Annotated in this window: 61 protein-coding genes, 1 tRNA gene and 1 pseudogene (1 of these 63 only partly in view); 31 read left to right on the plus strand and 32 right to left on the minus strand. The window is 62.8% G+C overall.

The genetic code is table 11. The annotated features are described in order from the left end of the window. Positions 1-133 precede the first annotated feature (133 nt). From HMI57_RS14050 to HMI57_RS14060, 3 genes are read left to right on the plus strand one after another with little or no spacing between them, the layout of a single operon-like run. Positions 134-616 carry a hypothetical protein gene (locus tag HMI57_RS14050; RefSeq protein ID WP_171586631.1) on the plus strand — a complete coding sequence of 161 codons (483 nt, stop codon included), beginning with the start codon at positions 134-136 and terminating at the stop codon, positions 614-616. Positions 617-624: 8 nt separating this feature from the next. Continuing rightward, positions 625-1989: an FAD-linked oxidase C-terminal domain-containing protein gene (locus HMI57_RS14055; protein ID WP_216607522.1), complete on the plus strand. Its 1365-nt coding sequence runs from the start codon at positions 625-627 to the stop codon at positions 1987-1989. A gap of 6 nt (positions 1990-1995) precedes the next feature. Beyond that, the gene (locus tag HMI57_RS14060) at positions 1996-2571 is read left to right on the plus strand and encodes a hypothetical protein (RefSeq protein ID WP_171586633.1); all 576 of its coding nucleotides are present in this window, start codon (positions 1996-1998) and stop codon (positions 2569-2571) included. A gap of 122 nt (positions 2572-2693) precedes the next feature. Here HMI57_RS14060 and HMI57_RS14065 read toward each other — a convergent pair whose 3' ends face one another. The 4 genes from HMI57_RS14065 to HMI57_RS14080 all read right to left on the minus strand — a co-directional run bounded on the left by HMI57_RS14065 (position 2694) and on the right by HMI57_RS14080 (position 7665). Beyond that, on the minus strand, positions 2694-4052 hold the full coding sequence (locus HMI57_RS14065; RefSeq protein WP_171586634.1) for a DUF4032 domain-containing protein: 1359 nt from the start codon (positions 4050-4052) through the stop codon (positions 2694-2696). Positions 4053-4185: 133 nt separating this feature from the next. Next, entirely contained in the window at positions 4186-5274 is a 1089-nt protein-coding gene (ugpC, locus tag HMI57_RS14070) for a sn-glycerol-3-phosphate ABC transporter ATP-binding protein UgpC (protein WP_171586635.1), read from the minus strand. A 140-nt stretch (positions 5275-5414) separates the two neighbouring features. Beyond that, positions 5415-6200 (minus strand): trehalose-phosphatase, encoded by a 786-nt coding sequence (gene otsB / locus HMI57_RS14075; protein ID WP_171586636.1) that lies wholly within the window; start codon positions 6198-6200, stop codon positions 5415-5417. Beyond that, complete coding sequence (locus tag HMI57_RS14080) at positions 6193-7665, minus strand: trehalose-6-phosphate synthase (protein WP_171586637.1); 1473 nt, start codon at positions 7663-7665, stop codon at positions 6193-6195. Before HMI57_RS14080 ends, otsB begins: the two co-directional genes overlap by 8 nt. A gap of 129 nt (positions 7666-7794) precedes the next feature. Between HMI57_RS14080 and HMI57_RS14085 the strand changes: the two genes are divergently transcribed. From HMI57_RS14085 to HMI57_RS14105, 6 genes and pseudogenes are all read left to right on the plus strand, one after another. Further along, positions 7795-8658, plus strand: coding sequence for a thioredoxin domain-containing protein (locus tag HMI57_RS14085; RefSeq protein ID WP_171586638.1), 864 nt, complete (start codon positions 7795-7797; stop codon positions 8656-8658). A 90-nt stretch (positions 8659-8748) separates the two neighbouring features. Further along, a tRNA-Thr gene (locus HMI57_RS14090) sits at positions 8749-8825 on the plus strand. Positions 8826-8964: 139 nt separating this feature from the next. Beyond that, a pseudogene (locus tag HMI57_RS19595) lies at positions 8965-9141 on the plus strand (helix-turn-helix domain-containing protein); the annotation flags it as partial. Between the two features lie 32 nt (positions 9142-9173). Further along, entirely contained in the window at positions 9174-9764 is a 591-nt protein-coding gene (locus HMI57_RS19600; protein WP_346655227.1) for a hypothetical protein, read from the plus strand. A 28-nt stretch (positions 9765-9792) separates the two neighbouring features. Continuing rightward, on the plus strand, positions 9793-10332 hold the full coding sequence (locus HMI57_RS14100; RefSeq protein WP_228721134.1) for a site-specific integrase: 540 nt from the start codon (positions 9793-9795) through the stop codon (positions 10330-10332). 344 nt (positions 10333-10676) lie between these two features. After that, positions 10677-11417, plus strand: coding sequence for an NYN domain-containing protein (locus HMI57_RS14105; protein ID WP_346655217.1), 741 nt, complete (start codon positions 10677-10679; stop codon positions 11415-11417). 245 nt (positions 11418-11662) lie between these two features. Here the strand turns inward: HMI57_RS14105 and HMI57_RS14110 are convergent, their stop codons facing one another. The 5 genes from HMI57_RS14110 to HMI57_RS14130 all read right to left on the minus strand — a co-directional run bounded on the left by HMI57_RS14110 (position 11663) and on the right by HMI57_RS14130 (position 15729). Next, positions 11663-12379, minus strand: a complete 717-nt coding sequence (locus HMI57_RS14110) for an endonuclease/exonuclease/phosphatase family protein (protein WP_346655218.1) — start codon at positions 12377-12379, stop codon at positions 11663-11665. Positions 12380-12381: 2 nt separating this feature from the next. Beyond that, positions 12382-13215 (minus strand): hypothetical protein, encoded by an 834-nt coding sequence (locus HMI57_RS14115; RefSeq protein WP_171586641.1) that lies wholly within the window; start codon positions 13213-13215, stop codon positions 12382-12384. A gap of 518 nt (positions 13216-13733) precedes the next feature. Continuing rightward, entirely contained in the window at positions 13734-14255 is a 522-nt protein-coding gene (locus HMI57_RS14120) for a hypothetical protein (RefSeq protein ID WP_171586642.1), read from the minus strand. 48 nt (positions 14256-14303) lie between these two features. Then, the gene (locus HMI57_RS14125) at positions 14304-15068 is read right to left on the minus strand and encodes a hypothetical protein (protein WP_171586643.1); all 765 of its coding nucleotides are present in this window, start codon (positions 15066-15068) and stop codon (positions 14304-14306) included. A gap of 373 nt (positions 15069-15441) precedes the next feature. Further along, a complete protein-coding gene (locus HMI57_RS14130; RefSeq protein WP_171586644.1) occupies positions 15442-15729 on the minus strand; it encodes a hypothetical protein in 288 nt (95 codons plus the stop codon). A gap of 131 nt (positions 15730-15860) precedes the next feature. Between HMI57_RS14130 and HMI57_RS14135 the strand changes: the two genes are divergently transcribed. After that, complete coding sequence (locus tag HMI57_RS14135) at positions 15861-16127, plus strand: hypothetical protein (RefSeq protein ID WP_171586645.1); 267 nt, start codon at positions 15861-15863, stop codon at positions 16125-16127. Here the strand turns inward: HMI57_RS14135 and HMI57_RS14140 are convergent. Further along, on the minus strand, positions 16069-16527 hold the full coding sequence (locus HMI57_RS14140) for a hypothetical protein (protein WP_171586646.1): 459 nt from the start codon (positions 16525-16527) through the stop codon (positions 16069-16071). The two genes, HMI57_RS14135 and HMI57_RS14140, sit on opposite strands and share 59 nt — an antisense overlap. A 126-nt stretch (positions 16528-16653) precedes the next feature. Between HMI57_RS14140 and HMI57_RS14145 the strand changes: the two genes are divergently transcribed. Continuing rightward, positions 16654-16941: a hypothetical protein gene (locus tag HMI57_RS14145; RefSeq protein WP_171586647.1), complete on the plus strand. Its 288-nt coding sequence runs from the start codon at positions 16654-16656 to the stop codon at positions 16939-16941. Between the two features lie 163 nt (positions 16942-17104). Here HMI57_RS14145 and HMI57_RS14150 read toward each other — a convergent pair whose 3' ends face one another. The 3 genes from HMI57_RS14150 to HMI57_RS14160 form a co-directional block, all read right to left on the minus strand. Next, the gene (locus tag HMI57_RS14150) at positions 17105-17959 is read right to left on the minus strand and encodes a transposase (RefSeq protein ID WP_346655225.1); all 855 of its coding nucleotides are present in this window, start codon (positions 17957-17959) and stop codon (positions 17105-17107) included. A gap of 6 nt (positions 17960-17965) precedes the next feature. Continuing rightward, complete coding sequence (locus HMI57_RS14155; RefSeq protein WP_171586649.1) at positions 17966-18337, minus strand: helix-turn-helix domain-containing protein; 372 nt, start codon at positions 18335-18337, stop codon at positions 17966-17968. A gap of 181 nt (positions 18338-18518) precedes the next feature. After that, positions 18519-18806, minus strand: coding sequence for a hypothetical protein (locus HMI57_RS14160; RefSeq protein WP_171586650.1), 288 nt, complete (start codon positions 18804-18806; stop codon positions 18519-18521). A 407-nt stretch (positions 18807-19213) separates the two neighbouring features. Here HMI57_RS14160 and HMI57_RS19175 point away from each other — a divergent pair, with 407 nt between their 5' ends. Together HMI57_RS19175 and HMI57_RS14170 are read left to right on the plus strand one after the other, a co-directional pair. Continuing rightward, a complete protein-coding gene (locus HMI57_RS19175) occupies positions 19214-19399 on the plus strand; it encodes an excalibur calcium-binding domain-containing protein (protein WP_346655219.1) in 186 nt (61 codons plus the stop codon). A 62-nt stretch (positions 19400-19461) separates the two neighbouring features. Next, positions 19462-19668 carry a hypothetical protein gene (locus HMI57_RS14170; RefSeq protein ID WP_171586651.1) on the plus strand — a complete coding sequence of 69 codons (207 nt, stop codon included), beginning with the start codon at positions 19462-19464 and terminating at the stop codon, positions 19666-19668. A gap of 6 nt (positions 19669-19674) precedes the next feature. On the opposite strand, the gene HMI57_RS14175 is transcribed toward HMI57_RS14170, so the two are convergent. After that, positions 19675-19878: a hypothetical protein gene (locus tag HMI57_RS14175; protein ID WP_171586652.1), complete on the minus strand. Its 204-nt coding sequence runs from the start codon at positions 19876-19878 to the stop codon at positions 19675-19677. Positions 19879-20054: 176 nt separating this feature from the next. On the opposite strand from HMI57_RS14175, the gene HMI57_RS14180 reads away from it, so the two are divergent. Genes HMI57_RS14180 through HMI57_RS14190 form a run of 3 tightly spaced genes read left to right on the plus strand, consistent with a single transcriptional unit; the run spans position 20055 to position 21063 of the window. Beyond that, positions 20055-20741 carry a hypothetical protein gene (locus tag HMI57_RS14180; protein WP_171586653.1) on the plus strand — a complete coding sequence of 229 codons (687 nt, stop codon included), beginning with the start codon at positions 20055-20057 and terminating at the stop codon, positions 20739-20741. Next, the gene (locus tag HMI57_RS14185) at positions 20738-20896 is read left to right on the plus strand and encodes a hypothetical protein (protein ID WP_171586654.1); all 159 of its coding nucleotides are present in this window, start codon (positions 20738-20740) and stop codon (positions 20894-20896) included. Before HMI57_RS14180 ends, HMI57_RS14185 begins: the two co-directional genes overlap by 4 nt. Before the next feature lie 29 nt (positions 20897-20925). After that, the gene (locus HMI57_RS14190; RefSeq protein ID WP_171586655.1) at positions 20926-21063 is read left to right on the plus strand and encodes a hypothetical protein; all 138 of its coding nucleotides are present in this window, start codon (positions 20926-20928) and stop codon (positions 21061-21063) included. A gap of 132 nt (positions 21064-21195) precedes the next feature. Here HMI57_RS14190 and HMI57_RS14195 read toward each other — a convergent pair whose 3' ends face one another. Further along, positions 21196-21975: a pentapeptide repeat-containing protein gene (locus HMI57_RS14195; RefSeq protein WP_171586656.1), complete on the minus strand. Its 780-nt coding sequence runs from the start codon at positions 21973-21975 to the stop codon at positions 21196-21198. 18 nt (positions 21976-21993) lie between these two features. On the opposite strand from HMI57_RS14195, the gene HMI57_RS14200 reads away from it, so the two are divergent. Then, entirely contained in the window at positions 21994-22221 is a 228-nt protein-coding gene (locus HMI57_RS14200) for a hypothetical protein (protein WP_171586657.1), read from the plus strand. 450 nt (positions 22222-22671) lie between these two features. Here HMI57_RS14200 and HMI57_RS14205 read toward each other — a convergent pair whose 3' ends face one another. After that, entirely contained in the window at positions 22672-23811 is a 1140-nt protein-coding gene (locus HMI57_RS14205; RefSeq protein WP_171586658.1) for a hypothetical protein, read from the minus strand. Between the two features lie 550 nt (positions 23812-24361). Between HMI57_RS14205 and HMI57_RS14210 the strand changes: the two genes are divergently transcribed. Beyond that, complete coding sequence (locus HMI57_RS14210) at positions 24362-25330, plus strand: hypothetical protein (RefSeq protein WP_171586659.1); 969 nt, start codon at positions 24362-24364, stop codon at positions 25328-25330. Between the two features lie 511 nt (positions 25331-25841). On the opposite strand, the gene HMI57_RS19405 is transcribed toward HMI57_RS14210, so the two are convergent. From HMI57_RS19405 to HMI57_RS14225, 4 genes are all read right to left on the minus strand, one after another. After that, on the minus strand, positions 25842-25967 hold the full coding sequence (locus HMI57_RS19405) for a hypothetical protein (RefSeq protein WP_267313550.1): 126 nt from the start codon (positions 25965-25967) through the stop codon (positions 25842-25844). Between the two features lie 88 nt (positions 25968-26055). Further along, positions 26056-26574: a hypothetical protein gene (locus HMI57_RS14215; RefSeq protein ID WP_171586660.1), complete on the minus strand. Its 519-nt coding sequence runs from the start codon at positions 26572-26574 to the stop codon at positions 26056-26058. A gap of 1540 nt (positions 26575-28114) precedes the next feature. Beyond that, complete coding sequence (locus tag HMI57_RS14220) at positions 28115-28282, minus strand: hypothetical protein (RefSeq protein ID WP_171586661.1); 168 nt, start codon at positions 28280-28282, stop codon at positions 28115-28117. A gap of 133 nt (positions 28283-28415) precedes the next feature. Next, positions 28416-28742, minus strand: coding sequence for a UBP-type zinc finger domain-containing protein (locus HMI57_RS14225; RefSeq protein WP_216607508.1), 327 nt, complete (start codon positions 28740-28742; stop codon positions 28416-28418). Between the two features lie 222 nt (positions 28743-28964). Here HMI57_RS14225 and HMI57_RS14230 point away from each other — a divergent pair, with 222 nt between their 5' ends. After that, on the plus strand, positions 28965-31253 hold the full coding sequence (locus HMI57_RS14230; RefSeq protein WP_171586662.1) for a beta-galactosidase: 2289 nt from the start codon (positions 28965-28967) through the stop codon (positions 31251-31253). 60 nt (positions 31254-31313) lie between these two features. Beyond that, a complete protein-coding gene (gene purU / locus HMI57_RS14235) occupies positions 31314-32180 on the plus strand; it encodes a formyltetrahydrofolate deformylase (RefSeq protein ID WP_171586663.1) in 867 nt (288 codons plus the stop codon). Between the two features lie 36 nt (positions 32181-32216). Here the strand turns inward: purU and HMI57_RS14240 are convergent, their stop codons facing one another. From HMI57_RS14240 to HMI57_RS14250, 3 genes are all read right to left on the minus strand, one after another. After that, positions 32217-33080 carry an AraC family transcriptional regulator gene (locus HMI57_RS14240; protein ID WP_171586664.1) on the minus strand — a complete coding sequence of 288 codons (864 nt, stop codon included), beginning with the start codon at positions 33078-33080 and terminating at the stop codon, positions 32217-32219. Positions 33081-33601: 521 nt separating this feature from the next. Beyond that, entirely contained in the window at positions 33602-35221 is a 1620-nt protein-coding gene (locus HMI57_RS18890; protein ID WP_346655220.1) for a peptidoglycan DD-metalloendopeptidase family protein, read from the minus strand. A 172-nt stretch (positions 35222-35393) separates the two neighbouring features. Next, complete coding sequence (locus HMI57_RS14250) at positions 35394-35732, minus strand: hypothetical protein (RefSeq protein WP_171586665.1); 339 nt, start codon at positions 35730-35732, stop codon at positions 35394-35396. A gap of 74 nt (positions 35733-35806) precedes the next feature. On the opposite strand from HMI57_RS14250, the gene HMI57_RS14255 reads away from it, so the two are divergent. Continuing rightward, entirely contained in the window at positions 35807-36307 is a 501-nt protein-coding gene (locus tag HMI57_RS14255) for a helix-turn-helix domain-containing protein (RefSeq protein ID WP_171586666.1), read from the plus strand. Beyond that, on the plus strand, positions 36304-37635 hold the full coding sequence (locus tag HMI57_RS14260; protein ID WP_171586667.1) for an MFS transporter: 1332 nt from the start codon (positions 36304-36306) through the stop codon (positions 37633-37635). Before HMI57_RS14255 ends, HMI57_RS14260 begins: the two co-directional genes overlap by 4 nt. A gap of 21 nt (positions 37636-37656) precedes the next feature. Here HMI57_RS14260 and HMI57_RS14265 read toward each other — a convergent pair whose 3' ends face one another. Next, the gene (locus HMI57_RS14265) at positions 37657-38754 is read right to left on the minus strand and encodes an alkene reductase (protein WP_171586668.1); all 1098 of its coding nucleotides are present in this window, start codon (positions 38752-38754) and stop codon (positions 37657-37659) included. Positions 38755-39047: 293 nt separating this feature from the next. Between HMI57_RS14265 and HMI57_RS14270 the strand changes: the two genes are divergently transcribed. Both HMI57_RS14270 and HMI57_RS14275 read left to right on the plus strand, forming a co-directional pair. Further along, positions 39048-39350 (plus strand): DUF4193 domain-containing protein, encoded by a 303-nt coding sequence (locus HMI57_RS14270; RefSeq protein ID WP_026553250.1) that lies wholly within the window; start codon positions 39048-39050, stop codon positions 39348-39350. A gap of 21 nt (positions 39351-39371) precedes the next feature. Next, complete coding sequence (locus HMI57_RS14275; RefSeq protein WP_346655221.1) at positions 39372-40943, plus strand: MFS transporter; 1572 nt, start codon at positions 39372-39374, stop codon at positions 40941-40943. 15 nt (positions 40944-40958) lie between these two features. Here HMI57_RS14275 and HMI57_RS14280 read toward each other — a convergent pair whose 3' ends face one another. After that, positions 40959-41351, minus strand: a complete 393-nt coding sequence (locus HMI57_RS14280; RefSeq protein ID WP_171586669.1) for a hypothetical protein — start codon at positions 41349-41351, stop codon at positions 40959-40961. A 96-nt stretch (positions 41352-41447) separates the two neighbouring features. On the opposite strand from HMI57_RS14280, the gene HMI57_RS14285 reads away from it, so the two are divergent. Next, the gene (locus HMI57_RS14285) at positions 41448-42278 is read left to right on the plus strand and encodes a tryptophan-rich sensory protein (protein ID WP_171586670.1); all 831 of its coding nucleotides are present in this window, start codon (positions 41448-41450) and stop codon (positions 42276-42278) included. Between the two features lie 118 nt (positions 42279-42396). Here the strand turns inward: HMI57_RS14285 and HMI57_RS14290 are convergent, their stop codons facing one another. Both HMI57_RS14290 and HMI57_RS14295 read right to left on the minus strand, forming a co-directional pair. Beyond that, complete coding sequence (locus HMI57_RS14290) at positions 42397-43242, minus strand: NAD(P)-dependent oxidoreductase (protein WP_171586671.1); 846 nt, start codon at positions 43240-43242, stop codon at positions 42397-42399. Beyond that, positions 43239-44243: an aldo/keto reductase family protein gene (locus tag HMI57_RS14295; RefSeq protein ID WP_171586672.1), complete on the minus strand. Its 1005-nt coding sequence runs from the start codon at positions 44241-44243 to the stop codon at positions 43239-43241. The genes HMI57_RS14290 and HMI57_RS14295 overlap by 4 nt, the downstream gene beginning before the upstream one ends. Positions 44244-44440: 197 nt before the next feature. Between HMI57_RS14295 and HMI57_RS14300 the strand changes: the two genes are divergently transcribed. Together HMI57_RS14300 and HMI57_RS14305 are read left to right on the plus strand one after the other, a co-directional pair. After that, positions 44441-45514 carry a peptidoglycan bridge formation glycyltransferase FemA/FemB family protein gene (locus tag HMI57_RS14300; RefSeq protein WP_171586673.1) on the plus strand — a complete coding sequence of 358 codons (1074 nt, stop codon included), beginning with the start codon at positions 44441-44443 and terminating at the stop codon, positions 45512-45514. A gap of 48 nt (positions 45515-45562) precedes the next feature. Beyond that, positions 45563-47275: a threonine/serine exporter family protein gene (locus tag HMI57_RS14305; RefSeq protein WP_228721128.1), complete on the plus strand. Its 1713-nt coding sequence runs from the start codon at positions 45563-45565 to the stop codon at positions 47273-47275. Between the two features lie 3 nt (positions 47276-47278). Here HMI57_RS14305 and HMI57_RS14310 read toward each other — a convergent pair whose 3' ends face one another. Then, complete coding sequence (locus HMI57_RS14310; RefSeq protein ID WP_171586674.1) at positions 47279-48061, minus strand: uracil-DNA glycosylase; 783 nt, start codon at positions 48059-48061, stop codon at positions 47279-47281. Between the two features lie 144 nt (positions 48062-48205). On the opposite strand from HMI57_RS14310, the gene HMI57_RS14315 reads away from it, so the two are divergent. The 4 genes from HMI57_RS14315 to groL all read left to right on the plus strand — a co-directional run bounded on the left by HMI57_RS14315 (position 48206) and on the right by groL (position 51613). Further along, positions 48206-48490 carry a DUF3263 domain-containing protein gene (locus tag HMI57_RS14315; protein ID WP_346655226.1) on the plus strand — a complete coding sequence of 95 codons (285 nt, stop codon included), beginning with the start codon at positions 48206-48208 and terminating at the stop codon, positions 48488-48490. Between the two features lie 50 nt (positions 48491-48540). Beyond that, positions 48541-49176, plus strand: coding sequence for a LytR C-terminal domain-containing protein (locus HMI57_RS14320; RefSeq protein ID WP_171586676.1), 636 nt, complete (start codon positions 48541-48543; stop codon positions 49174-49176). Between the two features lie 18 nt (positions 49177-49194). Next, positions 49195-49788 (plus strand): GNAT family protein, encoded by a 594-nt coding sequence (locus tag HMI57_RS14325; protein WP_171586677.1) that lies wholly within the window; start codon positions 49195-49197, stop codon positions 49786-49788. 187 nt (positions 49789-49975) lie between these two features. Next, positions 49976-51613, plus strand: a complete 1638-nt coding sequence (groL, locus tag HMI57_RS14330; RefSeq protein WP_171586678.1) for a chaperonin GroEL — start codon at positions 49976-49978, stop codon at positions 51611-51613. A 90-nt stretch (positions 51614-51703) separates the two neighbouring features. Here groL and HMI57_RS14335 read toward each other — a convergent pair whose 3' ends face one another. The 4 genes from HMI57_RS14335 to HMI57_RS14350 form a co-directional block, all read right to left on the minus strand. Continuing rightward, positions 51704-51994, minus strand: a complete 291-nt coding sequence (locus tag HMI57_RS14335; protein WP_171586679.1) for a WXG100 family type VII secretion target — start codon at positions 51992-51994, stop codon at positions 51704-51706. An 87-nt stretch (positions 51995-52081) separates the two neighbouring features. After that, complete coding sequence (locus HMI57_RS14340) at positions 52082-53482, minus strand: HAMP domain-containing sensor histidine kinase (RefSeq protein WP_216607511.1); 1401 nt, start codon at positions 53480-53482, stop codon at positions 52082-52084. Between the two features lie 59 nt (positions 53483-53541). Next, positions 53542-54252, minus strand: coding sequence for a response regulator transcription factor (locus HMI57_RS14345; protein WP_171586681.1), 711 nt, complete (start codon positions 54250-54252; stop codon positions 53542-53544). 63 nt (positions 54253-54315) lie between these two features. Continuing rightward, positions 54316-55815: the 3' portion of a DNA repair helicase XPB gene (locus HMI57_RS14350; RefSeq protein ID WP_171586682.1), read on the minus strand. It continues 144 nt past the right edge of the window; only the last 1500 of its 1644 coding nucleotides appear in the window; the start codon falls outside the window, past its right edge — the gene reads right to left on this strand; the stop codon is at positions 54316-54318.

Genomic DNA, 55815 nt, shown 5'->3' on the forward strand with positions numbered 1-55815 from the left:
GACGAAAGGCCCCACCCACGGTGGGGCCTTTCGCACTTAACCCACCACCCCACCCACACCCAGAAACCAGCCAGCCAGGTCTGCAGAAGGCACGCTCCAAACGGACGGCTTCCAGCCGGTAAAGTCGTCAGACATGAGCAACCTCTTTTCGGACGCCGCGCCGCCACCGGTAGAGCCCGACCCAGCGCCGTCGCTGGCCTTCACCGTCACCGTCCCGGTTCCTCCGGACCACGCATTTGCGGGCTTTGTCGATAACATCCATCTCTGGTGGCCCGCGCAGAACCTCAGCGTGTACGGCGTCGGTAGCTTCTTCGACTTGGAGGGTGACGCGCTGGTCGAAACCTCCCCCGAGAACGAGGAGGCCGTCTGGGCAGCTGTCATTGACCGGGAAGAGGGACGCCGGCTCGACCTTGCCTGGCACCACCAGCTGGGGGGAGGTACCCAGACGGACCTGTCTCTCGGGTTCGACGGCCTCCCAGGCAGGGGCACACTGGTATCCCTGACGCATCGGGGCTGGTCCACGGCCCACCAGTCGGTACAGGACCGCTCCCTCTATGAGACTTTCTGGCCGACGGCGCTCGAGAAGTTCCAGCGCTTTATGGGCGGAACCCAGTGACCCCCGAACTGATCGCCGAGCTGAGCGCTTTCCTCCCGCACGGGGCGGTGTTGACCGCCGAGTCCGCAGTTGAATCCTATGCGCGGGACCAGGGCCCGGTCCTTAGTCTTCAGTCTCCCGCCGCCGTGGTCTGGGCACAGACGGTCGACGAGGTGCAACAGGTCATGCGGTGGGCATACGCTCACCGGATCCCGGTGGTCCCCCGGGGTGCCGGCACGGGAGTCTCAGGCGGCGCGCACGCCACGGAGGGGTGCATCGTGTTGAACCTGGACCGGATGAACCGCATCACCGCGATGAACCCGCTGGACGAGACCGCCGTCGTCGAACCCGGGGTGATCAACGCCGACCTCAACGCTGCTGCGGCCGAACACGGACTGATGTACGCGCCGGATCCCGCCAGTTACCGCATCTCCACGATTGGTGGGAACGTGGCGACCAACGCGGGCGGACTACGGTGCGCCAAGTATGGGGTGACCCGGGATTCGATTCTGGCCCTGGATGTGGTCCTCGCCGACGGGACGCTGATCCGGACCGGTGTGCAGACCTTCAAGGGCGTCGCCGGGTACGATCTGACCTCACTATTCGTCGGATCGGAAGGCACGCTGGGGATCGTCGTTGGCATCACCGTACGGCTACGCTACCTCCCCCACAGCGAACAGACCCTTGCCGCCTTTTTCCCCGATATCCAGACCGCAGCCGCAGGGGTACTGGCGGTGGGGGAGGCCCGCGTCCAACCGGCGATCATGGAGTTGCTGGACGGCATGACCCTGACCGCCCTGGATGGCGCACACGGGTCCAACCTGCGCGAGCGTGGTGGTGCCCTGTTGCTGATTCAGACTGACGGGTTCGGTGCTGAGGCGGAGGCCGCCGTCGTCCGCGTGGTGCTGACGGCGCTCGGGGGCACTGTGAGTTCGCAGGACGTCGGTGAAGCGGCACGCCTGATTGATCTTCGTCGGCACAGCCGTGGGGACGAGGTCGACGACGAATTCCGGGTCGGCGAGGACGTCGCCGTGCCACGGTCCCAGCTGGTGCACTACATTGCGCAACTTGAGCGGGTGGCCGCCGAGCATTCGGTCCTTCTGAAAGTGGTCGCCCACGCCGGGGACGGTAACTTGCATCCGACCTTCTGGGTGTCGGCGGCCGAGGGCCCGGCAGGTGTGGAACGGCTCGACCTGGCACTCGACGAGTCGGTGCGCCTGGCACTGGGCTTGGGCGGAACCATCACCGGGGAACACGGGGTGGGCCAATACAAGCTGAGGTGGCTCCCCTGGGAGCAGACAGAGGAAGTCCTGGGCCTCCAGCGCCAGATCAAGAAAGTCTTCGATCCGCGGGGCATCCTGAACCCCGGGAAGGCCATTACCGTCGAGGCGTAGCCTCCCATGGATAGAATGAAAGCTATCGCTGCCAGCTGGCAGCACCATGAACATGAATGGGGATTCAACGTGTCTGACAACTATCCGGGCAATCAGCCCAACCAGCAGGGCAGCGGCCAGGGCGAGGATCCCTCCAAGTACCCGGCTGGCCAGCAGTGGCAGCAGCCCGCACCGGGCAGTCAGCCCACCCCCTACGGGCAGCAGGGACAGTCCAGCCAGTCTCCGTACGGGCAGCAGGGCGGGTATGGGCAGAGCCCTTATGGAACCGGCCCTGGTGGATACGGGCAGCCAACCGAGAATCCCGGCAAGACCCTTGGCATTGTGGGCATGATCTGCGCCATCATCTGGCCCATCTCCATTGTCGGCCTGATCATCAGCATCGTGGCTATGGTGAAGTCACGCAGAGCCAGGATGGGCAACGGCTTCGCCCTCGCTGGCATCATCATCGGCGCAATCGGTGTGATCACCGGGATACTCACCGTGATTGTCCTCGTCGCAGGGGTCAACCTCATCACTGAAGTCTGTGGGGATCTGGGCCCCGGCGTGCACCAGTACGAAGGCACCGAGATCACCTGCCCGTAACCTCTCACCCTGTTACACCACTGGGCGCGCCCGGAGCTGGGCGGGACGAGCCGGTATCGGCCCTCCCCATCACAGTTCCGGGTGCGTTCCCCGTTTAAGGCACAGGCTTCGGTAGTCGCCGGCTAAGGCGAGTCGCGTGCGCCGCCGTCGAGGATGTCGATCGACTTCGTGTCGGCGGTGAGCATGATGGCGGCTTCATCCCGGCGGTGTACCAGGATGGAGTCGAGGTAGGACTGGACGGCCTCAGCCAATGGCACGTTGCGGTCCTGCTTCTCGGACATGTACCAGCGGTGCTCAAGAACCTCGTGGACCACCTCGGCTGGTTCCAGCTTGCGGCCCAGCTCGCGGGGGACAGCACGCACAATCGGTTCGAATACCTGACTGACCCAGAGATGTGCGCTGAGCTCCTCGTCGACGTCGGGGTTGTTGTCCGCGCGGTAGGCGTCCATGTCGTTGAGCAGGCGCCTGGCCTGGTTCTCCTGCGCATCGAGCCCGGTCAGCCGCAGGAGCCGCCGGCTATGGTGACCGGCATCGACAACCTTGGGCTGCAGCTGGATCTGGGAGCTGTTGGCCTCCGTCTGGATGGCGTACTCTTCCACGTCGAACCCCAGCTCGTTGAGCCGGCGAATCCTGGCGTTGACGCGCCACCGGTCGTTGAGGTCGAAGGATTCCTGGTCTGTCAGCTCGGCCCAGAGACGGCGGTAGCTGTCCATGATGAGCTCGCTGGTGGCCAGGGGATCCACTTTCTCTTCGATCAGGCCACCCTCGGCGAGGTCCATCAGCTCGCCGGCGATGTTCACGCGGGCGATCTCAAGGTCATACTCCCGCTGGCCGGAGGACAGCTCTGGATACAACTCGCCCGTCTCGGCGTCGACCAGGTAGGCAGCAAAGGCTCCAGCATCACGGCGGAACAGGGTGTTCGACAGGGAAACGTCGCCCCAGTAGAACCCGATGAGGTGCAGCCTGACGAGCAGCAGCGCCTGGGCATCGATCAGCCGGGTCAGGGTTTCCCGCCGCAGCGTCTGGGAAAACAGGGCGCGGTAGGGCATCGAGAATTTCAGGTGCCGGGTGACGAGCACCGGATCGAGGTCGGAACCGTCCAGGGCCTTCCGACCGGTGATCACGGCGACCGGCTCCACGCTGGGCACATCGAGTCTGCGGAGCTTCCGCAGCATGTGGTACTCATGCCGGGCCACGTGTTCGCTGGTTTCCTTGATGGCAATGACCGACCCGCCGAGGTGGGCAAACCGCACAATGTGCCGTGAAATACCGCGGGGCAGCGCGGCGAGATACTGGGCTGGCCAGTCTTCCAATCCGATATGCCAGGGCAGGTCCAGCAGCTCGGGGTCGGTGGCGGCAGCCGTGATGTTCAGGGATCCCAGCGTGCCCGGATCCGAGCCGCCCCTGGTGCGTGGCAATTTGCCGGGCTGGTCCCAGTCGGTTGGCTCGTCGTGCCACTCGGCGTCTGGCGAATCGTTCATGTGTTGCCCTTTTTTGTAACTGTTTACTACTTAACGAAATGCGGTGCTTAACGAAGTACGGTGGCCCCTGAATTGAAAGTCAATCCAAAGACCACCGTACTCGGGTCAGTTCCGCTCGGACAGCGGGGCTAGCTTAGACGTGGTCAGCCAGCCGCAGTCCGTCCTTCATGTCGAAGAGGTGCACGTGGCCCTTTTCGGGGGTGACGTAGATGGTGTCACCCTTCATTGGTGGGCGTCGGCCGTCGACGCGTGCCACGATGACCTGCTCTTCCCCGTTGAGGGTGGTGTGGCCGTAGACGTAGGCGTCAGCGCCGAGTTCCTCGACAACGTCGACCTCAACCTGCAGGCCCTGGCCATCTGGTGCGATCTGGAGGTCTTCGGGACGGACACCCAGGGTCACGGTGCCGCCGTGTGCTGCATCGAGCACCTCGTGGGCAACCGGGTAGGTGATGCCACCGAACTTTACGCCGCCGTCGGTGACGGGGAGTTCCAGCAGGTTCATGGCGGGGGAGCCGATGAAGCCTGCGACGAAGACATTGACGGGGCGTTCGTACAGGTTGCGCGGAGTGTCGACCTGCTGGAGGACGCCATCCTTGAGAACCGCCACGCGATCGCCCATGGTCATTGCCTCAACCTGGTCGTGCGTCACGTAGACAGTGGTGACACCCAGGCGGCGGGTCAGCGACGCGATCTGGGTGCGGGTCTGCACGCGCAGCTTCGCATCGAGGTTGGAGAGAGGCTCATCCATGAGGAACACCTGTGGGTTACGCACGATCGCGCGTCCCATCGCAACACGCTGCCGCTGGCCGCCGGAGAGGGCCTTGGGCTTGCGGTCGAGGTACGGCTCAAGGTCGAGCAGCTTCGCTGCGTCGCGAACGCGCTCGGCGCGCTCTTCCTTGGACACGCCAGCGATTTTCAGCGCAAATCCCATGTTGTCGGCTACCGACATGTGGGGGTAAAGCGCGTAGTTCTGGAACACCATCGCGATGTCGCGGTCCTTGGGCGGAACATCGGTGACGTCGCGGTCACCAATGAGGATACGGCCCGAGTTCACATCTTCGAGTCCGGCGAGCATCCGCAGCGACGTGGACTTGCCACAGCCGGAGGGTCCCACGAGAACGAGGAATTCGCCATCAGCGATCTGAATGTCGAGCTTGTCAACCGCGGGCTTCTCTGTCCCGGGGTACAGGCGTGTTGCCTGGTCAAACGTCACCGTTGCCATTTGTTTTTCCTTTTCACGGGCAGGTACGTGCCCGACGATCCGTTGTGAATGGAGAGTATTCAGTTATCTGTGTCGCCCTGGCCGTACTTCATCGAGACGGCAGGTGGTGTGCGTCACAGATTCCGAGTATGGCAGATAAATCAGGATTGCGCACTGGTGCGGCGTAGCTCGAGAAGCCGCTCCAGCACCAGCACCAATTCCTCGGGCGAGTGGATGCGGTGGCTAGCCTGGGTCTCCCCGTCCCCAATCTTGATGCCGAGGTCCTGGGCTTCGAGCGCGGCGAAGGCGTGTTCATCAGTGACGTCGTCGCCGGCGAACAACACTGCCGTGGCGCCAGTGTACTTCCGCAGCGATCTGATGCCCTGGCCCTTGTCGGCGCTGATGACCGAGGTTTCCAGGACGCGCTTGCCGTCGGTGATGTGGGCGCCCTCCAGCTGGTCCAATGCGGCGCGGGCCGCGTCGGTCGCGGCTGCCGCGACGTCGTCGTCGGCGGTTCTGGTGTGCAGAACGACGCCGGCAGGCTTGGATTCGAGCATCGTTCCGTGGTGGGAGTCCACCACGCGCTGGACAGCGGCAGTGGCCCGGCGAAGCAGGTCGGTCTGCTGGTCGGTCAGCGTCAGCGGGGCGCCATCGGGTCCGGTCCAGGTCTCGGCGCCGTGGCTACCGATGAGCAGCGTTTCCGGGTCGGGGGTCGCGACCGAGCGGAGGCTGTCGAGCGCCCGCCCGGAGACGAGCGCCGTCGTCGTCTCCGGGAGCTGTCCGAGCGCGGACAGCGCGCTGGCCGACCCGGGAAGCGGCCGGGCGTCAACGGCAAGGGGGACGAGCGGTGACATGGTGCCGTCAAAGTCCAGGGCAATCAGCAGATGGTCGGCCTTCGCGATTGATGCCAGCGCGGTCAGTAATGCGGGACTCAGGCTCTCAGGCATGCGGTGTCTCCTGGGGGTTCTCGTGATTACCCTCCTGCAGGGCGGCAAGGAAGGCCTTGGACCATCGTTCGACGTCGTTCTGCAACACCTGGCGGCGCATGATCCGCATCCGGCGGGTCGATTCGGCAGGGCTCATGTTCACCGCGGTGACGATGGCGGCTTTGAGCCCGTCGATGTCGTGCGGGTTGATCAGGACCGCCTGGCGAAGGGTGTCGGCTGCGCCGGCAAATTCGCTCAGCACCAGTGCACCGCTGTTGCCGGTGCGGGCTGCCACGTACTCTTTGGCCACCAGGTTCATGCCGTCCCGCAGGGCAGTGATCAGCATGACGTCGGCCGCCAGATACAGGGCAACCATTTCCTCCACCGGGTAGCTGTGGTGCAGGTAGCGGATGGCGGTGTTCTTGATGGTGTCGTAGGTGCCGTTGATCCGGCCGACGGCTCCCTCGATTTCCTCCCGCAGTAACCGGTACTGCTCCACCCGTTCGCGGCTGGGGCTGGCCACCTGGATCAGTGCGGCGTCCTCCACCTTGACGTGCCCATCGGCGAGGAGCTCTTCGTAGGCCTTGAGGCGGTGGCCGATCCCCTTGGTGTAGTCCAGCCGGTCCACCCCGAGGAGGATGTGCTTCGGGTTGCCGAGCTCGCGGCGGATCTCCTTGGACCGTTCGATGATGTCTTCGCGGTTGGCGAGCGTGATGATCTGGTCAACGTCGATCGAGATCGGGAACGCTTCGGCCCGCGAGGTGTAGGTGGGGCCGCCTTCTTCCAGTTCAACCTGAACCTGCTGCTGCCGGACCGTGTGGCCGACGAAGCGGCGGACGCAGCGGAGGAAGTTGCTGGCATCGCTGGGACGCTGGAACCCGATCAGGTCGGCGCCGAGGAGACCCTCGATCACCTGGCGGCGCCAGGGCAGCTGGGCGAAGATCTCCAGCGGAGGAAACGGGATGTGGTTGAAGAAGCCGATTTTCAGGTCGGGGCGGGCCGCGCGCAGCATCTTGGGGACCAACTGCATCTGGTAGTCCTGGACCCAGACGGTGGCGCCCTCGGCGGCGACCGCCGCGGTGGCTTCGGCGAAGCGTTCGTTGACCCTGCGGTAGGAGTCCCACCAGTGGCGGTGAAACTCCGGTGGGGCAATCACGTCGTGGTAGAGCGGCCACAGGGTGGCGTTGGAGAAACCCTCGTAGTAGAACTCCACCTCGTCGGCGGTGAGGTGGACGGGGACGAGTCGCATGTTGTCGTGGTCGAACGCGTCGAGGGTTTCATCGGGTGCGCCGTGCCAGCCCACCCATGCGCCGTCGGCCTTGGACATGACGGGTGCCAGGGCGGTGACCAGGCCGCCGGGGGAGCGGCGCCAGGAACTGCTGCCGTTGGTGTCCACCCGGTCGACGGGCAACCGGTTGGACACGACAATGAACTCGAATTCGCCGTAGGCGGTGGTGTTATCGGACGGGGGTGTAGCTGAAGGCACGCTGACTCCTGCACATAGTAGGCCTACTTAGTACTTTACCGTTTGGGCGGCGTCGGCTGGTCAGTCGCCGGCGGCAGGGGATGGCTCGCTAAGCTTGAGACTACGCGTACCCAACGATGACGAGGACTGATGACGCCCAGCTCTAGCCATAAACCGTCCAAATCGCAGCGCTCGGCGCAGGCCCGCGAGCAGGCGCGGCTGCTTCGTGAGGCCCAGGAACGCCAGGAGAGGCGCAAGGGGCTCCTGATCCGGTGGGGCGTAGTGGCGGCTGTGGTGGCCATCCTGGTGGTGGCGGGGCTGATTGTCACGAACACCCTTCGCGGGCAGGTCCCCGACGCCGGTCCGGCGCCGTCCGGCGGCAACGAGTATGGCGGGATTGTGCTTTCGTCGAGCACCGAGATGGAATCCTTCGAGACGGGTGACGTCGATCTGGCCACCCTCCCTTCCGATCCGCGGCCTGCCGGGGAACTGCCCCCGGGCATTGCCGCTTCGGGCGACGGGGAACCGGTGCAGGTGGTGTCCTACGTGGATGTGAACTGCGTGTTCTGCGCGGAGTTTGAGAGCACCCACGCCGAGCAGATCAGGACCTGGCTCGACGCCGGGGAGATCACGATGGAACACCGCAACGTGGCGTACCTGGACCGCAACTCCTCTACTGATTACTCCTCCCGGGGCGCGAATGCCCTGGCCTGCGTAGCCGAGGAATCCCCCGAGGCGTACTTCGACTACTCCACGGGGTTGTTCGCCAACTATGAGAACGGCGAGCTCGACGACGCCGGGCTGGCGAGTCTCGCCTCAACGGTGGGTGCAGCGGACATCTCCACCTGCCTATCCGAGGGCACGTTCCGGCCCTGGGTCAACTTCACCACCGAAGCGGCTGAGCTGGATGGCATCACCGGGACACCGACCATCTATGTGGATGGCGAGGCAGTACCCGAAGCCATCGACAACTTTGCGGAGTTCACCCAGGAGAAGATCGACGCCAAGGGCTAGTTTTCGCTGACGCTCCGGCTGGGCTAATCTTGACTGTGCGCAATCGATCGGTTTGATGACGACGACGGCGCCAGCTGGCCTTGCCAGTTCGCCTCCTTAGCTCAGTTGGCCAGAGCACCTGTCTTGTAAACAGGGGGTCGCCGGTTCGAATCCGGCAGGAGGCTCCACCAACCCCTTCTGACTAGGCAATACGCCTACCAGGAGGGGTTTTCTATGACCAGCAAACCGTTGAACCGACGTTTATCGGACGTTTTAGCGGCATTGCCACCGGTGAGCTCTTTCCAGGCCGCCGCACACATGGTGCTCATGGAAGAACATAATGAGCAGTCTGAAGCAGTGCCCGTGAAGGTACTCACCCGCGCTGAAGTCGCCCGGATCCTCGGAATCGCTCCGAAAACCCTCGCTAATTGGTACTCGTCGGGCCTCGGTCCTCCGGTCGTCAAGCTACATGGCCTCGTCAGGTATGACGAGGCCGACTTCATCACCTGGTACCAGACGATGAAGGCGGTTGCCTGGTGGGCCGCGCGCGTTTACGGCCGGGCGAGATCGGAGTCCCAGGCGCCAAACAGATCAATAAGGACCGGTGGGACGCCTGTGCGCGTTTCGGAGCTTCGGACGGCCGGCCGGTCCGGATTGAGCGCACCGGCCGCACCAAGGCGATCGCTATCCGGGCAGTCCAAGAGGCCGCTGCCGCACGGGTGGAGGGGTGGCGGTTAGACGGTGAAGCCGCCGCCGAGAACGCCGTGCCGACAGTTGGGCAGCTCGCCGAGGATTGGTTCAGGAGCATTGAACCTCCCAAGGTCGAGGTGAACCAGAGCGGTAATGCCGTCGAAGCGAGCTTCGATACATCTGTGCGGCGACAGACGTTCGATCAGTACCAGAGCACCTACCGGAACCATATAGAGGCTGAGCTCGGACAATTGAAAGTGTCCGATGTCGGAGTCAAAGTCGGCAGAAGTGTTGTCCTACAACCCAGTTCGAAATATCAAGCCGCTACCAAAGAGAAAAGTGAAACCAAAGGCGCTGAACGAACCTTCACTCGGCGAGGTGCGGTCGGCTGTGCGGTCATGGCGAAACCAGCCGGGCACTTTTGTGCCCCCGAATGACGGAACGCTTGCAGACATCGTCGACGTCATGTTGGCAACCGGCACACGGATTGGAGAAGTTCTAGCCTTACGCTGGAATGACGTTGATTTGGTGAGCTCAGTTCCCACGGTGTCCATTACCGGCACACTTATTGAACCCCGTCATGGACCTAAGTATCGGCAGCCGGTACCGAAGTCCGAGGGAAGCATCCGGAAAATCCCTCTACCCCAGTTCGCTGTCAGTGTCCTGCTTCGGCGGCGAGCTTGTTCGCCGCCGAAGAACACCGTAGATGCCGTCTTCTGGTCCCAGAACGGAACTTTCATGCAACCGTCGTCTGTTCGACGATCTTTGCGTAGTGCATTGAACGCCGCAGGTGTTGAGTTCGATTTCAAGGTAACTCCGCACACGTTCAGAAAGACCGTAGCTACTTTGCTCGCGCGGGAAGCTGGCAAGGGTGCCGCACGTTCTGTAATCGGCCACTCCAAGGAAGAGACCACCGACCAGTACTACATCGAACCCGTCACCCAAGTGGAAGACCATAGGGAGCTAATCGAGGGCGCCTTCGGTCAACGGCCGGACAGGGACTGAACCGTTCTACAAAGGAATTCAGTCTCCCAAGGCTGGCTGAAAGTCGGGCAGGGACCCTCAGCGGCCGAGTTGGCAGCCAACGCTAGATACCGGCACTGACATCGTCGGTTCCGCACTCGCTTGACCGCCGTCTCCCTTGCCCAAGGTGACACTAGCTACCCCGCTGTCATTCGCCCCCAAATGAACTCCCTAGGGGGGTAACCATGGGACGGAAGCAGCTTGTGGAAAGCTCGAAATTGGTGTCACACTCTTGCGAAGCTGATGCTCAGCAGGCGGGCGAGGCAGCAGACTTTTAGAACACCGGGCGAGTTGACCGAGGCTGCTTCTGCCTGCATGCTCAACTGGTGAATCCCGAAGAGAAACGCATCGCCCTGTTCATCGATGCTAACAACGCACCAGCTTCCAAAATTGATCTGGTCCTTGCCGAAGTGGCCCGTCATGGGGTTGCCAATGTACGTCGAGCATATGGCGATTGGAAAAGCCCTCGTCTACAGCATTGGGAGTCCGCCCTCCACCCGTATGCGATACGACCGATGCAGCAGTTTGCATACAGCACTGGCAAGAATGCCGCTGATATGGCAATGGTGATCGACGCCATGGATTTGCTCAATGGAGGCTCGATCGATGCCTTCGCCCTCGTTTCCAGCGACGCGGACTTCACTCCGCTGGTCATGCGAATATTGGCGAACGGTCAAAAGGTGTACGGGTTCGGGGAGAGGAAGACTCCGGAGCCCTTTGTCAACGCTTGTTCCCTATTCACCTACGTTGAAGGATTGGGGCAGGCGCCCAATAGCTCTAACACTTCGGTGGAACAACGCGCTGACTCGAGGAAACTGCGTGGTAATACCCGTCTCGTGCTCCTGATACGTAACGCTGTCGAAGCTGCAAGCGATGATGACGGCTGGGCGAACTTATCTGCGGTGGGAAGCCAAATAGGCAACCAAGCGTCGCTGGACTCCCGCAATTACGGCTATCAAAAGTTGAGCGAACTCATAGATGCCATCGGGCTGTTCGATCTAAAAAGAGATAACCAGATAGTCCATGTTCGGGACAAGCGCGCCATAGCACGAGACGCCCCGGGGTAAGGGTCATCCCCGCCTGCGCGAAGTCACGCCAGTGGTGTAATCCGAGTACGACTAAGCTCAGCCGCTGAGCTGCCGCTGAGCTGCCGCTGAGCTGCCGCTGAGCTGCCGCTGAGCTGCCGCGAAACGCGGGAAATGAGCGTGCACCGCGAGCTCAACGCCGAGTACCTCACCGGGGCACCAAGGTTCGAGACTGAGCTGGGAGCCCTCCCACACTAGGAACTGTTCAGGCAGGCAGATGAACCGGGTCAACCTGACGGGCCGCGGTGGAACGCCTGCGTCAGGACAGTAGAAGACCTGTCGACGTCGAGGATAAGCGGCATGTGGTCGCTGTGGGCGAGCCAGGCCTCGTGCCTGCCGATCTCCAAATTCGCTGTCATATCAGCGCTGAGGAAGGCGTAATCGATGTGGTGCGGCTTCTCGGGGTTGCGGCTGCCGAAGAACGTCGGGTGCCGCTCGCTACCCTGCGCCACGTTTTCCTGGCGGTGGTAAACGCTGTGAAGACCCAGCTGCTCGAGCTTATCGACCAGCATTGAATGGTTCCGTCCCGGGTGCATCTTGTCCCAGAGCGTGCTGCTGTTGAAGTCACCGATGAGCAGGGACTGCGGGTGTCGCAGGAACTCGGCCTGCCGGTTGACGATCTCGTGGGTGACCCGCACATAGCGGAGGTCCCGGGTGCGGACGTGTGCCCATAGGGCGATGATGTTCATGCCGTCCACGCTGAACGGGATATGCCATGGCAGGAGCTGCCCAGCTTCGTACTCCAAGTAGGTGCGGTCGGTGAAGCCGAGAACGCCCAGGCCCTTGTTCGGGTTAGACCCCACCCACGTCTTGAACGGCGCGTCAGAGTCCGTGATGGCCCTCAGCGAAACTTCCGCCAGAGCGGCTATGTCGGGCCGCAATGCCTCGATCAGATGCCGTTTCTTGGTGTAGCCCATCGCACAGTTCCACGACACGATCCGCATCGTCAGGCTACAGCGGGGCCGAGGGCAGCGGCCTGAAGGCGGAGAAAGTGCTCCGGATACATGGCGGCGAGGCCCCTTACCTTTGGGTGGTGGGCGCTGTTGTGCCAGAGGTAGCAGACCGTTCGCATCCGGCCGCCGAGGTTCATCTCGAAAATACTCTGTGCCGGGTCAACTCGGCCGGTCGTCTTATCATCCCGTCCGAAGCGCGGGTAGCGGTTCGCTACCTCAGGGTAGGCACGCAGTAAGCGGTCGCGCGCCTGGCGGCCGACCACGATGATCAGGTTCGCCGGCGTCGCCGAGAGGACCCGGTCCATGTGCATGGAGCTGCAACGGTCGGCAGCCTCCTTGACGCCGTCCTCACTGCCGGACTTGCAGTGGACGATCTCGGTCATGGCCACGTTCTCGTACCAGGGCAGGTCGGTCCCGACCAGCGCTTCAGTCTGGGCCCTGACCCATTTCCAGTAGCCTTCTGGGCGACCCCGGGAAAAACCGTCGACTTTCAGATGCCGAAGCTCCTGGTTCACCCAGTCGTGCTCGCTGTCGAAGCGGTTCAGCATGAAGTCGGCGATGTCCGGATCTTCCCATTCCGCGTTCGGATACTTTTCCGCCAGATGCTTGCCCGCCATCCCAGCGCTAATAGCTGGATTCGACGACAGGAAGACCACCTTGGCGGTCTCCAGCTTGCCTGCCCACGCCTCGGGAACCTGGAACGGTCCCTCGTACTGATCCTGGGAGTGCACCACCTTGTGGCACGGGTGTGTTGGGTCCGCAGCGGCCAGTGGTACTTCCGGGCAGCGGGCAATGCTCAGTGCGAGTTCCTCGAGATGTACTGGCATGTGGTTTCCCCCCGAGTTCGAATGGCGATTGAGTGTGAGCCTGCTGCTTCGACGGCGCCTCAATGCGCACCTTGCACTGCATGTGAGGCGCGGGAGCGAGCATGCGATGGGCTCAACTGGCTTTTCACGAATGAAAGGAAGTTACTGAGACCCGCGCGCTGCGAAAGGCGCTTCGTCAGGTGGCCCCGCTGCCGGCGCTGCCGGCTTACCTCGATCTCTGGATGGCGCGCCTCGACCCAGTCGGCCATCCGATTGCCGCGTCGCTCAATAAACTTCAGCGAGGCTTCCTGTCACGCCATGTACTCGTCTCGCGTTGCCGGCGTCCCGGGGCGCTGGAAATCCTCGAGGGGCAGGAAGAAGTCGATGCCGTCTGGAGTCATGAGGTCTTGTCGGTGAAAGAACTCCTCGAACTGCTTGAATGTACCGAAAAGTTGGAAGAGGTCTGCGTAGGCGATGGTGACATCTGCGAGGGGGTTCCATGTCTCCGTGCCGCTGCGCGCCAGGAGGTCGAGTGTCGATCAGCCAGCGGGAAGAGCTTCGCTGTAGTGGAGAGTGGTCATCAGTCCGTGTGACTGGTCGATGACCTGGATCCATTCGAGACCACGTTCCTTCGCATTGACTAGCTTGAACAACGCGTGCGCGGCGTCATCGGCTAGACGATCCGCTTCCTCCTCCGTTCCTGATGTCTGAAGCAGGACGACGAGATCACCTTCCCCTGGTGATTCCATGTCCGAAAGAAAGCAGGGCCATCCGACCTGGGTGGCCCTGCAAGTCTGACTCCACGAGTCGATGCCGAAAGAGTCCAGAGCTGCCTGGTTGATCTCGGCTGCAAAGGCCTCCCGTTCAGGCGCATCCGGCCCGGTCGGGGGCTGTGTTGTGCTTTGCTCTGCGGGGCTGGACTCGCCTGCTGCCGAGTCGTCACGGCCACCGCCGAGCGAGCTAATGACCCCACTAAATACGAGGGCACCGGCGATCGCGAGCCAGATTCTATTTCTCCTTTGTTCGGGAGTTATGGACTCGTCGGTGAAGGGATTCTGCATGCGGTTGCCTTTGTCGGTGTGCGGACGGAATATATGGGGATCGAGTGGCTACCGGTAGTTAGCTTCCAGGACGATGTAGTCGCGGGCGCCTTCGCCGGTCAAGGCCCAGCACATCATGTGAGGTGAACCCTCGATTCGCTCGCCGTAGCTGGATTCATAGCAATCGAAGCCATCGGTGACGTGACTGCGGGCGCCCCAAGCTGTGCCCGTGTCAAGCACCGTTTGCAAGATGGATTTGGCTTCATCACAAGTGATGCCGGCTAGGTTCTGGTACGTGTATTTTGCACCCATGCACGAACCGTTAGTGTTCGCCTCAGGCGCCTGCGTAGCAATCGAGGTAGGTGGCTCAGAGGCAGTCAAGGACTGGATGATGGGGAGAATCTGGTTGCGGAATTCGGCGCTGGCAGCGAACTGCTCGGCATCGGCCGTCAATTCATTGAGCTGATCTTTGGGTCCCAACTCCCGTGAGCCTAAAAAGGACAACCAATAATGATTGCCCCAGCTGAACCTGAAGTTCCACGTATCTGTTCCCGGGACAGCCGCACCGTAGGTGACCGCGGCGTTACCAGCGCGAGGGTCATGCCCAAGGCTAACGCCGACGACCGCTTGGGGAGCTGTCCCACCATTGTCTGTGGCGCCGACGATCGGCCCCAGAGGGGTCATGCTGATCAGCGGACCCATTCCCCCGGAGTTAGTTTCTAGTGGTGACGATAGGAGGGTGAGGATGCGCTGGCCTTCTTGATCAAACAGCGACCAGGGTGACCCCTCTTCAGACTCGGTGACAGTCCACCCGGTCGGGTAACGGAAGCTCAAGGTGCCATCGGGAGAGGTGAACGTCTCGTTGAGTGCAGTGGGTCCCTCGAACGCTGCTGGCGACCGAGTACTGGTTGGAGCCGCGGCCGGGGTCGGAGATGGGGTAGGGGAGAGTTCCGCGGGTGGCACGGCCGAGGTCTGAACCGAGGAGGTCGTTTCGGCCTGCACCGTTTCTGATGCACCCGAGCTTGAGGGGTCCGTTCCGAGATTCGAGCAGCCCGTGGCCGCCATCACGCACGCCACGACAAGAGGTATCAGAAGGACGCGAGAGACCGTATTCATGGTCACAGTGTCACACAAGTTCTGGCGGGTGCCGGACAGCGCAATGCAATCAGTTCATGAAGGTTGAACGCTGTAAGGCTCGTGGCTTTTCCTAAAAGCCATTCTCCATCAACCCTCCTCGCGCCGCCGCTTCCTCATGGGCGAGGATCTGAGCCTGTAGCTCTGGTTGAGCATGGGTGCTGAATGACCCGGGCAGGTGTTCCAGCAGGTTGATGGACTCCACGATGGGGGTGAGCGCATACTCCTTGCTGAGGTTGCGGGCTGTGGAAGTGCTGACGGCCAGCTCAGTGAACCGGCGCAGGTTATTCAGGAGCAATCCGGTTTGGCTGGCACGCTGCTCGTAGCTGGCGGAGGGACCGACGGGCGTTGCCGTCGTCATGATTCAATCCCCGTCGGTATTACCGCCCAGGTCTTCAACGGTCAGAGCCTCTCGGTTCTCGCAATGGTCGCCGCGGTGGTCCTCATTCAGCAGCGCCGGAACGCGGCACCCGCGCACGCCCAGTCGTGAAAATGCCCACCGACCGGGACATCGCCAATGCGGTCGGACCACTGATTGATCAGGCGAAGACCGCTGGCATGATGGAATCTGCCCGCCTGGCCCCGGCCACGCTGAACGAGCTGCGCACCAGCGGCGCCGCCAACGAATCCATCCAGGCAGTCGAGTCCCTGATGCGTCAGATGTTCGAGGCCGCCGGGATGGGCGTGCCGGCCGAACCGCTCAGGACTGTCCGGGACCTACAACGCAGCACCCTCGCTTCCCTGAGCCAGCCTCGATGAATTTAGCTATCGACGCCAACAGCGCAGCCCCACCGACGAATATCCCACCGATCACTATCTCCAGGGGATTGGTGTACGAGATGCTCTTGATCTGCAGGACGTCCGAGCGGATCTGAGCAAGAACGCGGTAGGGAGGATTCGTCCTTATTGGATGGCCACCTATCTCGACTTGCTCTCCAAGCTCCCGATCCAGAATTGCTTCAATTTCAGAATCGGTGCCTGACCCCCACGGCATTTTCCTCAGCGGTGGGGCGAGCAGTACAAAGCCCAGCGCCACCTCGTCGAGAGCTGCTCCGATGATTCGGTGCAGTTCCTCCGCACTGGCATTCGGCACGGTGTTGATGCTGATCCGAGGCAACGCTGCTTCGGTCCTGACTCTTGAATGAGTGGCAGTAGACATGACGTCACCCTAGCGGTACGCCGTGAGAGCACCACGGATTAGCTCAAGCAAGCGTGTCTACGCATGTTCCCCAGTGAAGGCCGATCGGGGCGGGCGTAGCACCTCCCACAGGACTAGGGAGCACTGTTGACCGTAACAGCAGAGGCTGCAGTAAGCGCAGCACAGAAGAGCCAGAAGTTCACTTATCGGGTGCGCATGCGCGACGACAAGATTGAGACTGGCGAGGCCACGCACACCAGCCGTGACGGTGTGATCGCCAGCCTGAAGCGCAACCAGGACATCCAGACGATCCTCTACGTCTTCAACCCAACCGCTCCCGGAGCCGGAGCGAAGTCCCGGCCGAAGAACCCCTCACTTGTGGCATCGTCACGCCAGCTGGAGTTTTGCCTCATCAACGGCCTGGACAAGCGCTAATTCCTGGGCGCCTTCGGTAGAGCGGCAAAACTGGATGACCCCGTCCTGCCCGGGGTGCACTCGGCCTAACATTTTGCCGTTCACCGCCGTCGGATAGAAAGCGGTCGGATACAGCGCCGCACACATGAGGTTGACCTCCCCTTTCTTTTTCGGAAAGGACTCCCTACGCCGCGGGTTGCGCGGCGGGTAAGAGAGCGGTTGACGCGGCCCGTTGCCGGGACCTCTGCGTCCGATCCCCCGGAGTCTCCGGGTTGGTGTTGATTACGCGGCCCAGAATGTTCTGGGCCGCATTGGTATCTGCGTGTGCCTCGTGCCCGCACTCGATGCAGATGAAGACCGCTTGACTCTCGCGGTTTCTTGCACTGGTGGCTTTGCAGGATTGGCATTGGCATTGGCGTGACGTGTTGCCTGGATTGACCCGGATGACGGTCATCTTGTCGGCTAGCCGGGTAGTGAACTTCCCCCAGCAGGAAGCCAGGATGGCCCGGTTCAGACCGGCCTTCGCCCTCGCATTATTGGGAAGGAAACTGCCAGGAATGTCGGGGTCTGGCCGGGGTGCCGGGCGCCGGACCATATTCGTGATCTTCAGGTCCTCGACCGCGGCTAGGTCATACATTCTGGCCAGAGCCGCGGTGGTTTGCTCGATCCAATTGGTCCGCCGATCGTTGAGAGTGCGGCGGAGGCCGGCCAGTTGCGCAATGGTTTTGACCCGCCGTTTCGACCCCTTCTCCTGGCGTGCCAGCCTGCGCTGCAGAGCCAGGAAGCGGCGTTGTTCTCCCGGAGTCCAGGAGGGGGCCTGGATGAAGGTCCCATCGCTGGTGGCCACTGTGTTCTTCACACCGACATCGATCCCCACCTCTGCCCCGGTGCAGGCAGGAATCCTGGGCCTTGGTGGTGTGGTGATGGAAACGTGCCACCGCCCGTTATGGTGGACCGCCCTGGCGCTAGTGCCCTGCTCGGCGTCCTGGTATCGGTAGGTGAGTCGAAACTTCACCCAGCCGACCTTCGGTATCTGGATTAGAGCCTACTTGCGGTTGATCCGGCGTAGGAACAAGTCCCGGATGGCGAAACCCGATTTTAGATCCCGCGCCGACCGGAACCGCGGGTATCTTGTGTGACCGGCAAAAAACTTCTTGAACGCCTGGTCGAGATCCCGCAAGGCGTTCTGCTGGATGACGGCGGACCCATCCCGCAGCCAATCCAATTCCTGGCGAAGCTCGGTGAGCTCTCTGCACTGGGTATACAGGTTAATCTTCTGCTCGAAGTGACGCTTATCCTTCGTCCACATTGAACGCTGTTCCAGACCGAGGTTGTAGACGAACCGAGCGTGCTCAGCGTGCGTCACCATGAGGGCTTGCTGCTCCTGGGTGGGATACAACCGCTGCTTCAGGCTCATAGCACCCAATGTGTATCACGGAGCAACCATTACTGGCGAAAAGACACGACGCGATTCTTTGGCCAAAGGGCTCGAACCACATAACAAAAGATCGGCAGGATCATCCGGAGCTGAACAAGAAGGCCGCAAATGCGGTATGAGAGAGGTCTTTCGGACGAACAGAACCTGGGCGCTATGCCGACTAATCCCTCGGCGGGTCGTGCTGACTTTCGCTTGGCTCGGTGGGCTGCACGGAAGGTTCAATCGGCGGCAGCGAGTTCTCCCTCTCATTCACGATCTCGACGATTCTTTCCAGTAGCTCAGGCGTAATTTCCGGTTGTTGAGATCCTTCGAGTCCAGAAAAAACAATCCAAAGTAGGGTCAACCACTGAGCCAGACCTACGCCTTTGGGGCTGACAATTTTGTTGAAGGCAGAGGCAAACTCTGGGGCTACCTTAGTGAGAGTGCGCTGCACTTTTTGCTCAATCACCGTGGCATCAGCTGAAGGGCTGCTTATTTCTTCGCGAGCCCAGGTAAGAGTCGACTGGATTCGAATCACTTCGCTTGGTGAGGGATGAAAAGATCGGTGCCCGCGATCGTTCCTGTAGAGCCCGTCCACAACGGGAATCGGTCTGGGAGGACTGTGATCTATACACTCGGTCTGCGTTCTCTCGAAAACGAACTCTGAGGTTGCGCCATCATCGAGCGGAGTCTCAACCTGGATAAGGCCGTGGTCCGGACAAACCGCCCATACAACTAGCATCCGAAAAGTATATGGTTCAGCCCTCTGCATCACTAGCGTCTATCCACGAGCAAAATCGTCACTAGACCCGCGCGTTGAATAGGCCGCGGGTCGCGATAACCGATTCAGCAGCAACCCTGACGCATAGATAACGCGTGCTTCTGATTCCTATCGATACTCGGGCCACACCAGGGCCGGTCCAGGAGGCTCCTGCCGCTGATGCACCGGCGCCCGCGGGGGAGGGTGTCGCCTACGCCGGGGCTGCGCCGATTATGGCTGGAGACCCTGGCTTCGAGGCCAAGTTCGATAGGGACGGTGACGGCGTAGGCTGCCAGTCCTAGTTGCTGGCTCAGACGTGTCAGAGTGGACGCGGCCCGACCAACAGATCAAAGGAGTGGATAGCTTGAGTGTTTCCAACACCTTGACCTGGTTCGGCGTAGCACTCCTAGGGGTGTTCATTCTGGTGCCATTGATCTACCGGCTGAGACATCCAGACCTCAAGCCGACTGCTGCCACTGACCGCAAGATGGACCGACTGATTTGGGTTCAAATCGTCTTCATCCTTATCGTCCTTACGACGGCAGTCATCCTGAGGGAAAACGGTCTTTAGCGTTCGCTATCGAGCTTCTTCGGGAGTGTCTTCATATCGGAACGTATGCCGTAATTTCTTGAGCTCCCTGATCCCGACGATGAAGCCGAAAATACCAAGAGGAACCATGATGGCGCTGATCAGGATATGATCCCGGGTTGGTTCGTCCAGCACTAGCAGCATGATGGGAATGGCGATTGTTGCAATGACGCCCATGGGGATCTGGATCAACAACCGGATTCTGGTCCTTCTGGCGTGCGGGTGATTCATGGGGTCCACGGACAACTGCTCTCGTTATTGGCTGCGCGGCAGAGCTTCTTTTGCTCCTACATTACTGGGGCGTCCTTTACTGTTGCCCAATGGGATCTCCACGGAACAGCAGCTTCCGAGCCGACTCGGCGGCCAGAATGCCAGCACACTTTGCGGTTCTTCCTGATTCGGCAGACTCCCGGCTACTAAGAGACCTCACCAGTCATGCCAACGATCTGTCGGAGGCAGCCCACGCCCTCCAAGGAGCTCTGAACGTAGGGGTGGACTCCGATCTGTGGGAGTTCCTGACCTCACACGCCGTGACCGCCTACGTCCGACCCTTCATCCACTCCAACGTCCGCACCCGGCTCGATAAGATGCCAGAGGTTGCACCGGTGCCATCGGAGCTGCAAGCGGTCCATGACATAGTCAGGAAATACCGCAACACCACGGTCGCCCACTCGCAGGCCGACTTGGTGATGCCCCTGCCGGTCGCTGTGCTGGATGACAGCGGCTACGGCATTGACGTCATGGGTGTCGCCTTCGTCCAGACAATTCCTCTTTCGTTCGCACAGGCCTTCGCTGCCCTCATCAATGCGATGGAGGAGGTCGTCGACCAGGCAACACAGCCGGTTCTCGAGCGACTGCGTACCAGCTTGAAGCTTGAAGCACCTGAATCGATTGCTTCCTGGCCTCAACCTGAGGTCTCCATTGTCTGGAATGCCGACTTCAGCGCTGGCGGTCGGAGGAAAGATGCTCCCCGCCTCACCTTCTATGGAAAGGTTGAACCAATCTCGACGGAAATCGTGCCAGAGGGGGATGGCGTGGACGGACACCAGTCATGAGCGCCTTATCTGACCTCCTGAACGATTCGAATACCGAGAAACTGTCTGCCCGTCGCATCCAGGCGATCGCCGAGTCGAAAGGCGTCAAGGTCACCAACACGTCAATTCCAAGTACCTGCGTGGAGAGCCGGAGACGCCCAGTGAGCATCTGCTGAGCGCCTTTTCGGTGGTTTTGGGTGTCCCAATGCCCAGACTGCGCGAGGCAGCTGGGATGCCTGCCGGAGAGCCTGAACCGTTCGTCCCGGAGAGTGCGAACCGGCTCAACGCTCGGCAGCGGGACCTCGTCCTGCACACCATTCGGGTGCTCCTCAACGAGAGCTGACCGCCAGCGGGCTGTCGCAACAGGTCGTAGCCAAGCTGACTTTTCTCATGGTTGCTGTCGTCCCATCCGACGAAGTGCCGCATCCCAGATGATGGTCGTCTGGCATACCTCTGACATTTCGACAGGCAACGACTACTTTCCATCGTTGACGACGGGGGGCCATTCGGCAGGCTCGACGTTGGCCGGCTTGGTGGTCGGATCGTCGTCCCAGTCGAATTTTGGAGGCGGATCCCACCTCTCGGGGTTACCAAAATCGACAGCACTCAAGCTGAACTGAGCGAAATTAAAACCTGTTTTTCCCGCGAAGTACGCGCTATCAAAACTCGCGAATTTAGTGAACTCGGATGCGAAGAAGAGGGTGCTTCCTGTGAATCGCGCTGCGCTAAAGTCGGTAAAGCCGGCGAAGTGGGTTCCGTTGAAAAGGGTGACGCCTGAAAACGAGGCGCCAGAGAAATCGGTGTTGTCTGTGAAGTTTGCGTCAGCGAACGTGGTGACTCCGATGAAACGTGCCGAGCCGAATCGGGTGGTTTCTGCGAAGTAAGCTCCGGCGAACGAGGTGAACCGGCCTGCGAACTCCACTCCGCCGAAGTTGGCCTGCTCAAACAGCACGCCATGAAAGTCGAAGTTGCACTTAGACCACGAAATTTCGGCGGTATCTCGAAGGTGGGCTTTGACGACATTGACAATAGTTTGTCTGACTACCCGATCGTTTTGTCGGTAGCTGTGATGCTCTTCGACTTCTGGTCGCAAATCTCCTGAGGGACGCCTGACGATGAGTTGGTGCTGATGGTTAGCACCAATGTCCGGCGAGTAGGGAAGCCGAAGGTAACCACAGAGCACATCGATGCATTGCTGCTGTTTTAGTCCATGAACCTGGTCAGCAACACCAGCCATTGCGTAGACGCCGGCCATTCGCACCGCAGGGTCGGGATGTCCGAGCTGCTGCGCTGCGGCACCGAAGTGTTCAACGAACCGACTGCTTTCCAGATCACGCTGCTTGCGGTAGGCGACGATCAGGAAAACGACACCACCAACACCAGCAACGATAGTCAGCACTGTCCTGGTCAGATCAGCGGGCTGGACTGGTCGGTCGCCGATGTCGAGGAGGCCGGAAAGGACGAGGGTCGCCGCAATAGCTACGAGTACCGCCGCGGCTAACCCGAGAAGGACGGCAGGGAGAAGGGGCTGTCGTACTGCCCACTTTTTGGCAGATCTATAACGGCGCTTCAAGTTTGGGAGAGTCATTGACTCCGTGAACCGCTTGCGTGCCTCCTGAAGCTTTCCCACTCGTCCCCCCATCCGCTCAGGCGAGGAGGTGCGAACCTCGCGCTTCACTGGATCATATGTGTCCGGACGGGCCAGTGGGCGCGACTTGATCGGAGGTTTAATCACTGCTCAGCTCAAATTGACGAGTTGTGAAGTTGGCGCCCGGCTTAGGTATTTACACCTCGCCGGTTGAGGAGCATCATGGACTGATGGTCGACCGTCGTGTACCTGGGGCCCAAAAGGGCCAGCAAGTCTGGGTCTGCCCGCGGGATAAAACTGTGAAGCGTCGAAATTCCCGAAGCTTAGAATGTCCTAATCACAAAGGCGAGATGATGGTTCCCCTCAAGGGCGCTGTCCGTTAGGTATCTTGCGCCGCAACCTCGCGAGCCAACTCCCACCTGCCTGGACAGAGACCTCATGGTCGGATGATCGCGAATCCTCCTCGCGCACGTACTCCGCAATAGCAACGAGGAGGGACCCGTAGTATCGCGCGCTTGCGACCGCAGCCCGATACAGACTCCAAGCCCCCACGGAAGCGACGACCAACGCTACAACTGTGTAGGTCACGTGCGTAGAGTTGAACCGCAGGGCAGCGATGAGTCCGGACGTTACCGCCACCAGAAACATGGAGCAATACAGGTCTAGGCGTCCACGCTGCTCGTCGTGTGACGATTGCAGTGATGGTGGCAGAAGGTGGAATGAGCGGTCCACGAGGTCCTGAACCGTCTCGTAGCCAGTATCATTTTCGAAGCGACGCAGCACGTTGCCTAGCCGGGTTGGCATCATGTGCTTGGAGTGCGGAAAATCATCCAGCGCTTTCTCGACATTCACATGCCGTCTGCGTAAGTCGGATGGCGCGTATCGCCACCAATCGGTCGAGTCGACAAGTGCAACTTGTGCGTCGTTCAAAGTTGAGGGCGAGTCTCTTCCGAGCACCTGGGCGCCGAGCGCTTGGACCATGTCGTTCGTATAGTCGTCATCCGCCGCGATGTGAAGCTTCGCTCTCTTCCAAGCTTGCTTGGTCAGCCGTCTCTGACGCTTCACAAGTCGCTTCCTGACGTTCCGCCAATGTTTCGCCCGCGCTTGCGCAACCCGTTCAAATGGTCTCCATACGCCCCAGTAGCCTTCGAGTAACCTGATCGACTCGAACGTAAACGCCTGAGTAACCATCGTCACAACAACCACAGTCAGCACCAGCAGTACAGCCCCGCCGATACTGATGTTTGCCATCTGTTCCAACGCCGATGAGATCACAACGCCCGGATCAAGTGGGGCTGGCTTTCCTTCGTTCTCTAGGGTGCCATGGCCTTCTAGTACGCCGCCCACCCGCATTATGAAGGTGACCAGCAGCGTGAGCGCCCCGGCGGGAAGCCAAGCGCTGAGCGCCAACTGCTCGAGGATGCGTGCCACGAGTTGCGATAGCGAGCTCGACGCCGTGGACAGTGCCACGGACACGGCATTCTCTGGCTGGCGGGCAGTCACGATCCAATCTTCCCGCGCCGAGCCTCCGGAGCGGTGCATTGCATCAGGTACGGCGTGTGTCGTCGTCACACTTAACCGACTCGGTTTCAGGTCGCTGTGCTGGGAGGTCGACGGGTAGCTTCGGCTTACGGGACCGTCGTTTTCCGTCGGTTGTTACCCCAAAGCTGAAGCCCTGCTATCTCGAAGGCCGCAGCCAAAATGCCTCACTGCCTTTCGCAGAGCACAGCCGTTCCGGCTAGTGCATGGCCCGGGACGCGCTCGTAGATGAACTGCAAATTGGAAGACTGTGGTTCTTCCCGGTCCTGGCTGGCCGTCTTCTCGGTGGGTTCGAGCAGCAACCGGTTTGACCGCTGTGCCCAAATTTTGTTGTGGGACAGTAAAGTTTTGCCGTCGTGGAGCTAACTCCAGTTGTGTGGCATAGATGAAACATTTCTGCTGATCTGAAGGGTGGTCCAGTGGGCAAGCTTTGTTTGTGTCCGGGAGTTGGATGACATTTGAACCATCAGCCAGTCTGGAAGACTGAACCAGGGGTAACGGAATAGGCGGTCACGTGCGCGAGACCTCGGAAGCAGAGCACCCAGAAGCGACAACGAGCCAAAGGAATAATGGCGTGACCAATTACTGGTGGGCGAATCAGTCCGACAATTTTGAGCGGGTGGAGGGAACCTTGTGGACGAATTTCGTCGACGCAAAAGGGGCCCGGCGACCTGGCTCCGTTGCGCTCGGAAACACAAACCTGGGCGACGTAGTATTCCACTGCAATAAGCAGTTCGTCAGAACGATCAGCATCATCGTCAGTGAACCCGTCGGCACGTATCGGCCACCTGCTTACCAGGGTAGGCAAAGCGGGACCGAAAAGGATGAAGGATGGCTTGTACTGGTTAAACCGCTCGTTACCGACTTGCGAATAGATCGACGCAAAGATCTGTCGTTCCTCGAATTGGGTGGTACAGGTCCATTCACCAAGCTTGGCGGGTTGAAGCGAGGCGTGTATCTGTCTCCGCTGTCACAAAGCAGCGCTGAGAAGCTTCTGGCTTCATCCGGCGTCGAGGTCGCCAAGATTCCCAGGACAGACCTTAACGAGTACGCAGAGCCGTTTTCAGGTGCAGATCTGACTGAGACAGACAAACTCTTACTGACGAAGCAGAGAGTGGAGCAGCACTACCTACGATCGGCCTTGCTTGAAAGGTCGGAGCGGCGTTGTTCGATGTGCCACCGCGAAATGCCAGAGAGTTTGTTGGTCGCTGGGCATATCAAGCCACGCTCGGCTTGCAGCGAGGAAGAACGCAAAGATTTTGTGTCTGCAGCGATGCTGATCTGTTCGCTGGGCTGCGACAGTCTGTATGAACGTGGAATGATCGCTGTCGAAGCGAGCGGCAACGTTGTCCGCTCGTCCCAGTCCGTAACACCCGACGTCGATCGCTTGCTGGACACGCTCGCGGGCAACCGGTGCCGCCACCACACCCACTCGACTGCTCCATTCTTCCAGTGGCATTTAGAGAACACTTTCATCGGGTGACTGCTTTGCGGAGGACAACTCACGGTTTGGTTGAGAGCTGTCTCCTCGTCATTTGTCATGCACCGGTCGGTAACCCTGTGTCGTTTCTCGGTGACCTGATGAGCTACGTGGTCATGTTGGAACGGACGCTGTCCGGTGAGAGATCGTCTATTGCGGAATAGAAGGGGTCCAAGGGCGCTGTCGGTTTCCACATCCCTCGTGCGCGTGCGTTCTGCCCATCGAGTAGACGCCTACTACCGGGGATCTCATGAACTCACGCGTACGGTCGACTTCCTGTCTGCTATGGCGATACTCAATTTTCTCACGGTTGATCTCGCCGTGCCGTGCCAAACGCGGGAACCAGAAGCTGTTGGGGCCCTTAACAGCCGAAGTAAATTGATGCCAGTCTCGGAGGGAGTCACCGATTATCTCGGTGCCAGTAGGAGCCGACCCGCTCAGGACATTTAGGCTTCCGGAAGTCGCGTGAAGCGCGGGAGGTCCATCAAGATCCTCGTAGCTGATACGGGACGTCCTACTTCTTGTCCTTCTTCTTCAACTTGGCTAGCTTTTCCTTATATTTTGCCTTCTCCTGGAGGCGCTTGGCTTCTGCCCTGAGTTCCCGCGGGGTCTTGTTCGTTGCGCCTGGCGTGCGTGGCATTATGTCTCCAATTCGGATAGAAAAAACAAAACTTATCCTATAGCTCGGAGTTACTTCTGAATGCTCTCGTCAGCACGGGCACCGTTGGCTACAACAGTTCGTTCTCCGCTTCCAAAGGTCGCCAGTCCTCCTCAATTTGCTGGACTTGCAAGGCACAGTCTGGGGATAGCTGGTCTAGAGCATCCCAATCGATGCGATCCAGTTCCGCATCGAGAATCGGTACGTAGATTTCCACGTTGGGAGGTGGGTCTTCTGCCAGAAGTAGAGTGTGGAGAGCGATGATGAGTCCCGCTCGAGACACGGCAACGCTCCCGGGAAGAACTCCATATAGGTTGCTAAGGCTCTGCCATACGTGCAGCAACTTCATTCGGTCGTCAAGGCAAGGCGGCATAAGCTCCATAGAAAGCGAAAGCTCGAGGATGGCGAGAGTGGTTAGAGCGGGCAGAAATTCCCCGCTTTTATAGCCATCCGCATACTCCTCGACGAGTGGTCCGACGAAGCCGAACTGGCGGTGGAACGGGGCATGGTTAAGGCTAGATGAGGCCCGTCCGAGGCGGGCTGCCCAGAGGAGCAGGGCAGGTTCAATCGGCGATGACGGCTGATTCACGAGTTGGTCCCTTCAGGTTAAATAAAAAATGGCCCGTCCCGAGGAAGGGCGAAGCTCTTAGTTGGGTTGTAACTGGTCGTTTACCGTTGGGATGTATGCCTTCTCCAGTGATCCACCGAGTTTCCGAAGTACTGTGCTTCATCGGCGGAAGGAGCGGCACCCATGACTCGGCATCGTGAGTGGTAGTCCAATTGCTCATCCGCACTGAGACGCTGCTTACGGCTGAGAAGCGCGGAGGGGAACGCGACCGGTCGGATCTCGCCATATTGCACCACAGCATTGAGGCTCCTTATCCAACTGGGGAATCGGTCGTCGACGCGCTCCAGTCCGCGAACGCATTCTGCCCCCCGATTCAGGATCCGGAAGTGATGTTGCAGGAGGTTCCAGTACCGTTGACGGTGACTCGGGGGCATCTGCACCGGGCTGCATAACATTTCGGCAAGCACCACAACGAGCCGTTGGCGGGCTTGGAGCATGTCGCTTCCCCTGGCATCAGCTTCATAAAGAACGAGCAGGGCGGCCCAAGTGTCTGTGATAGTCGAAAGGACATCAGAGGGAGCTATTGCCCCCTCGACGAGACGTATCTGCTGTCGCAACACTTTGGTGGCGTGCTGTGACGGCTTTGACCTATGATCCACTAGCAGTGTTGCAACAGACTCCATGGCAATTTCTAAGGGCCGCCGACGGTACTTCGAGGACGCTTGTCCCCTATTCTGACGTGTCGTGATCTTGCGTTGCGCGCTGCTAGTAGTAGTGGTCGTAAAGACGATGGTCATGACATTCCTTTCTGATTTTGGGTACAAAAAAGGGCCCCATATAGGGCCCTGCTATTTGCTCAACGAGCAATTGGTTTTCTATCGTCCTGTCCGCTATGTCTTCCCCTATAAGGGGAGACGACAAAGCCTCAGCTCGCATGCTCCTTCAGGTACAACCCGAAAGCTGACAGTTCCAATAACACCCAACGTGTAGGACACAATCAAATCCTGCCGGTCGGATCGCCATCCAGCTCAGCAATACGTCGTCCCGCCTCACGGCATGGCTCTATCTTGAAGCCCTGAGAACTTCACTGTCCCACAACAAGCGTTACAGGCACAAGCGATCAAACCTGTTGCATGGCTGCCATCACTAGCAGGACGTTTCGTACCCGGTATGGCCTCCGTGCAGCCTCTTCATCGACTTTTTCGCAAATGAAGGTCCAAACCGGTGGGGGTCTCAACCGGGCAAAGCAACGCCCAGGATCGGACAGGAAGATGATGGGAATGGTGCGTGACTATGGGTCTATTGCTGAGCAGCCGTACCAGCTGTGGGGGAGTAGCGACAGGGACACTCTCCACGGGGGACGTTTATTCCGACGTTTATCCAGGAAGCTGCGGGAAACGAGGGGATGCGGAGGGTAAGCTCGGAGCGCTACCAAGTGCGTTTTGCCTTGTCAGCGGGCCAAATGAGGCCCCTGCAGGAAACTCCGGGAACCCCCGCTATGTAAACAGGGGGTCGCCGGTTCGAATCCGGCAGGAGGCTCCACCAAAGACCGCCGCTGGTTCTAGCGCGGCCCCTGGACCCCACAGCTCCGAATCTCCTCAGCCCTTGCCGCCTGCATGCCGTGTTTCACCCCGAACCGGATGATGAAGTACAGGACGAAACAGCCGAGGATCGCAGGAATGATCGTGACCAGCAGTACCGGAAAGATGATGAACGCATCCAAGCCCATGTGTTCCCCCAAAGATTGCTTGTAAAGGCAGCCAACGGAGTGCCTCGATCCAATCTAACCTCGATCTTTCCAGTACCCCATCACAGGGCGCTGTTTACGAGGTGGCCGCGTCGCGAGCGGTGAGAATCGAATTCTAGTCGGCCGGCACGCGTTCCGCCGGCCCCGGAACCGTCTGTTCTATCGGACGGCTTGTTGGCGGCGCCAATGCCGGCCCCAGGAGCGCCGTCTCTTCACGGTAGTCCCAGAACCACGACTCGCCAGGTTCGAAGCTGCGCACATAGCGGTGTCCGGTGGCCTGAAAATGCGCGGTGGCATGCTGTCCGAGTGAGGAGTCGCAGCAGCCGATGTGTCCGCACACGGCGCACCGTCTGAGGTGGACCCACCAGCTACCGGACGCTTCGCACTCAAGACAGCCGGTACCGCTCGGGGGCGCTGTCACATTGATCCCTGCCATGGTCATTTGCTGCCTCCTGGGTCGATTCAAGGTGAAGAGTCCGGACTTGCACCAGCGGCGGCCTTGGGGAGCCGTCACATGTTGGGAGCGCATCATTTAGGTCCATTAAGCCCCTGGATCATCATGACGGCAAGGGTGCCGGGGGCGGGGGATGAAGGAAAGAGGGAGACTCCAGCCACCCGGGCTGAGGTCCATCCCAACGGGTGTGCGCCGGGATAGGGTGTCAGGGTGAACCCGACGACGACGTCTCCGCTGTCCCTGACCCATCGTCCCTGGACTGCCGCGCTGGGGCGCCCGGCGATGGCGAACCAGGATGATCGCCACACGCGGATCGGGCTGACCACCCGCTACCTGGAACGCGACGGCGCTCCTTACATCCCGGTGTCGGGTGAGTTCCACTTCAGCCGTGTTCCTCGCCGGGACTGGGCGCGGCGGCTGCGGGCGATGCGGGCGGGTGGTATCACCACCGTGGCCACCTACGTGTTCTGGATCCACCACCAACCGCAGCGTGAGGTGCCGCCGGACTTCGTCGGCCACCTCGACCTCGCAGCGTTTGTCGACCTCTGCGCCGCGCACAATCTGGATGTGGTGCTCCGGATCGGCCCGTGGTGCCACGGCGAGGTCCGCAACGGGGGGTTCCCCGACTGGGTCCAGGATGCCCCGGTCCAGCATCGGACGGATGACCCGGCGTACCTGGCGCTGGTCCGCGGGTGGTTCACGGCCATCGCTGCGCAGCTTCCCGGGCGGTTCGGCGATACCTCGTGCATCATCGGGATCCAGCTGGAAAACGAGATCTACGACCAGCCCCAGCACATCGTCACCCTGAAGCAGATGGCCCGCGACTGCGGGATGACGGCCCCGCTGTGGATGTCCACCGGCTGGGGCAGTGCTGAGCTGCCACCGGATGAGGTGCTGCCCATGTACGGAGGATATGCGGACGGTTTCTGGGTGGACGCCGACGCCGACTGGGACCCGACGTTCCGAGAGCACTTCTTCTTCTCCCATGTGTGGGACGACCCCGGAATCGGCGCCGACATCCTCAAGATGAACGGTGGACAGCGGTCGGACAGCCGCGGGACAGTTTCGGCCCGGTTCCCACCGGTGACCTGTGAGCTCGGCGGCGGAATGGCCACCGCCTATCATCGCCGCCCCCTGCTCTCCGGTGCCGATATCGCTGCCGTCGCCAACGCAAAGATCGGCAACGGGTCGGCCTGGCAGGGGTATTACATGTACGTCGGGGGGACCAACCCCGGTCCGGGGCTCCAGGAATCACAAGCCACCGGCTACCCCAACGACATGCCGGAGTTCGACTACGACTTCCACGCTCCGATCGGCGCCTCGGGCCGGCTCAGCGACACCCACGCCATGCTGCGACGGCAGCACGCCTTCCTTGCGGCTGTCGGAGACCGGCTGGCGACGATGCCCTCCTCACTGCCGGACCTCATGCCCCGGGGAGTGCAAGACACGGAGGTGCTCCGCTGGGCGGTTCGCAGCGACGGCACCAGCGGGTTCGTCTTCATCAACTGGCACCAGCCGCACGAACCACTCCACCCGCTGACCGGGGTCACGTTTGACCTGCAGCTCGGTGGGGAATCGCTGCGCTTCCCCGACCAGCCGATCACCATCCTCCCCGGAACGCTCGCCCGGTGGCCGTTCAGACTTGCGGTGGGCAACCTGACCCTCCAGTGGGCCACCGCCAGCCTCCTGACGCTCCTCGACCGTCCGGGCGGCGGCACCGTGGCAGTACTGACTGCAGAACCGGGGACTGCCGTGGCTATCGCTCTGGAGGATGGAACAGTGCTCCCGTCACCGGATGACCGGGTGTTCGTGCACGCGGTCGGTGACGACGCCGTCGTCGTCCTTCCCGCCGCAACCGCAGATCTCGCCTGGGTTATGGACGGCACCCTCTACCTGTCAGCGGACGAGCTGGATGCCCACGACGACGGCGTCACCACCTGGGTGCGGACGCCCGGACCGCCGCCGGAGGTCTTCGACACCGGCGCGCTCCACTTCGTCTCCCTCACGCCGTCTGACCCCTTAGGTCGGGCTCACTCCGGCCGGCGACCCGTAGCTGCCGAGCAACTTCAGACAGCCACACCACCGCCGTCCGGATATGGTGCTCACCAGGGGAGGGCTAGCGCGCCGGGCCACGACATCCTGGTGAAAAAGGGTGCCGCCTATCGGCTCCATCTTCCCGAGGAGGCCGCCGGCGGGTCCTCACTGGAACTGGAGATCGATTGGGTGGGTGATGTGGCGGCCCTGGAAGTGAACGGGGAAGTGGTCGCTGACCAGTTCTGGGATGGCACTTTGTGGACGGTCGATCTGGGGCCGGCCGAGGACGCGCCCCGTGAGGTGATCCTCCGTGTCCTGCCGCTGCATCACGAAGCCCAGGTCTGGCTCGACCCCTCGGTCCGAAGGAAGCTCCCGGCCGATCCTCAGGAGCAGGGCCTACGCAGCGCAGCTGTATATTCAGCTGTGGCAATGCGCCACGGCGTCGCAGTTGTGAGCGCGCGATGAACCTGCAAACCGTGATGAAGCCGCGCACCATGTCAACGCAACGAAAGTGCTGAACGAACAATGGAACCGAACAACGAAGTCGAACATATCCTGGCACTTCACTGTCCGGAACGCCCGGGAATTGTCCACGCGGTGTCCGGCTTCCTCCTGGAGCAGGAGCGGGACATTGTTGAACTCAAGCAGTTCGGGGACCGGCAATCGGGACACTTTTTCATGCGCGTCCACGTCGCCGGTCCCGACGTCGACGGGCTGACCGAATCGATGCAGGCCGCGTTCGGCCCTATCGCAGCGGAGCTCGACCTGACGTGGCGTTTGGAGCCGCTCGGCACCAAGCGCCGGGTCCTGATCATGGTCTCGAAGTTTGGGCATTGCCTCAACGACCTGCTGTACCGGTCGCGGATGGGTGAACTCCCGATTGACATCGTCGCAGTGGTGTCCAACCATCCGGACCATCAGGACCTGGTCGAATGGCACAACATTCCCTTCTTCCACGTACCCGTCACCGCCGACACCAAACCCGCCGCGGAGGAGCGCCTGATGGAGCTCGTGGATCAGCTCGACGTCGAGCTGGTGGTGCTGGCGCGGTATATGCAGGTACTCAGCGATGACCTCACCCGCCGACTGAACGGCCGTGCCATTAACATTCACCACTCTTTCCTGCCTAGCTTCAAGGGGGCGAAGCCCTACCACCAGGCTCATGCGCGAGGCGTGAAAACTGTCGGTGCCACAGCCCACTACGTCAACGCAGAGCTGGACGAGGGCCCGATCATCTCCCAGCAGGTGGTCGAAGTGGATCACACCTACAGCGCCAACGACCTGGTGACCGCGGGAAGGGATACGGAGCGAAAGGCCCTGTCCAACGCCGTCCGCTGGCACTGCGAGGGACGTGTCTTCTTGCACGGGAACCGGACAGTGGTCCTGAAGTAACTGGCTGTCCAGACGACCTATCGTCCGGGGATCGTCCTACGAGTTGCGGGTTTGCTCAACGGGAATCCAAAGTTGTCCCTTCCCTTCGGTGCCGCCTGGTGCCGGCTGGACACTGAGCATCTCCGGACCCGGCGCCCAGCGGTATGGGTTGGCGGGGAACCACTCAGTCGCAGCGTTGGCCCAGAGGTACTGCAACGCCTCCGGAAATTTGCCCTCGGTCTCGAAGACCACCCATAGGCTGGCCGGTACCTCAAGCGAGTCAAACTCCTCAGGGGCTGGCCGCGAGGTGACGACGGCATGCCAGTAATCCAGTTCGCTGCCTTCGGTGCGCTGCGCATCGATGCTCCCAGTCACGGAGACGGTACCGGCCGGGTCGGTATCCGAAAGCTCGGCCAACCTGATCTTGGCCTCCTGATCGAGCCCCCGTTCGAAGTCCTGGATAGCGGTGTTCGGTCCCTCATGGACCAGCGGCACCCGGGTCTTGAATCCGACCAGGCGGAACGCGTCCTTCTCGACAATGCGGTGTTTCATGTCGATGCTCCCTTCAATGCGTAGATGAAATCTCAGTTGCGGTTGGGAATGGAGGACCGCTCCTGGGCGTCGGGCCTGGGAGGGCGTGAGTTCATGCATGGTCTTGAACGCACGGGTGAACGCTTCGGCTGAGCCGTACCCGTACCGAAAGGCAACCTCCAGAACGGCTTCACCGGCTACGATCTCGGCGGTTGCTGCGGTAAGTCGTCTGCGCCTGATGTATTCAGATACCGGCATGCCCGCCAAGGTCGCGAACATGCGCCGGAAGTGATACTCAGATGTCATGGCGACCTGCGCCAACGCGGTCATGTCCACTATTGCGGTGAGATCCGCCTCGATGAGCTCTATCGCCCGGTTCCATTCCTGCACTACTGCCTCCGTTTCCACCTGCAACGCTACGGGAGCCATCTCGTCGCTGCCCCGACAATCCCTGCCCGAAGAGGTCGGGTGGCCAGGGGGCGTCCGGGAGAGGGGCAACGGCGGGAAGGGCGGGAGCGAGGGCTGGTACGTCCGCGAGGTGGTCGTTGGGCGGAACATCGGCCGGGGGTTACTCACCCGGTGTCGTCACTGCCCCAGGGACACGGGGAAGGCAGTGCGGGGGCGGCTTCGGCCCCCGCCAAAGGCTCCGCGCAGGGCAGAGCCGACTGGCTTCCCGCTGCGGCTCATCGTTGAGTCGACGCAGCGGGAAGAAGAGGAAGAACTGTCTAGGCGGCCTCTGCGATGCAGCAGTCTTCGCAGAACACTGCCTCAACGAGTTCTCCGCAGCACTGGCACCTATGATCCATGTTTGTCATGGACCGAGAGTAGGCGGACTCCGGTGCTGCGTCACGAGTAGGACGTACTCGACTTATATAACCGACGATGCAAGTAACTACCTGCTTGTGGCCCGGTCAGGATGCCGCAGGAACCGACTCCGGCGCGGTGTTGCTGCGACCTTCGCCCGCGTCGGCAACACCAGCTGCTGCGGAGTCCGTTTCCGTTTCCTCTGGCTTCGGCGACTGGCCGGATTCATCCTCGTCCTCGCATCCCGGGGCGGGGTCAGCGGGCTCTTCCCCGTCGACGTCACCGTCTTCTGGGGCTGCTTGCACCACCGGTTCGGGTTCTGGGGTTGGCTGTGGTGACGGGCTTGCCACAGGGGCAGGCGCCAGATCGGACTTGCCACCCGTTTCGACTCCCTCTGCGCCCTCGGGATCAGGTTCCGGTGCCGGCTCTACGTCACAGGTCGGCTCGGGCTCGGGCTCGGGTTCCGGGGTCGGCGAAGGCTCGGGGTCTGGCGACGGCGTCGGGGCTGGCGTGGGCGATGGCGACGGCGTCGGGGTTGGAGTGGGCTTCGATGTCGGGTCAGGCTTGCCAGTCTCGACGGGATCCGGGGTGGTGGGCGAGGGCGTTGGTGTGGGCTCAGAGGGCGAAGCCGACGGACCTGGCTGAACCGGTCCTGGTTTCGCTGATCCGGGTTTAGGCGATGGGTCAACGCTCGGGGCGGAGGACGGCCGGGCCGGCTTGGGAGTGGCGGCGGGTGGGGGTGGATCCGTTCGGGGAGCAGGCGTGCTTGCCGATGGTGTGCCCACGGCCGGCGCGGCGCCGAGCACCAGCCCTGCCCCGAAGTTGTCGGCTCCCTGGTCGGCAGCGTGGTCGTGGGACACCTCGTGCGGCATGGCGATCACCCACGGGACGGGGCCGCTGTCCCCGGAACCGCCGGGCTCGTAGGAGGTCATCGCGGGTGTCTCGATGCTTGTTGCCGGGCTCAGGGGGTTGAGGGTCCAGCCCTTCGGGTCCACGTGGGACCCGTCGCGGATGGTCTCGAAGTGCAGGTGGCAGCCGGTCGACGAGCCGGTTGATCCGATGGCCGCAACAATCTGGCTGACGGCGACGGTGTCGCCAGCCTTCACGGAGATGCCTTCCAGGTGGTTGTAGGTTGTGATCAGGCCGTTGCCGTGGTCGATCTCCACCCGGTTGCCACCACCCCAGGGGTGCCAGCCCACGGCACGGACAGTGCCGGCGTCGGCGGCGTGGACGGGGGTCCCGCACGGGGCCGCGAAATCCAGCCCGTAGTGGAATTCGCCCACCTCGCCGGTGATGGGGTTGATGCGCTCGCCGAAGGGGGAGCTCGGGCTGAGCAGGGCCAGGGGAGACATCAAGGTTCCGGGTGCGGGCCGGGCAGGGTCATCGGACTGGACGCTGGTGACTTTGAAGTCGTCCGGCTCGTCGGCCGCGTTCCCGGCCGCTGACGGGAATCCCTTGAGGGGGTCCGCCGGAGCAAGGAAGTTCTGCGAGGCGGGAACAGGGAGGGCCAGAAGATCCCGGCCGACCCAGCCGGTGGGGAGTGTCGAAGAGACCGAAGTGCGGTCTTCCGCTGCGGCGACCAATTGCCCTGGGGCGCCGACGGTGGAGTTCTGGTAGCCGGAGCCGCATACCGCCGCGACAGCGATGCAAACTGCGAGTGTTGTCCGCGTTGCAGACTTTCTCAATCCCGGCATCTTCGGGTCGGCGATTGGTCGGGCAAGTGTCACGTTCAGCTCCAGGCATATCCCCGCTGGGCAAGCTGATCGACGGGTTAAACCCCGTCAACGGGAAAGCGAACTGGCCCCCACCGACTCACCCCGGTCACGGGGAATTTCATATGTACTCACTCAGAGTGACGCAAGCAGCACCGATGCGCAACGGGTTGAGGCAACGGACTTGCTAAGTTTTTGCGCAGGAGTTCTGCAGGGACTCAACCGAGTCCCGTGGCACGTCGTCACCGGCCGCTGCGATCTCCCTCAGGGGATCCGTAAACTCGGCTGGTAAACCGGCTGTTTCGGCCGATCCGACCAGGTCCGAAAGGAACTGTTGATCCGCCAGACTGACCGAACCATCCTCGACGAGGCGGCAGGCCTGGGTGCGGAGTTCGTCGGCGGTGGCCTCAGCGAACCGGGAGGCGGCGTCACTGGCTATCCCAGAAGCGCTTTCCTCGAGTTGGGCGCAACTCGATAGCGCGAAGGCGGCGGGGATAAGGGCCAGGAGGGCGAGGCGGGTTTTCACTCACCGATTCTATCCTTCGGGTCGCCGCCTCCCAACGCTAGCTTTCTTCAGGAAAGCTCGCTACGGTATCGACCATGCCACTGCGTTCGGACTGGTCAGGAAAAAGCTGTCCCATTGCCCGGGGCCTCGAGGTCCTCGGCGACCCCTGGAGCATGATGGTGCTGCGGGAGGTGTTCTTCGGCAACACCCGGTTCGGCGACATCCAGGCTCGGATCGGTATCGCCGACAGCGTCCTGAGCAAACGGCTTCTTTGGCTCTCCGACACGGGTCTGCTGGAAAAGGCACCGTACGACGACGGCGGCAGGACCCGCAACGCGTATCGCCTCACCACCAAGGGGGAAGGCGTGCTGCCGGTACTCAACGCCGTCGCCCAGTGGGCCGACAAGCATCTTGAACCTCCCCACGACGAAGCCCACATGCGGGTCATCCACACCGGGTGCGGCGAGGAAACCACCAGCGCCGACACCTGTACCCACTGCGGGGCCTCCCTGGACGCATCGGTGACCAGTTGGCACAGCCTGACACGATCCGAGGCACCAATTCGCCTCGCCACCGCCCTCGGTCAGCACCGATGAGTAACCAGTCGTCCCGGCGGAGCAACATCGGTCCAGCAGCAGCACGACGGCGGTTCCATCCGGCCTGGGCGGTCGCCGCTGTGGCGTTCCTTGCCCTGGTCGGATCAGCCGGGTTCCGCGCGGCACCGGGTGTCCTCATGCTGCCCCTGGAGGAGGAGTTCGGCTGGTCCCGCAGTATCCTCTCGCTGGCCGTCAGCATCAACCTGGTGCTTTTCGGCCTGACAGCGCCCTTCGCCGCGGCCCTGATGGAACGGTTCGGGATCCGCAGGGTCACAGCCATTGCCCTTCTGGTCATCGGGGCAGGGAGTGGACTGACGGTTTTCGTCACCGAACCGTGGCAGATCGTCCTCACCTGGGGTGTGCTGATCGGCCTCGGCACCGGTTCCATCGCGCTCGTATTCGCAGCCACGATTGCCAACACCTGGTTCGTCAAGCACCGTGGTCTGGTGGTCGGGATCCTGACGGCCGGCAGCGCCGCCGGTCAGCTGGTGTTCCTGCCGGTCATTGCGGTGATGGTCGAATCGTCGAACTGGCGGAACGCGTCACTACTCATCGCAGCCGGCGCCATCGCCGTCGTGCCGATGGTGCTGCGCTGGGTCCGCAACTCTCCCCGCGACCTCGGGGTCGCCCCGTACGGAGCGGAACCGGGGGATGACCCGCCCGCCGTTGACATCGGCACCCGGGTCAATGCCGCGGTCCGCGCATTGCAGGTTCTGAAGAGGGCCAGCAGGAGCCGCACCTTCTGGGCACTGGTAGCCGGATTCGCCATCTGTGGTGCCACCACCAACGGCCTGATCGGCACCCACTTCATCCCCTCGGCCCACGACCACGGGATGCCGACAACGACGGCGGCCGGGCTGCTCGCCGTTGTCGGTCTCTTCGACATTGTCGGAACCATCCTGTCGGGGTGGCTGACTGACCGGTACAACCCGAAGATCCTGCTGGCCGTCTACTACCAGTTCCGCGGGATCAGCCTGATCGCCCTGCCTGCGCTGCTGTCAGCCACCGTAGAGCCCAGCATCGTCATTTTCGTGGTGATTTACGGACTCGACTGGGTGGCAACAGTCCCTCCCACCGTCGCGATCTGCCGTGAAGCGTTCGGCGCGGACGGCGGAATTGTGTTCGGCTGGGTGTTCGCCTCACACCAGCTCGGCGCGGCTGCCGCAGCTTTCGCCGCCGGCGCCATCCGCGACGCGACCGGCCGGTACACCATCGCCTGGCTGGGGGCCGCCGCGCTGTGCACGGTGGCGGCGGTGATCAGTCTCAGCATCCGCACCGACAGGAACGAGCGCACCATCAACCCGGACGATGCGCTCGTGGACCGCTAGCGCGGCCCTTCCCTCGGCAGGTTAGGAGGCGGAGGCAGCCGCTTCCGGGTCCTGATAGAACGGGTAGTCGATGTAGCCTTCGGCGCCGTGGGAGTAGTAGGTCAGCGGGTCCGGCTCGTTCAGGGGCAGGCCTTCCTGCCAGCGGCGCGCCAGGTCCGGGTTCGCGATGGCCTGACGGCCGACGACGACGGCGTCGCCCAGGTTCGACGCCAGGATGTCCTCGGCTTCGTCCAGGTCGGTGATGACGCCGAAGCCGCTGTTCACCAGGAAGGGCCCCTTGAAGCGTGAGCGGATTTCCTGGATCAAGGCACCGGCGGGGTCTTCGTGCAGCACACTCAGGTAGGCGAGGTTCAACGGGGCGATGGCGTCGGCCACAGCGCCGTAGGTGGCGAGGATATCCTCCGGGTCGGCGGGCAGCACATCCCTGCCGCTTGGTGCGGGGGAGATGCGCAGGCCCACCCGCTCGGCGCCGATGGCCGCAGCGACAGCCTGCACCACCTCGATCATGAACCGGGCGCGGTTCTCCGGGCTTCCGCCGTAGGCGTCCTCGCGCTGGTTGGTCTCGGTGAACATGAACTGGTGCAGCAGGTAGCCGTTGGCCCCGTGCAGCTCCACCCCGTCCATGCCAGCCTCAATCGCGTTCCTCGAGGCCTGCACGAACTCCTCGATGACGCCGGGCAGCTCCTCGGTGGTCAACGCGTGGGGGACCGGGTAGGGCTGCTTCCCATCGTAGGTCCGAGTCTCCCCGTCAATGGCGACGGCGCTCGGCGCGACGACGGTGTGCCCACCGGTCGTGGCTTCGTGGGTGACCCGGCCCGCGTGCATGACCTGGGCGTAGATCAGGCCGCCGTCGTCGTGCACCGCATCGGTCACCTGGCGCCACGCAGCCACCTGTTCCGCCGTGACCAGTCCCGGCTGGCCGGGGAAGCCTCGGCCTGCGTCGCAGGGGTAGGTGCCTTCAGTGACAATCAGGCCCAGCGAGGCGCGCTGCCGGTAGTGTTCCACCACCATGGGCCCGGGAATACCTTCCCTGCTCGACCGGACCCGGGTGAGGGGTGCCATCACGAGGCGGTTGGACAGTTCAATGTCACCAATGGTGAGCGGGGTGAAGAGAGTCACAGGCTGCACTTTCCGTTGGAAGTAGATTCTGCAGTGGGCAACCACACCCACGGGTGACCTATTCCGTGGTGCCTCCGGAGGGGTCCGGAAGCGGTGCTGCGGGGGAATATTTGGGCTCCGGTTTCCCTTACACAGGTGTCACCGGGTGGAGCACTCCGGAAGGCCCGAAACAGGGCGTCTTAGTCGCGCAATCGTGCGAGAATATCCCCGGCACAGTGGCCGGGATAAACGGGTTAGACTCGGTGGCTGCATCACCCAGAGGGCTTTAACGAATTCAGGAGAACGGCACCGGCATGGCAACGGATTACGACGCACCGCGCAACAACGATGAGGACAAGGAAGCAGAGTCCCTCGAAGCCCTTCAGGCTAACCGTGGCAGCAAGTCGCAGTCGGCTTCGGTTGATGTCGAGGACGCTGACACAGCCGAGGGCATCGACCTTCCCGGCGCCGATCTGTCCGGTGAAGAACTGCTGATCCGGGTGATCCCACCGCAGGAGGACGAGTTCACCTGTTCCTCTTGCTTCCTGGTACGCCACCGCAGCCAGGTCGCCCGTCAAAAGGGCGACCTCCTGTTTTGCCGGGAGTGCGAAGGCTAACGATGATGGCGGGGGAGCGCGGTGTCTGAAACTGCAGCGTCTGCAACTCACGACGACGGTGGGCAGCCCATCCGTTTCTCCTCCACTGCGGGCCGCTGGGTCCTGCTGGCAGCAATCCTCGGCTCAGGCCTCGCAGGCATCGACGCCACCGTAGTCAACGTGGCCCTGCCTGCCATTGGCGCTGACCTGCAAACCGACTTCTCCACCCTGCAGTGGACAATCACTGCCTACACCCTCACCCTCGCGGCCCTGATTCTGCTCGGCGGGTCCCTCAGCGACCGGTACGGCAGGCGCAGGATCTTCGTGATCGGCGTCATCTGGTTTGCCGTCGCGTCCCTGTGCTGCGGCTTGGCACCCAACGCTGAAATCCTAATCTTTGCCCGGGCGCTCCAGGGAGTCGGTGCGGCCCTGCTCACGCCGGGCAGTCTCGCCATGATCCAGGCCACGTTCCATCCGGATGATCGGGCGCGGGCTATCGGCGCCTGGTCCGGCCTTGGCGGGGTGGCCACGGCGATCGGCCCGTTCCTCGGCGGGTGGCTGGTCCAGACGGTGTCCTGGCGGTGGGTCTTCCTGATTAACGTCCCGCTGGCAATCGCCGTCGTCATCGTCGCCCAGCGCCACGTTCCGGAGACCAGGGACCAGACCAGCAGCGGACGACTGGACCTGTGGGGTGCCGGGCTGGGTGCGGCGGCGCTCGCCGGCGTCACCTATGCCCTGATCGAGGCTCCGGCGAGGGGGCTTTGGTCGCCCGCAGTGCTCGGCGCGGCAGCAGTCGGCGTCGTCGCGGCCGTCGCCTTCCTCCTGGTGGAGGCACGTGGCCGGAACCCGATGCTGCCGTTGTCGATTTTTTCCTCCACCCAGTTCAGTGCCACCAATGCTGTGACCTTCCTGGTCTATGGAGCGTTCGGCGGGGTCTTTTTCCTCCTGGTGGTGCACCTGCAGGTTGTTGCCGGGTTCACCCCGCTGGCGGCCGGTACCGCGATGCTGCCGATCACCGTACTGATGCTGCTGCTGTCGTCACGGTCCGGACAGTTGGCCACACGAATTGGACCGCGGCTGCCAATGGCCCTGGGTCCGCTGGTGTGCGCGGTCGCACTGCTGCTGATGCTGCGGATCGGACCGGGCGCCTCGTACCTCTCGGACGTTCTGCCGGGCGTCGTCGTCCTGGGCCTGGGTCTGTCAATCTTGGTGGCTCCCCTGACCGCCACCGCGCTTGCCACAGTCGATAGCCGCCACGCAGGACTGGCGTCAGGAGTGAACAATGCCGTCGCCCGAGCAGCGGCCCTGATCGCGGTCGCGTTGTTGCCGTCGCTGGCCGGTCTTTCGGGGAGCAGCTACACGGACCCGGTGGCCTTCAATGAGGGTTTCCGGATTTCCGTCCTGATTGGCGTCGGCATCCTGGTTGTCGGGGCTGCCCTGGCAGCCTTGACCATCCGCAACAATGTCCTGGTGGAGGAGGGCGGCCAGCAGCGGCCGGATCAGCCCGACGCCTCTACCGCCCCGGAGCGGGAGCCCCAGGGGATGAGCCACTGCGCCGTCGATGGTCCCCCGATTGGGGTGTCGACGACGCAGCGGCATCAGGCTCAGCCCTAGGAGGGCGGGCACGTCCTATCGGTCGAGCAGATCCTGCGCGTCCTGGCCGAGCGGCGAACCGCCCAGGTGGGCGCTGTCGTCGCTGGCATCAACCTCCGACTCGTCGGCCGGATCCTCGAAATCCACGTCCGCTACTGCTTCACCCAACGTCGGCACATCAGGTGCCAAAGCTCCGTCAGCGCCGTCGCGGAGTGCCTGCTCGCTCATGACGTCCTCTTCGGTCGCCGTCGCGGCCGGTTCCTCCTGCAGCAGTGGGTCGTTCTGCCACTGGTCGGGGTTGTCTTCGGCCGCGCCAGGGTAGCTGTCGGGCTGCCCTTCGGTCATCGGATCCAGTTCTTCAGGACCCGCCGGGTCGATTCCCTCGGTGATGCTCAGGTCCTCTTCAGGACGATTCGTTTCCTCAGTCATGACATGCCCTTTCGAGTAAACACGTGAACTACCCAGCCTACTGATCAGTTGATCAAAGAGATAGTTTCCTCGTCGCGGCTCGGGTTGAATGGAGACATGACTTCCCACCTGTCGCCCAGGACAACCACCGGCTCCGATCTGTACCGCCAACTGGCGGTCACAATGAGCATGATCGTCTGCGTGGTGGGCTCCATGATTGGCGTCGGCGTCTTTGGCGGTACGCCCATCGCGGAGGCGGCGGGTGGCGCCCTCGGCTCGGATGCCACGCTGCTCGCTCCGGCCGGTGCCGCCTTCTCCATCTGGAGCGTCGTGTACCTCGGCCTGGTCGCCTATACCGTGTGGCAGTGGCTGCCGGCCCAGAAGGCCAGCCCGCGTCAGCGGGCGTTCGGCTGGCTGGTAGCAGCTTCCATGCTGTTGAACGCCGCGTGGATCCTGAGCATTCAGGCGGGCTGGCTCAACGCCAGCGTGCTCGTGATCCTGGTGCTGCTAGCCGTCCTGACCGTTGTGTTCCTCCGCTACAGTTCACGCCCCGCCGCGTCGTGGCTGGAGGCAGCGATTGTCGACGGCACGCTCGGCCTCTACCTGGGCTGGGTGTCGGTCGCAGTGTGCGCCAACATTGCTGCGGCGCTGTCGGCAGCGGGGTTCGACGGTTTCGGCCTCAGCCCCGAGCTGTGGGCAGTCGGGGTGCTGCTCGTCGTGGCGCTGGTCGGCGTCGGCCTGGCGGTCAAGGGCAACGGCCGGCTCGCGGTGGCTGCGGCGATCGGCTGGGGGCTGACCTGGATCGCCGTCGGGCGTACCGGCGGCCAGATGGAGTCGGCGACGACGTCGATCACGGCCGCCGTCGTCGCCGCGGTCATCGTGCTCGCCACGATCGCCATCAGGGTGCGTTCGGAACGCCGCTTAGAAGCTGTACCGCGCACGGCCTGAGCCAGTACACACCGCGAGGGGAGAGGCTGGGCGGGTCTGGGATTCCCGAACCCGCCCTATCTCACCCCTCGGCGGCTGCGGTGTCGCTGAAAGTGCCAGCTACACGTGATCGACCCACTTACACGTAGTCGCGCCAGCTGTACTGGGGGTCGAAGCCCAGCACGCGGCGAGCGTGATCGATGGAGAGCAGGGTCTCGTGCTCGCCCACTTCCTTCACCACGTCGACGTCAGGAAACACCTCGGCCGCCAAGGATGTGCTGGAACGGCTCATCACCGTGTCAGCCGCGGCAATGATGAACCGGTCGAAACCCGGCCCGGCGTTCTCCAGCGCCCGTTGCACCGCCTGCGCGCCGTCGCGGCCGTCGATGTATCCCCACAGGTTCCACTTCCGGGCCATCGGGTCCTCGTCGAACGAGGGGAACTTCGCGTAGTCCTCCGGGTCCATGACGTTTGAGAACCTCAGGGCCGTGATGCTCAGCTCGGGGTCCCAGCGGGTCAGCTGGATCGCCATCTGCTCTTCGAGGTGCTTCACCAGGGAGTAGGTGCTTTCCGGGCGGGCCGCATACTCCTCGTCGACGGGGATGTACGGCGGGTCCTGATCGAACGGCAACCCCAGCACCGTCTCGCTGGAGGCATAGACGATCTTCTTGATCCCCAGTCGCCGGCACGCCTGGAACACGTTGTAGGTGGACGGCATGTTGTTGTGGAAGGTGGCGGCATCCGAGTAGATCCCCGGCGCCGGAATGGCTGCCAGATGAACGATTGCGTCGAAGCCCTGGTGCCTGTCGTCAACTCCCGAGAACGCGTCGATGACATGCCCGTAATTGGTCAGGTCAACCTTCACGAAGCCGGGGCCGCGTTCGCCGAGTACATCCATTCCGGTGACGTCGTGCCCGGCGGCCCGCAGGACCGACACCACTGTCTTGCCCAGTTTCCCGCTGGCACCGGTTACGGCGAGCCTCATGCTGGGCGCTGCTCGGGGGAGACGGTCTTGGCGGGGTCGGTTTCGGCCATTGAGCCAACGGCGTCGTCGATCTTCGTCATCACCTCGGCGTCAAGGGTTACGCCCGAGGCGACGGCGTTGGACTTCACCTGCTCCGGCTTGGACGCACCGATGATCGCGGCTGCCACGTTCTTGTTCTGCAGGACCCACGCGACGGCCAGCTGCGCCATGGTCAGGCCCACCTCGTCGGCGATGGGCTGGAGCTTCTGCACACCGGTGAGTGTCTCATCCGACATCCACCGCTTGATCATGTTCGAGCCGCCCTTGTCGTCAGCCGCCCGGGACCCCTGCTCCGGGGTGCCACCCGGCTGATACTTCCCGGTCAGCACACCCTGGGCCACGGGGGACCAGACAATCTGGGACAGACCCAGTTCCTCGGACACCGGCACCACCTCGCCCTCGATGACTCGCCACAGCATCGAGTACTGCGGCTGGTTGGAGATGAGCTGGAAGCCGAGTTCCTTCGCCAGTTCATGGCCTGCCCGGATCTGTCGCGCGTCCCATTCGCTGACCCCGATGTACAGGGCCTTGCCCTGGCGGACGACGTCGGCAAACGCCTGCATGGTCTCCTCCAGCGGAGTCTCGTGGTCGTAGCGGTGCGCCTGGTAGAGGTCCACGTAGTCGGTCTGCAAGCGTTCCAGGGATCCGTTGATCGACTCCATGATGTGCTTGCGGGAGAGCCCGCAGTCGTTGGGCCCCTTGGGTCCGGTGGGCCCCCAAACCTTGGTGAAGATCTCCAGCGACTGCCGCCGCTCGCCCTTGAGTGCTTCACCGAGCACGGTTTCAGCCGCCGTGTTCGCGTACACGTCGGCGGTGTCAAAGCTGGTGATGCCCACATCCAGGGCCGCCCGCACGCACTGGGTGGCGACGTCGTTCTCCACCTGCGATCCGTGGGTCAGCCAGTTGCCGTAGGTGATTTCTGAAATCTTGAGTCCACTGTTTCCGAGGTATCGATAGTCCATGCTTCCGATGCTAGGGCACCATCAGCTGAATGAGGAGGATCACATCGCGGTGTCGGTTGCCTAAGGTGACCAGTTTCCCCACAGGGATCGTTGGCCGGACACCGGCGCTCCCGGCGCAGCCTGCTGGCTGACCAACGCCAAGCGGGCCAGCCGTTACACTGAATTGTCTTTGTGTCACCACCACTGATTGAGGGATTTTGGTTAAGTTCACCGCGCGTCTAGCCACGGCCGAGGAGCGGGACAACTGGGACGCGCTGGTGACGGCAAACCCCAACGGCGGAAACATACTCCAGTCGGCATCCTTCGCCGAAGTGAAGTCGCACCACGGGTGGACTCCCCGTTTCCTGGTCTTCGAATGCGCCGACTACACCACCTACAATCTGGTGATCGAAAAGCGGCTCCCCCTGCTGGGTGCCTTCTGGTACCTCATCAAGGGCCCCGACGTCGCCGACCCGTCGCATGTCCCCGCCGTCCTCGACGCCTGCCGGGAACTGGTCCGCACCGGACGCCACAATGTGTTCGCCATCAAGGTGGAGCCGGACATCCCCGCCGACGACGACGTCGACCGTCAGTTCCGGGCCGCGGGCCTGATCAAGACCTTCGACCTGCAGCCGAACGACCACACGGCCCTCCTGGACACCACACCGGAGCCCAACCAGCTGTTGCGCAACCTGCATTCACGAGGGCGCAACGCGGTGCGGCGCGCCATCCGGGAGGGTGTTGAGGTGCGCCGGATGGATCCCACCGACGAGAACTTCCGCACCATGTACGCGCTGATGGCCCACATTGAGGACCGGTCCGCGGCGAAGCTGCGCTCCTACGAGTACTACAGCCGGTTCTGGAAGAACTTCGCCGACGCCGGTCAGGGACGCCTGTACTTCGTTTATGAGGACGGCGAACCGTCGGTTGGCGCGTTTGTGATCAACTACGGGCTGAAGGGCACGTACAAGGACGGCGGCTCCAAACCCAGGCGGTCCCAGTACGGCGACTCCCACCTGGTGCAATGGCAGGCGATCACCGACCTCAAGGAAGAGTTCGGCATCGTCGAATACGATTTTTGCGGCACACCGCCCAGCGACCGGCTCAAGGACACCTCCCATCCGCACCATGGACTGGGGCTGTTCAAGACCAGCTTCACCAAGACTGTGACGGACTTTGTCGGCTGTTATGACCTTCCGCTCAGCGCGTGGAAGTATCGACTGTGGAATGCCATCGGGGAACGAGTCGCCCGGCAAATCTACTGGCGCCGACACCATCAGCCGTTCTACTAACCACCACTCCCGCCACGGGCGGGCACACCGGATGAAGGGGTGAATCCCATGGGTGAAAAGACCGAGTCAGACGATGGGCGCAACCCCGACACCAATCCGGCGCCGGTAGCCCAGCAACTTCCCATCATCCCCACCGCCGGGACCCCCGCCAGCGTGGCGGCACCCGCGTCCCGGCCGGTCCACGCGCTGCCGGGAACTCCTGACGCTCCGGGATCCGTGGGCCGCCCGGGCAAGCCAGCCAGGGGCCCGTCGGCCAAAGGAAAGGCCAGGCCGCGCCCGGCAGCCGCCAAGCCGGACCGCCGGACCTATTCGACGCCCACTGACGCGCTGCCCACCACTCCGCGTTCGGTCCGTCCCGACCGGTCCAACGCCGCTGCCCGCAAGGTCCTCCGGCGGCTGGTCCAGGGGGAGGCCCCGCCCACGCAGGCCATGAGTATCGTGGAGCGGCTCGCGGGAAGCCCCTACGCGAATCCCACCATCCAGGCGTCCGGGCCGGACATCAACGCCCGACGGACCCTTGACTTCGCACTGAGCCTCGCCGAGACAATGTTCAGGTACGGCGCGGGCGCACTCGAGGTCGAAACCAGCATCATCGCGGTCACCGCCGCCTTCGGGCTGGACAACATCGAAGTGGATATCACCAACCAGTCAGTCATCCTCAACTACTCGGCCAAGGACCAGACACCGGTCACCGTCCTGCGTGTCGTCCGATCGTGGACCAACAACTACGCCGGACTCCTGAAGGTGCACCAGCTGGTGACCGACATTGTCGACGGCGGCACCACCCGGATCGAGGCCGTGACGCGGCTCGAGGAGATCACCCACAAACCCAAACCGTTCCCGCGGTGGATGGTGACCGCTGCCTTCGGCATCTTCGGTGCCGCCATCGTGGGGTTCATCGGTGGTACCCCGCTCGAGTCATTGATCAGCTTTGCCAGCTGCATCGGCGTCGACCTTCTCCTGCGGCAACTGGGCAAGTGGCGCGTCCCGGAGTTTTTCGCGGTGGCCACCTCCTCCGGCATGGTGACGATTGTCGCCATGTTCTTCTGGTGGCTCGATATTGGGGTGGCGCCGTCGTTCGTGGTGGTCGGTGGCATCCTGCTCCTGCTGCCGACCGGGCGGCTTGTCTCTGCGACCCAGGACGCGATCAACGGGTTCCCCGTGACCGCCGCGGGCCGGTATCTGTCAGCCTTCCTGGTGTTCGCTGCGATCGTCTCGGGCCTCGCCGTGGCGTTGGTCGCGGGCGCCCTGATCGGCATCCCGGAGCTGGAACTATCCACCTCCGTGGGCTCCCTGTACCCCCTCCCGGTGGTCGCCGTGCTGGTGTTCATTGCGGTCGGCATGATCTGCATCGCCGAGCAAACGGATATGAAGCTGGTGATCCCCACCTCGCTGATCGGGGTGACGGGGTTCCTGCTCTACTCGCTGGTGATCTTCCTGGGGGTGGGCTACCGCCTTGCCCCAGCGGTTGCCGCAGTGCTGATTGGCATGCTGGCGAGGGTGGTGGCGCTGCGCATGGGGGCGCCCCAGTTGGTGGTGGCGGTCCCCGCAGTCATGTTCCTCTATCCGGGGCTGATGGTGTTCCGGTCGATGTACGGGCTGACCATCGAGACGGAACTCATCGGGGACGGCACCAACACCCTGTTCAACGCGCTGACCATCATCCTGGCGGTGGCTGGCGGCGTGGTGCTCGGGGACAACCTGGCGCGCCCGCTCACCAAGGGAGCCAGCAGCAACGAACGCCGCAACCGGCGGCGGTAGGTCCTAGCGCAACTGCCAGTCCACGCCGCTGGCGCCCTGCTCGGCGAGGAGGTCGTTGGTCCGGCTGAAGGGACGGCTGCCGAAGAACCCGCGCGACGCCGACAGCGGGCTGGGGTGGACCGACTCGACAGTGGGGGTGTCCCCAAGCAGCGGCTTCACCTGTTGGGCGTCGCGACCCCACAACACGGCGACCAGGGGAGTGTTCCTCGCCACCAGCGCCTGGACGGCCGCGCTGGTCACCGCTTCCCAGCCCAGTCGCCGGTGCGAGGCGGCGTCGCCGGCGCGGACCGTCAGCACCCGATTCAGCAGCATCACACCCTGCTCGGCCCAGCCGGTCAGGTCTCCGTGAGCGGGAACCGCCACCGACGTGTCAGTGGCGAGCTCCCGGTAAATGTTCGCCAGGCTTCTCGGCAGCGGTCGGGTCCGCTCGGACACCGAGAACGACAGTCCGACGGCGTGACCCGGCGTCGGATACGGGTCCTGGCCGATGAGGAGCACCTTGACCTCCTCCAGGGGGTAGCTGAAGGCGCGCAGAATGTCCGCGGGTTGGGGCAGGATCTGGTGACCGGCGTCGACCTCGGTCTGCAGGTCACTAGCCAGGCGGTGCAGGTCGGGTTCCACGGACGCCAGCGCTGCTGCCCAGCTGGGATGGACGACGTCGGCCACCGTGCTGGGCGCAGCGAAGGGAAATGGTTCGCTGTGCTGCTTCGCCGAGGATGATGCACGCGGGGGTGCGGCGGGGGCAGCCACGGGTTCCGGGAAGAGGGCAGCCTGATGATCCGACATCTTCCCATCCTGCGGCCCACCTGCACTAAATGACAACCTTGTTATTCCCAATTACCATGGGGAGCAATCAGGCAGCGTGAAAGCGGGCTGCATTTTGCTAAGGGGCGGTGGACAGTGACGGAAGCAGCGGGTGCGGATAACGCCGTGCAGCCACCCCCGGACCAGCGCCCGGGGGTAGGGGACCTGGGCGATCGGGAGCAGCAGATGCTTGCCCTGGAACGTCAATGGTGGAAATACTCGGGCGCCAAGGAGCAGGCGATCCGGGAATTGTTCGACCTGTCGGCCACCCACTACTACCAAATCCTCAACGCCCTGATCGATACCGAGGCGGCTCTCGCCCACGATCCCATGCTGGTGAAGCGACTGCGTAGACTACGTACATCCCGTCAGCGTGCTCGCTCAGCCCGCCGCCTCGGCGCTGACATTTAACGTCTCTTCTCGAGACGTAACAGGCGCCCAAACCAAGGACAACGCAGCAGATGAGCCAATACCCCCGGGACGAGTTCGACAAAATCCCTGAATCCGCCTCGCGGCAGGGAGTCCACCGGGAAAGGCTGGTGCCGCCGAGCTCCAGCGGGCTCGCGTTGAAAATCCTGGTCGGAGTACTGGCGCTCGCCGTCGGGCTCGCCGCCTTCTTCATCCTTCCCCGATTGGGCTTTGGCAGCGGTGCGGAACCGACATCCGGCCAGTCCGCGGCGACGGCAACCTCCACCGGCGACGCATCGTCCAGTCCTACGGCCGGTACCGACCCGTCCGAACCGGCTCCGTCCGACCCCGTCTCCGATGAGCCGACCGAGGAGGAGACTGCCGAGCCGACTCCCACCGCGGACCCGGACGGCATTGACCGCTCCGAGCCGGTGAATGTCTACAACGCCACCGGGATCGGGGGACAGGCCACTCTGGCCGCCGATCGGGTCACAGCTGACGGGTGGACCGTGGGAGAGATCGCCGACTGGGGTGGAGTGCCCCTGCAGAACTCGGTCATCTTCTACAACGACGCCTCCCAGCTTGAAGCGGCGCAGGAGTTGGGCGGTGTGCTCGGGATTCCGACCCTGATCGAGACTACTGAGGTCTCACCGGACGTCACAGTAGTGGTCGGCCCCGGTTTCCAGTAGGCGCGGGCGGCGGACCCCATGCTGATACTCGAGGGCAAGAAGGTCCGGCTACGCGACTGGTCCTCCGCTGATCTTTCCGCTTACCGCGAATGGCTTCGCCCTCACCAGGAGTGGCACCAGTGGGATGGGCCGTACTTTCCGCCTCCCACTCCGCAGGAAGCCGACGACGCTGTGGGGCGCCTCGCGGGGCAGCTTGCGGCCGGTCAATGGCCGGCAGTCCGACGCCGGATGGTGATCGCTGACACTCGGACAGACCACCTCATTGGGACCGTTTCCTGGCACTGGGAATCAGAGGAAACCGAATGGCCACGGGCCGGGATCACCGTCCATGACCCGTCGCAGCGCGGACGCGGGGTCGGAAGCGAGGCACTCACCCTCTGGGCGGACTACCTCTTCGCCGCAACGAAGTTCCGACGCCTCGACTTTTCCACCTGGTACGGGAACCACGCGATGTGCAGCGTAGGGCTCAAAATCGGGTGGACCGAGGAAGCCAGATTCCGTGACGCCCGGGTGGTGCGCGGCACTGTGTACGACTCGGTTGTCTACGGTGTGACGCGTGCTCAATGGGCCGGGCTCCGCTTGCACTCAAGCAGCCAGAGTGCTAATTATTGAGTTAGCACTCTATGCCGCTGACTGCTAACCGTCGGCGGCTGGCGAGTGAATCGCACACCTCTGTGGTGAGGGCCGCGTCAGGACGTAAAGAGATCGTCAGGATGTTGCCCGTCCGTCGCGGGCACCACAGCGGGTGAGCATAAGTTTGCTGATAAGCAGGACTGTCCCCGAAAGGACCTAAGCCACTATGGCCAAGATCATTTCTTTTGATGAAGAGGCACGCCGCGGCCTTGAGCGAGGACTTAACATCCTCGCCGACGCCGTCAAGGTAACGCTGGGCCCACGCGGCCGCAACGTAGTCCTTGAAAAGAAGTGGGGCGCCCCCACGATCACCAACGATGGTGTTTCCATCGCCAAGGAGATCGAACTGGACGACCCGTTCGAAAAGATCGGCGCTGAGCTGGTCAAGGAGGTCGCCAAGAAGACTGACGACGTCGCCGGCGACGGCACCACCACCGCTACCGTGCTGGCACAGGCACTGGTCAAGGAAGGCCTGCGGAACGTTGCCGCCGGCGCCGACCCGCTGAGCCTGAAGCGCGGCATCGAGAAGGCTGTCGAAGCCGTCACTCGCGAGCTCCTCGCCTCCGCCAAGGAAATCGAAACCAAGGAAGAGATCGCCGCAACCGCGTCCATCTCTGCCGGTGACCAGCAGATCGGCGATCTCATCGCCGAAGCGCTGGACAAGGTTGGCAAAGAAGGCGTCATCACCGTCGAGGAATCCAACACCTTCGGCCTGGAGCTTGAGCTCACCGAGGGCATGCGGTTCGACAAGGGCTACATCTCCGGCTACTTCGTCACCGACGCCGAGCGCCAGGAAACGGTCCTCGAAGACCCATACATCCTGATCGTCAACTCGAAGATCTCCAACGTCAAGGACCTGGTTGCTGTCCTCGAGAAGGTCATGCAGTCCGGCAAGCCGCTGCTGATCATCGCCGAAGACATTGAAGGCGAAGCGCTGGCCACCCTGGTGGTCAACAAGATCCGTGGCACCTTCAAGTCAGTTGCCGTCAAGGCTCCAGGCTTCGGCGACCGCCGCAAGGCCCAGCTGGCCGATATCGCCATCCTCACCGGTGGCCAGGTCATCGCTGAAGAAGTTGGCCTCAAGCTGGAGAACGCCACCCTTGACCTCCTGGGCAGCGCACGCAAGGTTGTTGTTACCAAGGACGAGACCACCATCGTCGAGGGTGCAGGCAACGCCGACGAGATCGCCGGTCGCGTCAGCCAGATCCGCGCCGAGATCGAGAACTCCGATTCCGACTACGACCGCGAGAAGCTGCAGGAACGCCTGGCCAAGCTGGCTGGCGGCGTTGCAGTCATCAAGGCCGGAGCCGCAACTGAGGTTGAGCTCAAGGAACGCAAGCACCGCATTGAGGACGCAGTCCGCAACGCCAAGGCTGCAGTCGAAGAAGGAATCGTCGCCGGTGGCGGCGTAGCCCTGATTCAGGCTGGCGCCAAGGCTTTTGCATCGCTGCAGCTCGAAGGCGACGAGGCAACCGGCGCGAATATTGTCCGCGTTGCCATCGACGCACCTCTGAAGCAGATCGCCTTCAACGCTGGTCTTGAGCCAGGCGTTGTTGTCGACAAGGTCCGTGGACTGCCTGCAGGCCACGGCCTGAACGCAGCGACCGGCGAATACGAAGACCTGCTGGCAGCCGGAGTGAACGACCCCGTAAAGGTCACCCGCTCCGCACTGCAGAACGCAGCTTCCATCGCTGGCCTGTTCCTCACCACCGAAGCCGTAGTAGCTGACAAGCCTGAGAAGGCTCCAGCTGGCGGCGGCGGCGGCGACGAAATGGGCGGCATGGGCGGTATGGGCGGCTTCTAGTCCCCACCCCCTGAGGTTTCGCACCTCACCTGGCTGTAACCGGTTGGACGGTATCCCTGAAGGGGGTGCCGTCCTTCCGGCGTTAACCGGCTAGTACTGGAACATGCGTGCGTTGCTCAGTTCGGCGTCCACGTATTGCTGGGTGGCGACCGAGAGGGAGTGGTTGATCTCGGCCAGTGACTCCTCGACCCTCGCCTGGGTGGCCCGCCACTGGATGACCAGTTGCTGGAAGTTGGCCGCGGCCTGTCCACGCCACAGCTGCTCCAGCTCCTGCAACCCCATCTGCATGGCGTTCACCTCGGACTGCAGGCGGGTGATCGTTCCCTGCACCTCGCTGTTCTTGGCCACGAGGGCGTCAGTATCGACCTGGAAGTTTGCCATTGTTGTCCTCCTTTCCCCCTTGACCCTAGGCCGGGGAGCGCCGCCGTGAACGGGCAGGCGGCGAAGTGTGGGCAAACCCCACCAAACTCAGGACGCTGTGGAGGACGAGTCTGCCTCGACGGCCGTGTAGGGCAACCTGATGGACAGGGTGGCGCCGCCACCTTCCGTCTCCTCCAGACGCACCGAACCATCATGCTGGGCCACCAGCGCCGCCACGATGGCCAGTCCAAGGCCGGTACCGCCCGTCTCCCGATACCGGGACGAGTCGGCGCGGTAGAACCGTTCGAAGACCCGGGCCGCGTCCTCCTCGGAAATTCCGGGGCCGTGGTCACGCACCTCAATGACCGAGTCCATCCGGCCATGGATTACCGGAGCCACACCGACGGCGATTTCAATGGGTGTCCCGTCGGGAGTGTAGCGGAGGGCGTTGGTCATCAGGTTGGCTACCACCTGCCGAAGCCGCGCCTCGTCCCCGACGGTCGGTGCAGGCCGGGCCGGGCCTCCGTCGAGGCCGATCACTGTGATCTCGCGGTCCGGGGCGATGGCACGGGCGTCCAGCGCGGCGTCGTTACCCAAAATGACCAGGTCAAGCGGCTCGGATTCCAGCGGCCGCTGTTCGTCGATCCGGGCGAGGGTCAGCAGATCCTCCACCAGTTCGCCCATCCGTTTCGCTTCGCTTTCGATCCTGCCCATGGCGGCGCGGACGTCGTCGTCGTTCTGTAGGGCGCCGTGGCGGTACAGCTCTGAGAACCCTCGGATGGTCACCAGGGGGGTGCGCAGCTCATGCGAGGCGTCGGCCACGAACCGTCGCATCTTGCGCTCGGATTCGGTGCGGGCAGAGAACGCCGCCTCAATATGCGCGAGCATAGCGTTCAGTGAGCGTGACAGCCGCCCCACCTCGGTGGCGGGCCGTTCCACTTCGACGCGTCGTGACAGGTCTCCGGCAGCGATCGCGGCGGCGGTGCGCTCCACCCTGCCCAGCGGCCGGAACTGCCGGGTGACCGCAATGAATGCAATGCCGCTGGCGACCATGGTGGCACCGAGCCCGACGGCGAAGATGATCTGGCCTGCCTCCTCCAGCGACCGGTTGACCGTCGAGAGGCTGGAGGCCACAGCCACGCTGCCCTGCCCGTTTCTCAGCGCAAAGAGCACCACCCGCCACCCCGGACTGCCGCTGACGCTTCCCGGGACGGTGAACCCGTTCTGTCCCCGCGCCTGGACCTGTTCGACGGTGAGCTCCGGAATGTCGGGAATATCGGTCGATTCCTGGGAGACGGTCGCGCGGAGCGGTTGCCCGTCCTCGTTCCTCAGTTCGCCGTAGAACCTCAGCAAGGATCCGTCAGCTGTGCCGTCGGGGACGATGTTCTGCGCCACATTGGGTGCATTGGCGAGAATGTCCGAGTCCATCTGCTCGATGAGATTGGTGCGTAGCAGGGACACGGTGACAATGCCGGTGATCGCAACAGTGACCACCATGAGCAGAGTCATGGTGGCCACCAGTTGGGTGCGCAGTGATGCGGCTTTCCACCGATCGATCACGTCGAGGGCTACCGCTTGTCGGCGGTGCGCAGCAGATATCCGACGCCCCGCTTGGTCTGGATCAGCGCCGTGGCGTCGGGGTTCTTGTCGATCTTGCGCCGCAGGTAGGAGATGTAGGACTCGACGATCGAGGCGTCACCGTTGAAGTCGTATTCCCACACGTGGTCGAGGATCTGCGCCTTGGAGAGCACCCGGTTGGGGTTCATCATCAGGTAGCGCAGCAGCTTGAATTCGGTGGGGGAGAGGTCGATGATCTCGCCGGCGCGGCGCACCTCATGGGCGTCGTCGTCGAGCTCGAGGTCGTCAACGCGGATCACGGCGTCGTCGTCGTCCATCGGCTGGGTACGGCGCAGGACGGCGCGGATCCTGGCCACCACCTCGTCGAGGCTGAAGGGTTTCGTGACGTAGTCGTCGCCGCCAACGGTGAGGCCGGTGACCTTGTCGTCGGTATCGTCACGGGCGGTAAGGAACACCACCGGGAAGTGGCGGCCGGCGGCGCGGAGCCTGCGGGTCACAGTGAAACCGTCCATGTCCGGCAGCATGACATCCAGGACCGCCAGATCCGGGTTGTGGGTCTCCGCGGCAGCGAGCGCCTCCCGGCCGTTGGCGGCCGCGACCACGTCGAAACCGGCGAACCGGAGCGAGGTGGAAAGGAGCTCGCGGATGTTCGGCTCGTCATCGACAACGAGAAGTTTTGCCTCTGGTCCAGTCTTTTTCACAGTTCCCAGTATCCTCCCAGACTCTGGGAGTTCTCTGGATGGCCAGTGTGAGCTTCCCGTATGTCAGCCCTGAGGAATGTCTGCAGCATCCATGATCCGGTAGGCGTAGCCCTGCTCGGCGAGGAAACGCTGCCGCTTGGCCGCGAAGTCCTGGTCGATCGTGTCGCGGGCCACCACTGTGTAGAACCGGGCAGCCCGGCCGTCGGCCTTGGGACGCAGCAGGCGTCCCAGCCGCTGGGCCTCCTCCTGGCGGGATCCGAAGGACCCCGAAACCTGGATAGCAACTGATGCTTCCGGTAGGTCGATGGAGAAGTTGGCCACCTTGGAGACCACCAGCGTGTGGATCTCCCCGTTCCGGAACTCCCCGAACAGCCGCTGCCGTTCCTTTACCGAGGTGTCGCCCTTGATGACCGGCGCGTTCAAGCGTTCGCCGAGCTCATCCAGCTGGTCAATGTACTGCCCGATCACCAACAGCTGCTCGCCCTGATGGGCTGCGACGAGCTTCTCGACGACGCCGGTCTTGGTTTCCGATGTCGCACACAGGCGATACTTGTCGCCGTCCTCGGCCATCGCGTAGGCCACCCGTTCGTCGCGGGGCAGGTCCACGCGCACCTCAACACAGTCCGCGGGCGCAATGTACCCTTGCGCCTCGATGTCTTTCCACGGTGCGTCATAGCGCTTGGGCCCGATCAGCGAGAATACCTCGCCTTCCCGGCCGTCCTCGCGCACCAGGGTGGCGGTCAGGCCGAGCCGGCGTCGTGCCTGCAGGTCGGCGGTCATCCGGAAGATCGGGGCGGGCAGCAGGTGCACCTCGTCATACACGATCAGACCCCAGTCGTTCGCGTCCAACAGTTCCAGGTGCGGGTACAGGCCGCCGCGGCGGAGGGTGAGCACCTGGTAGGTGGCGATGGTGACTGGCCGGATCTCCTTGACGGCACCCGAATACTCGCCAATCTCATCCTCGGTGAGTGAGGTGCGCTTCAGGAGCTCCTCTTTCCACTGCCGGGCGGAGACCGTGTTGGTCACCAGGATCAGGGTGGTGGTCTGGGAGATGGCCATGGCCGCCGCGCCGACCAAGGTTTTCCCCGCACCGCAGGGCAGGACGACGACGCCGGACCCGCCAGCCCAGAAGTTCTCCATCGCCAGTTTCTGGTACGGGCGGAGTGTCCAGCCGTCTTCCAGCAGGGCAATGGGGTGAGGGGTTCCGTCCACGTAGCCGGCGAAGTCCTCGGCAGGCCAGCCCAGTTTCAGGAGCAGCTGTTTGAGCTGACCGCGCTGTGAGGAGTGCACCACCACTGTCTCGCCATCGATCCGTGGGCCCAGCAGGGGCTGGATCTTTTTGGCGTGCAGCACCTCCTCGAGCACCGGGTAGTCGTTCGTGCGCAGGACCAGACCGTGCTGGTCGTCCTTCTCCAGGCGCAGCCGGCCATACCGCGACATGGTCTCCTCGATGTCGACGAGGAGGGCATGCGGCACCGGGAACCGGGAATACTTCAGGAGGGTGTCGAGGACATGTTCGGCATCGAGGCCGGCGGCCCGGGCGTTCCATAGGCCCAGCGGCGT

The sequence above is a fragment of the Arthrobacter sp. 260 genome, assembly GCF_013116745.1.
Taxonomy (GTDB): domain Bacteria; phylum Actinomycetota; class Actinomycetes; order Actinomycetales; family Micrococcaceae; genus Arthrobacter_D.

Excerpts from the sequence above, each read along its gene's own strand:
- HMI57_RS14050 (WP_171586631.1), top strand. The coding sequence starts at position 134 with ATGAGCAACCTCTTTTCGGACGCCGCGCCGCCACCGGTAGAGCCCGAC.
- HMI57_RS14060 (WP_171586633.1), top strand. The coding sequence starts at position 1,996 with ATGGATAGAATGAAAGCTATCGCTGCCAGCTGGCAGCACCATGAACAT.
- HMI57_RS14065 (WP_171586634.1), bottom strand. The coding sequence starts at position 4,052 with ATGAACGATTCGCCAGACGCCGAGTGGCACGACGAGCCAACCGACTGG.
- ugpC (WP_171586635.1), bottom strand. The coding sequence starts at position 5,274 with ATGGCAACGGTGACGTTTGACCAGGCAACACGCCTGTACCCCGGGACA.
- otsB (WP_171586636.1), bottom strand. The coding sequence starts at position 6,200 with ATGCCTGAGAGCCTGAGTCCCGCATTACTGACCGCGCTGGCATCAATC.
- HMI57_RS14085 (WP_171586638.1), top strand. The coding sequence starts at position 7,795 with ATGACGCCCAGCTCTAGCCATAAACCGTCCAAATCGCAGCGCTCGGCG.
- HMI57_RS14100 (WP_228721134.1), top strand. The coding sequence starts at position 9,793 with ATGTTGGCAACCGGCACACGGATTGGAGAAGTTCTAGCCTTACGCTGG.
- HMI57_RS14110 (WP_346655218.1), bottom strand. The coding sequence starts at position 12,379 with ATGCGGATCGTGTCGTGGAACTGTGCGATGGGCTACACCAAGAAACGG.
- HMI57_RS14115 (WP_171586641.1), bottom strand. The coding sequence starts at position 13,215 with ATGCCAGTACATCTCGAGGAACTCGCACTGAGCATTGCCCGCTGCCCG.
- HMI57_RS14120 (WP_171586642.1), bottom strand. The coding sequence starts at position 14,255 with ATGCAGAATCCCTTCACCGACGAGTCCATAACTCCCGAACAAAGGAGA.
- HMI57_RS14130 (WP_171586644.1), bottom strand. The coding sequence starts at position 15,729 with ATGACGACGGCAACGCCCGTCGGTCCCTCCGCCAGCTACGAGCAGCGT.
- HMI57_RS14135 (WP_171586645.1), top strand. The coding sequence starts at position 15,861 with ATGCCCACCGACCGGGACATCGCCAATGCGGTCGGACCACTGATTGAT.
- HMI57_RS14140 (WP_171586646.1), bottom strand. The coding sequence starts at position 16,527 with ATGTCTACTGCCACTCATTCAAGAGTCAGGACCGAAGCAGCGTTGCCT.
- HMI57_RS14155 (WP_171586649.1), bottom strand. The coding sequence starts at position 18,337 with ATGAGCCTGAAGCAGCGGTTGTATCCCACCCAGGAGCAGCAAGCCCTC.
- HMI57_RS14180 (WP_171586653.1), top strand. The coding sequence starts at position 20,055 with ATGCCAGCACACTTTGCGGTTCTTCCTGATTCGGCAGACTCCCGGCTA.
- HMI57_RS14185 (WP_171586654.1), top strand. The coding sequence starts at position 20,738 with ATGAGCGCCTTATCTGACCTCCTGAACGATTCGAATACCGAGAAACTG.
- HMI57_RS14190 (WP_171586655.1), top strand. The coding sequence starts at position 20,926 with ATGCCCAGACTGCGCGAGGCAGCTGGGATGCCTGCCGGAGAGCCTGAA.
- HMI57_RS14195 (WP_171586656.1), bottom strand. The coding sequence starts at position 21,975 with ATGGCCGGCGTCTACGCAATGGCTGGTGTTGCTGACCAGGTTCATGGA.
- HMI57_RS14200 (WP_171586657.1), top strand. The coding sequence starts at position 21,994 with ATGTCCGAGCTGCTGCGCTGCGGCACCGAAGTGTTCAACGAACCGACT.
- HMI57_RS19405 (WP_267313550.1), bottom strand. The coding sequence starts at position 25,967 with ATGCCACGCACGCCAGGCGCAACGAACAAGACCCCGCGGGAACTCAGG.
- HMI57_RS14220 (WP_171586661.1), bottom strand. The coding sequence starts at position 28,282 with ATGGGCTTGGATGCGTTCATCATCTTTCCGGTACTGCTGGTCACGATC.
- HMI57_RS14225 (WP_216607508.1), bottom strand. The coding sequence starts at position 28,742 with ATGACCATGGCAGGGATCAATGTGACAGCGCCCCCGAGCGGTACCGGC.
- purU (WP_171586663.1), top strand. The coding sequence starts at position 31,314 with ATGGAACCGAACAACGAAGTCGAACATATCCTGGCACTTCACTGTCCG.
- HMI57_RS14255 (WP_171586666.1), top strand. The coding sequence starts at position 35,807 with ATGCCACTGCGTTCGGACTGGTCAGGAAAAAGCTGTCCCATTGCCCGG.
- HMI57_RS14260 (WP_171586667.1), top strand. The coding sequence starts at position 36,304 with ATGAGTAACCAGTCGTCCCGGCGGAGCAACATCGGTCCAGCAGCAGCA.
- HMI57_RS14270 (WP_026553250.1), top strand. The coding sequence starts at position 39,048 with ATGGCAACGGATTACGACGCACCGCGCAACAACGATGAGGACAAGGAA.
- HMI57_RS14280 (WP_171586669.1), bottom strand. The coding sequence starts at position 41,351 with ATGACTGAGGAAACGAATCGTCCTGAAGAGGACCTGAGCATCACCGAG.
- HMI57_RS14285 (WP_171586670.1), top strand. The coding sequence starts at position 41,448 with ATGACTTCCCACCTGTCGCCCAGGACAACCACCGGCTCCGATCTGTAC.
- HMI57_RS14290 (WP_171586671.1), bottom strand. The coding sequence starts at position 43,242 with ATGAGGCTCGCCGTAACCGGTGCCAGCGGGAAACTGGGCAAGACAGTG.
- HMI57_RS14295 (WP_171586672.1), bottom strand. The coding sequence starts at position 44,243 with ATGGACTATCGATACCTCGGAAACAGTGGACTCAAGATTTCAGAAATC.
- HMI57_RS14305 (WP_228721128.1), top strand. The coding sequence starts at position 45,563 with ATGGGTGAAAAGACCGAGTCAGACGATGGGCGCAACCCCGACACCAAT.
- HMI57_RS14310 (WP_171586674.1), bottom strand. The coding sequence starts at position 48,061 with ATGTCGGATCATCAGGCTGCCCTCTTCCCGGAACCCGTGGCTGCCCCC.
- HMI57_RS14320 (WP_171586676.1), top strand. The coding sequence starts at position 48,541 with ATGAGCCAATACCCCCGGGACGAGTTCGACAAAATCCCTGAATCCGCC.
- HMI57_RS14325 (WP_171586677.1), top strand. The coding sequence starts at position 49,195 with ATGCTGATACTCGAGGGCAAGAAGGTCCGGCTACGCGACTGGTCCTCC.
- groL (WP_171586678.1), top strand. The coding sequence starts at position 49,976 with ATGGCCAAGATCATTTCTTTTGATGAAGAGGCACGCCGCGGCCTTGAG.
- HMI57_RS14335 (WP_171586679.1), bottom strand. The coding sequence starts at position 51,994 with ATGGCAAACTTCCAGGTCGATACTGACGCCCTCGTGGCCAAGAACAGC.
- HMI57_RS14340 (WP_216607511.1), bottom strand. The coding sequence starts at position 53,482 with ATGACTCTGCTCATGGTGGTCACTGTTGCGATCACCGGCATTGTCACC.